Below are 57,671 nucleotides of genomic sequence, written 5' to 3'. Positions count from 1 at the left end.
CCGCGATTGTAATCGTTCCGATACCAAGATAAACAACACCCATACCACCATCTTGTACTACAGGCTTTGACTCTGTTGCAGCATTAAATGCAGGTTCACCATCAGGAACTGACATAGCAAGTAAGAATGCTGTTACTGCCCAACCTAAAAATGATGCAGGAAAGAGATAGAGGAAGTCTATAAACTCACCCTTACCAGCTGTCCATGCCATTAGTGTTGTAATATCACCAAATGGAGACCAAGCACCACCAGCATTTGCAGCTACGACGATATTGATAGCACCAGGAACCAAGAAAGCCATATTTTTCTTGTCAATCGTAAAAAGCACCGTTGAAAGGATGAGCGCAGTTGTCAAGTTGTCTGCTACAGGAGAGATAAAAAATGCTAAAAATCCTGTTAGCCAGAAAAGTTTTTTATATGTATATCCTTTTGAGACAAGTTTATACTTCATCAAATCAAAAACACCACGTTCAATAAGCGTTTCAATGTATGTCATGGCAACAAGCAAGAAGAAGAAAATCTCTGCAATTTCAAGAATTAGATTTTCTAATTCATCATGAAGATGATCAGGACTCAATCCATTAATTGTAAAATAGATACCTACAAGCATAAACATTAAAGTACCTGCAAATAGTGCAGGCTTAGCTTTGTTCACCTCATATCTCTCTTCTGTTGCTATAAAATAGTACGCTATAACAAATACAGCTAAACTAAGCCATCCAACCCATGTTGTAGCCAGATTTACATCTGTTGTTGCATGTTCTAGTGCCTTAAGGGCACCTTCTACGACTGAACCGTGTTCCATCATTTCTCCTCTTGTATTGTATGAACCCCTATGGATTCACTTCTGTTTAATGCACAGAGCACTATCTCTCTTGCTGTCAATAAACGAAATTTAAGTAGTTTACCAATTTTTTCATTTAAAAGAGCATTAATTGTCTCTAAAGCATCATTTAGTCCACTTTTTGTTCGAATAATTGAGACATTTTCCCACATAATATGACGTAGTTGATTCTTTTTTGCCTTGTCATCTTTAAAGCTCATTACCTCATCACTGACTGCAAACTCCTGAAATTTCTTCTCGTTTTTGTTCTGCATGATATCATCAACTGCTATTTTTGCAAAAACAAGACCTTCTAAGAGTGAGTTTGATGCAAGTCTGTTCGCACCATGGACCCTTGTTGAAGCAACTTCACCGATAGCATAAAGATTTTTCACATTTGGCACTCGTGCATGCAGGTCAGTTTTGATACCTCCTATGGCATAATGAAATGCCGGAGAAATCGGCACTCTGTCTTTTGGTACCGTATAACCAAGCGCACGCAGGTTTTTATAGATATTTGGAAAACGATGTGCAAAATACTCCTCTTCAAAGTTCTCTAAATTCAAGTAAACCTGCAGTCCTGTCTTTTTCTTGTATTTATAAATTGATTTGGAAACGATATCACGAGAAGCAAGCTCTCCTCGTTCATCATACTCAAACAAAAAACGTTTACCATTCTCATCAACTATCGTTGCACCTTCACCTCGCAGCGCTTCAGTCAAAAGCATCTTCTGTGCGCCTGTAGCATTAACAAAGACAGTCGGATGAAACTGCAGCATCTCCATACGGTCCAGTTCAATGCCCTTCATCACACAAAGGCCTTGAATATCGGCACTGATACAAGGTGCGTTTGTATGGTACTCATAAAGTGAACCTACACCGCCACTTGCAATGATGACATCTTTTGCATAGAGATTATAACTCTCTCTGTGGTCCAATACTGTCACACCATAGCACTCCCCATCTTTGATGAGTAGATCAACAACACGTGCATCACTGAGCATTGCGTGAGGATTGTGTTGGAGTAAAAAGTGATGCAGATAGCGTCCAGTCGCATCACCGCCTGCATGCAAAATTCGCTCGCATGAGTGTGCCGCTTCCCTTGTATAGAGCAGATTACCCTCTTCATCTCTATCAAACTCAAAACCGTTTTTTATCAAGTCATCGATAACCTCACGGGAATGTTTGCTTAAAAGCTCAACAGCCTCTCTGTCACACAGACCATCACCAGCTGAGAGTGTATCTTGGATGTGTACAGGAACATCTGCTGCATCTCGTGCCAGAGCTACGCCACCCTGTGCGTAGAAAGTATTACATTTAAAGGTTTGTCGTTTGTTTATCAACAGTACTTTTTTATCACGAGGGAGATTCATTGCAGCATAGAGTCCTGCTACACCGGCACCCACAATAATTACATCATAATGAAACATTATTTGCAGCTCGCATTCGTTTCATTGTTCTCAAAACTTTTCTTTTTATAGTGAAATTCAACATTATTATCACCTTTTGGCACATCCTCTTGATAATATGGTGGCGCTTTATATCCACAAGCACTCAAACTTAATAAAAAGCTTGTTATAATTATCAGATGAAAAATGCTCGTGATATTATTAATTCTATTCAAAATCGACCTCAATTTTCTAAATTATCTCGTTTTAAGTGTATAGACACCATACGCCTCAGTTTTTCGGCACCGCTGCAAAAAATGATTAAGTTTGCTTACATAAAAAACGATACACTTTTCTTTGTGCTGAACCATCCAGGTGCCAAACAAGAGTTTGATAATAATATACAAAGCATTAAAAGTGCTTTAAAGTATGTCCAACCAAAAGAGTGCGAGGGCTTTACAATCAATGATATCAAAGCATTTGTAACACACACTCCCTTACGCAAGAGCACTCAAGAGAAGCAAAACGAACCACAAAGCTATCCTGAGCGTGCAACAGGGACATTTAAAATCACAACAGAGGATGCGCATTTGCGTGAGCTTTTAGAGTCTATTCAAAATATTATAAAAGAGCTCCATGAATCTTAAAGAGAGTATCCAGAAACTCCCAGACTCTGCCGGTATCTATCAGTATTTTGACAAAAACGGAAAACTGCTTTACATAGGAAAAGCAAAAAATCTCAGTAACAGAGTCAAAAGCTACTGGCTTTTCAGCCCTGAACTACGTCCAAATCCAAACCTCTCAGTGCGCATTATAAAAATGTTGGAGCAGACCGTATCTCTGAACTATATTGTCGTAAAAAGCGAACATGACGCTCTTATTTTGGAAAATTCACTCATTAAACAGCTCAGTCCTAAATACAATATCTTATTGCGTGATGATAAGACATACCCTTACATCTATATTGACAACGCTGAAAAATTTCCACGATTTGACATCACACGCAAAATTATCAAAAGTAAAGAGATTAGCTACTATGGTCCCTATAGTGTAGGGGCTAGGGATATTTTAAATTCCGTTTATGAGATAGCAAAACTTGTTCAAAAAAAAGGCTGCCTAAAGTCGAAAAAACTCTGTCTCTATTATCAGATAGACAAATGCCTTGGTCCATGTGAGCTGCCAGTCTCAAAAGAGCGTTATCAAAAAGAGATAGACAAAGCTACACAACTCATCAAAAATAAAAAGCTCCTGATTAAAGAGCTGGAAAAGAAAATGGAGTTTTATGCTGAAGAATTACGCTTTGAAGAGGCTGCAGAACTGCGTGACAGAATTGACAAAATAAGCCGTTCGGAGATAAAGAGTGAGATAGATTTTGCAACAAATGAAGATTATGATATTTTTGCAATTACCCATACTGAGCAAAAGGCCGCACTTGTGAGAATCTTTATGCGTCATGGTAAAATCATCTCCTCTTCACATGATATTATCAACCTGCGTGAGGGCTTTGATGCAAATGAACTCTATTCACGTGCTTTACTTGATTTTTACAAAGATGAAAAGCCACCTATTATAGCTCCTATCTTACTTGCAGATTCTTTTGAAGATATAGAGCTCATTCAAGAGCACCTCAGCCGTATTTTTAAGAAAAAAGCACTGCTTACGGTACCAAAAAGAGGGAAAAAAAAAGATCTCATTACATTGGCACTACTGAATGCACAAGAGCTGCTCAAAAAAGAATCAAAGTCCAAAGATGAGAGAATTTTAAAAGAGATACAGGAGTTGTGTGTTCTAGAAAAAATACCTTACAGGGTTGAGATTTTTGACAATTCACATATGTCAGGTGTTGCTACTGTTGGAGCTATGGTTGTTTATGAAAATAACAAATTTGATAAGCAATCCTACCGTATCTATCACTTAGAAGCAAGAGATGAATATGGCCAGATGAGAGAACTTCTCTCACGTAGAGTAGAGAGTTTTAAAAAGAGTTCTCCACCTGATTTGTGGATACTGGACGGCGGAGCAACTCTGCTCAAGCTCGCCTTAGAGATTTTAGAATCTAACGGTGTTTGGCTTGATGTTATCGCTATTTCAAAAGAGAAAGTTGATGCAAAAGTACATCGTGCAAAAGGCAAGGCAAAAGATATCATCTATACGAAAGAGGATGTTTTTCGACTCAAAGAGAGTGACAAACGTCTGCAATGGGTTCAAAAGCTTCGTGATGAAGCACATCGCACAGCTATTAGCTTTCATAAAAAGACAAAACTCAAGCTCGACCAAGAGAGCAAGCTTTTAAGTTTACACGGAATCTCAACTGCTAAAATCCAAAAACTACTTAATCATTTTGGAACATTTGAAAGTTTAAAAAAGCTTACAGTTGAGGAAATTAGTACTGTTTTGAGTCAAAAAGATGCAAAAATTATCAAAAAATTTTATAACTAAGTTTTTTTTTCACTCCTTTATGATATATTTGTGATAATTTTAGTTATCTCAAAGGTTTTTAATGAATAGAGCTACACCAATTGATGAAGAGTATTTTTTTGATGGTTCTGCCATAATCAGTCAGACAGATCTCAAAGGCATTATAACCTATGCGAACAGAGCATTTAGCGAAGTTTCAGGCTATAGTGTAGAGGAACTCGTAGGAAAACCGCACAATATCTTAAGGCACCCGGATATGCCAAAAATCGTTTTTGAAAAGATGTGGAGTACAATTCAAAGCGGGCAGGCATGGAATGGACTCGTTAAAAATCTACGAAAAGACGGAAGATACTATTGGGTAGATACAGAGATTCTTCCTATCAAAGACAATGATGACAAAATTACTGGTTATATAGCAGCAAGAAAAGCAGCGTCTCGTAAGGACATCCAAGAGAATGAAGAGACATACACAAAAATGCTTGAAACACAAGATTAAGAGGGTACGAATATGCTAATTTATAATTTTCAAAAAGAGTTTTTAGGAATTGATGAGAAAGATTTAAAGACCTTAGGTTTTCATACACTCTCAGAATTACGTGCGGAGGTAACCGACTTTGCCGACCTGTTTGTAAAGACACCTGGATATGTACACAACTTCAAACATGTTCATTGGATAGATTTCGTCAACTATGCCGATGTATCTGAAGAGTCAAAAGTCCTTATCAATGTCAATTCCAAAACCTTTAAAGCTACGCTCTCTGTATCACCGCTCTTTTTAATTGATAATCCGGCTTCACCTGCTTACATTATCCACCTGAACAATCTTCGTCCGCTTTCAAAAAGTGAAAACGACAATCTCTCCAGTGATATACTTGACAGAGAACTGCCAAAAGTAGCACCACAAGAACCTAAAGTTTTCACACCTGCACCTGAAGTTGCAGCAGCAGTACATGACAACTATGATATAGCACCAGAAGCAAACATACCAGAACCTGTACCTGAGCCATATCAAGCAGAAGAACAAATCTCTATCGAAGATGAGGTGGCTCCAATCGAAGTAACACAGAACTTTGATGAACCACTTTCTATGCCTGAACATGAAGAGGAGACTCTTGATGTTGGAGATCTCTCTTTAGATGTCTTTGAAGAAGAGATTGAGGCTCCTGCAACACCTACTCCAGAACCATTTGTTGAACCGGCAGCATCGGATGTTATAGCAAGTACAAAACCTGTTAAGAAAGTAGTAAAGAAAGAACTTGCAGAAGAATGGGATAATGGTTATCAGTATGACCCACACATCGCTTCAAAAGAGTTAGGGCTTCCACTTGATTTGATTGAAGAATTTATTCAAGACTTTATTGCACAGGCAAAAGAGTTTAAACCAGATATTGATAAATCAATCGCAGAAGGGGATGTTAACAATGTTAAGATCCTTTCTCACAAACTAAAAGGTGTTGCTGCGAATCTCCGTATCGAAGATGCTCATGAAGTCTTATCGGCAGTAAGTGCAACAGGAGATATGGCTGTTATTGAAGATAACCTTGATGTCTTCTATAAAATCATTGCAAAACTTGCTGGTGAGCCAATTGAAAAAGTTGTCGTCGTTGAAGAAGAGATAGAAGAGAGTGTTGCACCAGTTTCAGACGATACAGAAATCAATATAGAAAGCAATGAACAAGAAGAGACTATTAGCCTTGATTTCAAAGATGATGATGAAGTTATGACAAACACATCTTCTGAAGAAACAGCTGAACTTTCAAAGAGTGACGAAGAGGAAGATTTTGATATAGCTTTGGATTTTAAAGATGATGAAGATATTGCTATGATCGATATCGAAGATAAAGATGTACCTGAGAAGATCGATATGCCAGAGCTTGCTGATGATGACTTTCTTGTCCTTGGAGGCAATGAAAATACAGAACAAGAGATTCCTCAATTTTCAAAAGCACAAGCAGCTCAGGAGATAGGTATTGATGAAGCAAGCTTTAATGAACTTTTTGATGATTTTGTGAATGAAAGCCATCAAATTTTTCAAAAAATAAACAGTGCTATAAGCAATGATGATTTAGGGACATGCCGTAATGAAGCACTAAAATTTAAAGGTATGAGCGATAATATGCGTCTTCATGAATTCACAAATGAACTGGAAACACTTATTCACTCATCAGACAAAGATGAGATTATTGCAGCAGCCCAAAAAATTGATGCTACAATCAATAAAATATCAGAAATAGGAGCTTAAAAGATGCAGTTAGGCTTAAAAAACAGACTGAGACTCATCTCACTTTTCCCCATTATTATTCTTATCTCGATTACAAGTTACTTCGTATATAACTCTTATGAAAATTATAAGGCAGCACAGATCCTGCAAGATAGACTTTCGCTAAACAGAGAACTCAATGGGCTTATAAACAATATCTCTCGTGAAAGAGGGATGACGGTAATGTATCTTGGTAACTCCTCTCCAAATACACTAAAATCACTGGTAAAACAGAGAAAGATAGTTAATGAAAAAGAGAAACTTTACTTTGAACACATAAAGCAACAGTCAACGCTCCACAACTATTCAAAAGCTGAAAAAGAGCAGATAGAAAAACTTGAAACTGCTCTTAAACAGATTAAGGAGACAAGAAAACTCGTTGATGAACAAAAAACAAACTTTGATGATGTTTATGACATTGTTTATGGATATGCAGAAAAAGTCGGTATCAAAGAGTTAGAAGAGATTACATATCATCAGATGGATGCACTCATTAATGAGTTCTCAACTGAGTATATCTCTTTAGTGCGTTCAAATGCAGCAACTGCAGATGAGCGTGACTTTATCTCTTTTGCGATTGCCCGCTCTACTGAACTGGAAGAAGAAGAGATCAATACATGGATCTCACTTATTGCAAAAGCTGATGCTATCAGTTATGACACGATTCGTGATAAAGAACTCGTAAAAAAACTTGATGCTATCTTTAAAAATGAAGATGCGCAGGAACTTTTTGAAGATATCAATAGTGAACGTGCAAGTATTTTAACATCTGCATCAAGTGGTGAATATGAAACAAATGCAGGTATCTGGTTTGCGATGCTCTCTGAAAAGTCTAATCTTCTCTCCGATGCAGAAAATGTTGTTTTGGGAACAATGGATGCCCGAGCTGTAACAGTAAAAACAGAAGCCCTGCAGTTTCTTGCGGTAACGCTTTCAGTTTGGTTGATCTCTATCATTCTGGCAATTCTTGGTTTCCTACTCTCAAATGAAATTGCAAGAAACATCCGTAACCTCGAAGACGTTCTTACAAAAGTTGCCGAAGATACAAATGAAGATGATACTGCCATCAATATCAACCTTCATACTGCACAAGGTACGGCAGAAGCCTATAAACTTCTTGAGAAGATCATCGAACAGACAAAACTCGATAAAGAAACAGCTCAAGAAGCTTCTGAAGCAAAATCGATGTTCTTGGCCAATATGTCACATGAGATTCGTACACCACTCAATGGTATCGTTGGATTTACGGAGCTTCTTAAAGATACAGAATTACGCGAAGAGCAAGCAGAATTTGTTGAGATTATTGAAAAATCATCAGAAAACCTTCTTGAAATTATCAATAATATTCTCGATCTCTCCAAAATCGAATCTAATAAACTTGAGATTGAAGATGTTGTCTTTAATCCGATTGAAGAGTTTGAAAGTGCTGTTGAAGTTTATGCAGTACGTGCGAGTGAAAAACATATCGACCTTGGATGTTTCATCGATCCTGAGCTTGAGCAACCGCTTAAAGGGGATCCGACAAAAATTAAAGAAGTTATCATTAACTTGCTTTCAAATGCAGTTAAATTTACAAGCTCTTCTGGCGCTATCAATGTTGACATTAGAAAACTTGAATCTGAACAAGAAGGCATTACAAGAGTACGATTTGAAGTACAAGATAGCGGTATCGGTGTAACAGGTGAACAAAAAGCGAGAATCTTTGAGGCATTCTCACAGGCCGATACATCAATTACTCGTAAATATGGTGGTACAGGTCTTGGTCTTACAATTTCTGCCCGCTTTATTGAACTTATGGGTGGACAACTTGACCTGCATTCTGAACCGGGTGAAGGTACTACATTCTTCTTTACGATTGACTTTGAAGAGATTGAAGTACTTAATGAGAGTTCAAAAGGTACATTCTCAAGTATCAATGCACTGATTTTAGAGTCAACGCACAAAACAAAGAGACAAGACACTTATCTGCGTGAGTATTTAGACTTCTATGGTATCAGCTATACAACGTTTACAGATAGAAATGAACTTGAAATGCTACAAAAACAGGTAAGTTATGACCTGCTGTTTGTTGATTATGAGTATACTAAAGAAGATGAGCTGGAGGCATATAGTGGAATGCCTGAAGAGTTAGTTCTACTTACAAAATCATACCTTATGAGAAAAATTGACTCAATGGCTCTGGATATTTTCAAAACTATCTATGAACCACTCAATAATACAAAACTCAAAGCAGTTCTTGAAAATTACAACAACGAAAACTTTAAAGCCCAAAAAGCGAAAAAAGCAAATCGTAAAAAGTTCAATGCCGAATCTTCAAAGTTTGATGCAAATATCTTAGTAGCTGAAGATAATATCATTAATCAAAAGCTTATCAAACGTACACTTGAAGATTTAGGATTAACTGTTGATATTGCTTCAAATGGCCTTGAAGCATTCCAAAAACGCAAAGATGGCAACTATGACCTTATCTTTATGGATATTCAGATGCCATTCCTTGACGGTATGGAAGCTACAAAAGAGATTTTAGAGTATGAAGAGGATTATAACCAGCCTCACGTACCAATTTTAGCACTGACTGCAAATGCACTAAAAGGCGATAGAGAACGATTCTTACGTGCAGGGCTTGATGAATATACAACAAAACCACTTGTACGTGCAGAGATCGTTACACTTCTAAATCATTTCCTTGCTGACCACATTGTTGATGCTGATGATGCAGTTCCGGCAAATGCAGACGCTTTAAAAGAAAAAGCTAAAAAAGCAGATGAAGTAACGACAGCAGTAGAGACAACTCAACAAGAGCTTATTGTTCCAAAACTCTCATCAGAGAGTGATGAAGAGGAGATCCCTGCTATAGAGATAGATGAAGAGATACTCCAAGAAGAAGGTTTTGATACAGATGATACTTTAGAGAAAGAAGCACAAGAAGAAGAACAAATTGAAACTCCGGAGCCTGTTGAAGAAGAAACACTTCCAGAAGTAGAAGAAGTTCAGTATAATGCAGATATTCTTCTTGCGAAGAAAAGCCCGTTTGAGACAAAACTCTTTACAAAACTTCTAGATTCACTTGGATATAGCTATGAAGTTGCTACTTCATCCGAAGAGTTGAATGATAAGATAGCATCGAATGCATATAAAATCGTTCTTTTCGATAAAGAGTCCGAAAAGCTTGATCTTGTTACATTTGCAAACTTTGTGAAGTCAGAGAATGAGGCTAAAGGCATTCACTCAGCACTCATTTTACTTGCTGACCCTTCAATGCCAGAAGATGCAACAGATTTGAGCTATGTTGATGAAATTATGAAAAATATCATAAACAAAGATACACTTCGCGGTGTAATAGAAAAATTTATATAAAAGGTAAAAATATGACAAGAACAGACTTAGTAGTATTAGCAGTAGATGATGATATTATCAATTTAAAGCTTTTAAAATCTATGCTAATGAAAAGTGGTCATGTAAAAGAAGTTATCGAAGCTAAAAATGGTTCAGATGCTATTGGAGAGTTAAAAGGACGTAATGATATCGATCTTATTCTCCTGGACATCATTATGCCTATAATGGGTGGAATTGATATGTTAAAAGTTGTCCGTGCCGATGATAATCTTCGTCAGCTTCCTATCATTGTATTAACGACAGATGAGACGAAAAAAGCTGAGGCACTAGAGTATGGAGCAAATGGATTTTTAATGAAGCCTATCAGAAACGATGACCTCATCAGCAAAATGGAGACTGTCATCGTTTAAAACAAGTCTAAATAAGGACTTGTTTTAGCACCTCTTCTACACGTTTTACAGGAATGATCTCTAAAGAGTCTTGAACTTCTTTTGGAATATCATCCAAATCTCTCTCATAATTTTTTGCAGGAATCAACACTTTACTCATCTCAGCCTTATGCGCAGCAATGAGTTTTTCTCTGAGTCCGCCTATTGGCAGTACTTCTCCACTAAGTGAAACCTCTCCTGTCATGGCAATATCCGAACGAATTTTTCGTGAGCTCAAAATTGAAGCGATAACACTTACCATCGCGATACCTGCACTTGGACCATCTTTTGGTGTAGCACCATCTGGAACGTGGATATGAAGGTCATAACGTTTATACACCTCACTTGCATCGACTTTCACTTTCTCCTGTTTCTCTGTGTAAGTCACTGGAATATTATCTGCAGAGATTCTAAGCTTTCTTTTGTCTATGAGTGTTTTTACTACACTCATAGCAATACGAGCTGACTCTTTCATTATATCACCAAGACTTCCTGTAAGTTGCAAATTACTTTTACCTCTGATACGAATAGACTCTATTTTTAGAACATCTCCACCAACTGCCGTCCATGCAAGACCGTTTACAACACCAACTACAGGTACTTTATCTGTTTTCTCAATCTCAAAGACTGACTTGTCAAAATACTCTTTAAGATTTTTAACCGTAATAGAAACCTTACTTACACTTGCATCTTTAAGTATCGCACGAGCAGCTTTTCTACACATCTCAGCGATTCTGCGACGCAAATTTCTCACACCTGCTTCACGCGTATAAGAGTGAATAAGCTCACGCAATGCCGGTTTGGAAATACTCAGCTCTGATTTTTTGAGTCCATGTTTTTTCAGTTCTTGAGGAATGAGATATCTTTTTGCTATCTCGAACTTCTCCTGTGGCGTGTAAGAGCTGAGTGTAATAAACTCCATTCTATCACGCAGAGGGGCAGGAATACGTCCGACATCATTTGCAGTAGCGATGAAGATAACATTTGATAGATCCAAGTCAAAATTGAGATAATAATCTCTAAACTCACTGTTTTGTTCAGGGTCAAGTATCTCTAAAAGTGCTGCGGTTGGATCACCACGTTGCGAGCGTGAGACTTTATCTATCTCATCAAGCACTATAACAGGATTCATCTTCTTCGCATCAATGAGTCCCTGTGTGATACGCCCCGGCATTGCACCAACATAGGTACGACGGTGCCCACGCAGTTCATTTACATCTTCAAGTCCACCGAGGGCTATTCTGATAAGTGGACGTTTGAGTGCTGTTGCAATGGAGTTTGCCAAAGATGTCTTACCGACACCTGGAGGTCCAGAGAAACATAAAATTGCCCCTGCACTCTTTTTCAGTGCTATTCCACGTAACTCCAAAAGCTCTTTAACAGCAAAATACTCTACTATTCTCTCTTTTGGTTTTTCTAATGAAAAGTGGTCTTTATCAAGCTGCGATTCAACAGTTTCAATCTTGAGTGATTTTTTAGAATATGAACCAAATGGAATCTCCAAAACCCAGTCCAAATATGTCTGTGTCATAGAGGCATCTGAAGAGTCTGGATGCATTCGCGCAAAACGCTCAAGCTGTTTTTTTATCTCTTTGTAGGCATCTTCACCCATTTTAGACTTTTTAGCTTCAAGCTTTTTATAGTACTCTTCTATCTCCTCTTCACGTGCCGTATCGGTACCGAGTTCTTTTTGAATCTGTTTAAGCTGTTCTTTTAAAAAGTACTCTTTGTTCACTTTTTCAATGTGTGTATGTACTTTTGAGCGGATCTCACGCTGAAGTTTGTTGGCCTCTATCTCATCGATGAGAATATCAATCAGATCTAAAAATCTTTTTTCTGTATCAGTCTCAACAAAGAGTTTATAGGCCTGCTCTTTTTTAAGTTTTACAGTTGAACATATCAAATCAATAATACGGTTGTGATCATGATTTTCTTCAATTGTTCGCAATAGATCAGGCGGAAAGTAATTACTTACAGCAGAAAGAGCTCGTACCTTCTCACGTACAACTTCTAAAATCGCATCAATTTTAAGTGAGTTCACCGGAGTAGCTTCTAAAATATCCACATGGGCAATTAATGGTTCATCGCTCACTTTATAGAGTGATTTTGCACGTGTAAGTCCTTGAAAAAGAACTTTCACCCTTCCATCCGGAAGAGATACTTTTCGCATGATAGAGCCAACAACACCTGCATCATAGAGTGATTCATAATCACGTTCACCTTCATGACCTGTTTTTGTAGGACAGACTATGACTAAAGAGTTCTCTTCTATCGCTTTTGTAGCTGCTGCTATATTTTTCTCATCACTCAAAAAAAGAGGAGAAATCATAAATGGATATAAAAAAATCTCATCTTCTGCTATTACAGGAATGTCAGCTGGAAATTCTCCATAGTTACTTAACTTCATAAACAGTTATCCTTTTATAGTTATTTCGTATTATTTATATCTTCGTTAACAGTATTACGCGATACAACACTTTTCGTATCAGGGATTATTATTTCATACCAAGACGATGTTCCGTCTCCTTCAAACATTGCTTTGTACCAAGGAGTATTCGCACGCTCAATTTCATCCCATTTTATCCACTTCTCTGGCATGATTGCTCTATAATAAGCAGCTGCTTTTGGTTTGTCAACTCTTTCATAAAGCGAAGCGATAGTCTCATTCAATACGCCATCTGCAAGGTAAAGATTTGTCAACATACTATCCACTAAAGAGTAGTACATAGAGTGTGGATACTTCTCTTTAAAGGCATTTGCATCTTTAATGGCTTGGGCAATTAAAACCTGATCACGTCTTGGATTTGGCAATGCCATATATTTTGCTTTAATCTTTAAAAACTCGGCATACTCTATCTCATTTTCGTTTGCATAGCGTTTACCATACTCATTTAAAAAATGTTCCGTTAAAAGATACTCTTCAAAATGCATATGTGCTATAGCTAAAATCATCGTAGCTTCTGGTAAAAGAGGTGAACCGATATGCTCTCCCTGAAGTGATGAGTAGTAATCATCTGCTCGGTCAATATCACCACTGCTGATAGACTCTACTATTTTTCCATACCAATAAACTGCCGGTTTATTATACTCATCCACCTCTTTTGAACAAGCTGAAAAGAGAAGTGTTATTGCAATAAAAAAAGAAAAATAGTGTAAATTTTTTCGCATAATAAAATATTCCTTACTATAGTTAGATTGTTATTTTATCCAAAAGATATATAATAGGCATTAAACAATAAAAATAGATTCTTTTTTCAAACAAAATATCCAAAAAAAACAGAATAAGAACATAAATAAACGTCTATTTTTTTATCAAAAAAATAGTTTTCGTAAAAATTTCAGACAGTTTTGTAAAAAAAGTGCTACAATAAAATAAGGACAAGTGAACTTTAGTGCTGAGCCCAAATGTTGACTGCACTGATTTTTACTTCAAAAAGGGGTTTCTTATGAAAACTTTTACAATACCAAAACAATTTCTCCTCTCTCTATTTACACTACTTTTTGCTTGCAATGGCTGGAGTGCAGTACTGCATGATTTTGACAAGGTCAACCCGGCAGACACCTACAATGTGCAAGGGAACTATGCCATTGCAGGGAATACTGTTATGTGTCTGACAGAAAAAACTGATGGATATGGTGGTACATGCCATGGAATGACCGACTATGAATTAATAACAAGTAACCTGCATGTAAGTAAATACATCGATATTGATGATGATAGTTCAACATGGAACTCCACCTCTTCATATATTACCATCCCAACAAGTTTCGATACACCTTCAACAGGCGGAAAAGGTGTTCTTTGGGCAGGTCTTTTTTGGCAAGGAAGAATTAGTGCTGATAGTGAGTATGATCTTCGTTTTGGCTATGAAGATGGTAGTGGATTTAGCTACCAGACAACAAGTGACGGCACCTACGGCAGTAACTTTTCAGAAACAGAACTACTTAATACAAATGCAGATCATATAAAATTAAAAGTAGATAGCAATGCATACCAAAATGTTGTTGCTGATACCATCTATACTTATAACAGTAGTGACGGTACAACCTATGCAGCTTTTGCCGATGTCACAAGTATTATAAGTTCAGAAGTTCAAAGTGATGGAAAACATGTTTTTACTGTAGCAAACTTAACAACTGATGAAGGTAGAGAACCAAGTCCCGGTGTTTTTGGTGGATGGTCTTTAGTCGTTATTTATGCTGAAAATTCGTCAGGAAAAATGCGTAATATCTCTGTTTACAGCGGGTTTGATATTATTGATAATCCAAGTGATCCTTTTACAATAACAGACTTTATCTTACCAAAAGAAAATACCGTCAATGCAACACTCTCTCTTTTCTCAGGCGAAGGTGAGTATCTATATGGGCATAGAGATGGTAGTACATGGGCATATGACAGAATACAGATAAGTCCTGATGGTATCAACTATGACAATATGCCTGTTCCAACAGGCATTGACGAGAGTAATATATTTGATGGAAAACTAACAGGTATTACACGGGATGACATTAATGGTTCAAGTAATAATTTACAGATAAACAATGATGGTGTCGATGTTGATACTTTCGACGTTTCAGCACTGATGGAAGGATATAGGGACGCCAATCCAAATCTGACCTCTTTATATATTCAGTGGGAATCTAATAATGACTATATTACCCCAAGTATGCTTGTCTTTGCAACTGAACTTTATGCCCCAAAATTCTGTTATGACTATGCCTATAAACAACAAGGTGTCTATTTTACAGAGAAAAATGATGGTTCTAAAATGCCACGCCTAACAGGTACAGTGTTTCCTCACGAAGATATAGAGATGACTATATTTATTCGTAATCTTGTTGATTCTGATTTAGAAGTTACAGATATGAATGTAAGTATTCTTGATATCAATACATCGCAAACAACTTATATACGAAACACAACAAAAGTAGCAGCGATAGGAGACTTAATTCCTCAACCTGTTTCTGATAGTTCTTTAACAGTTTCTGACAGTTTTATTAAAGGTATTTATATTGGTACTATTCAAGCAAATGAACACTTTTATGTTTACTATAGTCTGGATCCTTTAATCTCTGACCTTAATGGGACCATAGATGTTAGAGCCAACTACAACCTAACATTAAATGGTGTAACAATCCCTTATACTCTACAACTTGGTCAAAATATGGAAATCTGTTCTACTTCAAACTTCAAATATGCTCCGGCTAAAGGTATCTTTAATATTGTTCATAATAACTATTATAACCATGATACTGGTGGTTCCAATGAATACTATAACTTACCAACTCAGGTAACACAAAGAGTGGGTAATTTTAAAGTCTTATCCATGGATCCTGTAAATCTTGATGAATTAAAAGAAACTTCTACAATAGTTGCAGTAGAGATGATTGACGCTTCAGCATTTCATGATACAAATGCATCCTGTATGGAACTTGCTAGTTCTATTTCAAAAAGAGTTTGGGTAACCTTTGATAACAATACTACCTCAACACAATTTAATAAGGCAGCTCTTGATAATGCAATACTCGAAGGAGCTACAAAACTCCTTACAAGTTCAGAGTTTTATAGTATAGCAAAACAAAATGCCGCATTTAGAGTTTCATACAATACTACAAATGATGGAAACAGTTCTCTTATACAACATACGTATGATTCAGTTAATGATGAGTATATGATTGATAATTTTACAGAGTTAGTTCAAGATGTCGGTACCTGTTCACAAGCGGTAACTTTTCCAGTAGGTGCATCCAGCGTAACAACAACACAAGTTGCCGTAGCATGTGGTAATGCCGGAACATATATTTCAAAAGCTCAATATACTGCATGTATGGAGTGTCTCTATGGTATCAATACAAGACTTGTATGTTCACGTGATAATTTTTCGATCCGTCCAGAAGCATTCATGCTAAACCTTGATGATCAAAACCAATCTGCACCGACAAGTCAAAGTAGACTAACAACTAATTATTCTGGTGCAGTTGGGGCAACAGCACCAGTAGTTGATTTAGCAGCTGATTACAAATATAACATTGAGATTAATGCAAGTAATCATATTAATAATATCTCTTCACTAGGTTATACTCGTTCATTTAACACAACAACACCAAATGATATTGCAGAGTATAGATGGGAGCCAAGAACAAGTATTACAACAGGTGCATGTAATGATGATGATAACAAATCACTAGAGATTCGTTTTATCAATGGTGAAGTAGATACAAATACTTCAGTAGCTCAAGTGGGCGAATATCGACTTCATCTTGTAGATAAAACATGGACCGCAGTTGATAGTAATCCAACATTTATGACACACCATGTCAGTCCATACTTTTTTCTTACTCTCGACTGTGTGCAAAATTCTTCAGCAACTCAATTAGTAAATGCAGCCACAAACAATGGTTGTGAAATTAGTACAACACATCTTAACCCAAGTACAAATGTACAGTATAATGATTTCAATGTAACCTTCCATCCATATCAATACAGTGTCAGCAACAATGTAACACTGCGTACAGGGAATGTTACACCACCAACAACATTTAAACCGTTCGTTTATATGGCAAATGTTGCTCAAGATGAAAATATGTCTGTACACTTAAATACAACGATATCAGCTATAGGTAAAAATAGCACAACACCTCTAAGCAATTATGTTACAGGATGTTTTGCTAAACCAATGAATCTTGAGATTGGCAAAACAGCGACAACAAATACAGCACTGAGATACAGTTACAGAGTACACAATCAAGATATTAATGGTACGATTGTCTCTGCAAATGATATCAATCAAACAATAGCAGCAGGAAATACAACTCTAAACCCTACATTTACAACAACAAGTGCCTACTTCCATAAAAATATGAATGGAACAACACAGATAGTGACCAATCTCAATTTTGATAGAGATGTAAATGTAACAGCAAACCCTGAGGATATTAACTTTACAACTATAAGTGTTGATGACAATGCAACACTTTTCAATGCTGATCTCACAAACAATAAATATGCTGAAGGGAATGTATCTGTCAATCAGAGAGTTCTACACTATTATGGTCGTACAATTGCTCCAAAAATTACGGTTATTTGTAATCAAAAACCTTGTAAAACAGGAATGAATGCAACAAATAATAATAATATTAAAGAGCTAATTAGTTACGTTATTTACTGTAATCCTAGTACAACAACATGTAGTGATACTCTCAATCTACCAAGTGGGGCTGGGCAAGTTGCTGATGTTAGATGGTTCGAAAATCGAAATCATGATAAAATTGATGGCGGATGGCTTGCAGATGGTACAGATGGCACCATAGGCACGATTACAGAAATTGCAGCTACTGGTAATGTAAATGAAGTGGCTACTAGAAATATCACAGCAAATAAATATGAAACAGAAGCGCTGATTGAATATAGTGGTCCATTGCCATATGATGCTATTATGCAGATGCAATCATCTCCTTGGCTTATCAACAATGATACTGATGCAAATGCAACAGCAAATACTTTTATCATCCAGTTTGTAGGTGATGGTGGATGGAGTGGTAAATATGAAGACAATACGACAACGCATACTGAAGCTGCAGGCAAAACAAATAGGAGAATAATGTGGTAAGAAAACATTTATCTCTTCAAAAAAATGCTTTTACAATGATTGAGTTGATATTTGCAATAGTCATTATTGCAATATCAATTGTCTCTTTGCCCATGATGATTCAAACAACGACAAAAGGGATTGAAAACAATATCATTCAAGAAGCTATATTTGCTGCAGAGGCCATTTTAAATGAGTCTACAACATACTACTGGGATGTTAACTCAGCAGAAGACAATAGTATCTCAGGTGGCTATTCAAGGGTTGTAAATACAGGAGATTGTACTATCGGAGGACCTCCATTCAAAAGAGTTGGTCATGTAAATAGACAATGTTTAGACAATAATTCAACAGTAGTAAATACAGTTGGTGATGCGACATCAGTCGAATATGCATCTAGTATCTATAGTAATAGACTAATATTTGAAACTGGTAGCGCAGGAACAGGTAGCGCTACATATAAAAACAGCTATTATGCAACAGCAACTGTCACACAATGTATATCTCCTAATTCTTATATACAGTTTGGACAAGAAACAAATAACTCTAACCTTAAAGAGACTGAAATAAAAATTACAGATAGTTCAGGAAACACGGTAGTAGTGCTACGTGCCTATACTGCAAATATCGGTGAAGTAAAGCCTGAAAGTAGGATTTTTTAATGATGTTTAAAAACAGACGTAATGCATTTAGTATGCTCGAACTTATTTTTGTTATTGTCATTATGGGAATATTAGGAAAGTTTGGTGTAGAATTTATTGCCCAAGCGTATGAAAGTTTTATATTTTCAAAAATCAACAATGATCTACAGTCGAAGAGTGCTGCTGCAGTTGAGTTTATCGCGAAACGCTTAGAGTATCGTATAAAAAATTCTATTATCTCAAGAAATTTAATAATAAATGACTATAATTATCTTAGTGATACTGGTCTCTCTGACCCAAATGCTACTGTTTTAGAGTGGATTTCAGCAGACACTGATGGTTTTCGAGGAACAAATGCTCCTTTATGGAGTGGAGTTATTGATCTAAATGCTTCAACTGCTACAAAACTAATCTCCCCGGCGACCGATACAAATGCACTGAACACTCAAATCGGTATTCTTTCCTATGTTAATAATGCTACAGTAAATGATACTGCTATTTATTTCATCGGTTCCTATCTTTCTGCTGCAAATCCATGGGGATACGAAGGTCCCATTAATGATCAAAATGAGACGCTTCACCCTATTCAAGCAGGAACAAATATAGATGAATTATTACCTAATGGTTCAGACTTTAGTGGAAAAGAAGTTTTTGAATATTATAAACTTGCTTGGACAGCCTATGCAATTGAACTTGGAGACTACAATGACACATCACACATAGGTAATCTCTATTTTTATTATGACTATAGACCTTGGAAAGGTGAAACTTATGTAAATAATGGTAAAAAAGTCCTTTTAGCAGAAGGTATAAATACTTTTAGATTCCGCTCCGCAGGTTCTTTGATAAAGGTTCAGGTATGTGCAAAAAGTGAATTAACAGGTGAGGAGTATGCGCTATGCAAAGAAAAAACAATTTATTAAAGAACTCTTCATTAATGAAAAGAAGTGGTATAGCAATGATTATGGCTATTTCTGTTATTGTCATCATTGCAACCATTTTAGCACTTTCTCTCGCCCTTACGTCACAAACAACAAAGAAAACCACAGATCTCTACCTCTATGAGCAAGCATCGATACTTTCTCATAGTGCTACCGAGTATGTCATGTTAAAACTGTCTCAAGCAAATCCATGTAGCATCAGCAGCATTAACTTCTCCTATAACAATATTTATGATATTAATGCATCTATGAGTTATATTACAGTTGCCGGTAGTTCCTGTGACGGTAATGCTACAGCAGCCGGTGTAGTTTATGCCAATACAACCAACACTGCTTCAGATGGTACTGTTATCCTCGATGTAACAGTCAGTGTCCCTACTGATAGAAATGTTACATCTGAGCCTGTAAGATATTTTAGAAGAACTATACAAAAATTATAATTCTTGTGTCATTATAAACTTTTTCGTGATATAATCTAAAAAAATTAAAGGATTTATCATGAATATATCAATGACAGGAAGAAATATAGAACTAACAGAGCCTATCAAAGAGCATATCACTGCTTCTATTGAGACACTTAAAAAATTTAATCTTGATATCATTTCAGTCAATGTGATTGTATCAACACAATCCAAAAAAGGCAAAGAGCACTCTATTGTTGAGTTTGTTATTAATCTAGCGCATAAAAACACTATTGTTATCAAACAAAATGACCAAGACCTCTATGCAGCGATCGATTTAGCAACAGAGAGAGCACAAAAAGCGATGCGTCGCCTCCATGACAGAGAAGTTGACCATCAAAAAGTAGGTCTCAATGAAGCAAAAGCTGAGATCGTTGATGTAAAAGAAGCAGCTTCAGAGATGGAAGATGAAATCATTCCTGTTGAGCTTAATCTTTACAAACCACGTGAGGTTGAAGATGTTTTAAATGACCTCAAAGAGAGTGGAAAAATGTTTGAAATTTTTGTAGACAATGAGCAAAAAACACGTGTTCTTTACAAAAGAAATGATGGTAAATTCGGTCTTTATTAATCACTTTTAGGTAAAAGAAGCAGATCTTCTTTTACCTTTTGTACTATCTGAGTATCTTCTATAAAATCCACCCACTTAAATTGTGAACCACTTTGATTTATTCCCTTAAGCAGATCACCACTTTTTCTATACTTTAGATCAAGATTTGCTATATCAAAACCACTGCTGGTCTTTACAAACTCATCAAGTCGTTCCGAGCTTTTTTGATTCGTATATAAAAAACAGTAACCTTTAAGCCCTGTGCGACTCACACGCCCACGCAATTGATGCAAAGTTGAAAGTCCTAATCTCTCAGCTCCTACAATAACAACTGTTGTAAGCCTTGGCAGTGATATACCTACTTCTACTACAGTAGTTGAGATAAGGATATCTCCATTATCTCGAAAATCAAGCAAAACCTGCTCTTTTTCTTTATCTTTTCCATGGGTAATATAAACATTTTTAAAATTTCTCTCCCAGTACTCACGTGCTTCATCAATGCTCTGATAATCCAAGACTTCACTCTGCTCAACCAAAGGATAAACAATAAGAATCTGATTTTTTTTCTCTATCTCTCTTTTTATATGTAATAGCAAATCTTTAAAATCACTCTTATGAATGACTCGAGAATCAATATCTTTTTTATAAGGTGTAGATGTAATAAGACTCACATCAATATGTGCAGACTCTATCATCGCTAAAGTTCGAGGAATTGGAGTGGCAGAAAATTGCAGGAAATGAGGCTTTTTTTCTCCCTTTGATATCAGTTTTTCCAGCATATTTCGCTGTTGTGTTCCAAAACGATGCTGTTCATCAACCATAACGAGTGCTGCTTCTGGTAATTCTCTGTACAAGAGGGCATGTGTTCCAATGATAAAATCATACTCCTCTAACGAAGCTTTTTTCCTTTTATTTGCCACAAGGGCTATCTTCATTCGTGGCAAATATTTAAGAGCCTCCTCATAAAGCTGGTTTGCTAAAATAGTTGTGGGAGCCATCAGAATTGACCTCTGTGGCATCATCATAATTGCAGCTGCTAAGATAACCATAGTCTTACCACTACCAACATCTCCGACTATCATACGTTTTGCTGCTACACTTTTTGCGAAATCTTTTTGTATATCTTGTATCGTCTTTAGCTGCTCATCTGTAAGTTGAAACGGTAATGAGTTCACAAAAGCATCATAAAAACCTCTCTTTGATACCAATGGCTGAAAATATCTTCGTTTGAGAGAGAGTTGTTTCATATAATTATAGAGTTCCAAATATTTTAAAGCTTCTACAGCTTCTTGGCTTAACTCTCTGTTTTGAAGAACTTCTAGAGTTGGAAAATGAAGTGCTAAAACTTCTTCTATAATCTTCTCAGGAAGCCTCTCCTCACGCAAGTTCTCAAAGTTAAGAAGTTCACGAGTAAGGCGAAACATCACATCGCTCCTGAGTGCAGATTTATACTTAGGAGTAATTTGTCCAATACTTGTAACTTTTCTTGGCATACTCATAGAACAGTTTCCTATCTTACACTCTATCATTCCATAATAGTAATCTCTATCCCCTACCTTAAACTGATGCATCATATAAGGCTTGGGACGAAACAAAACACCTGTTACTCTATGTCCAAAATTATGTGCGAAAAAGGTTATCTGAATGGAATTAGGAGCACGATAAACAGACTCAACAGTTGCATCAATAAGTTGGTTGGCGTGAGGTATGAGCTTCTCTTGAAGCCGATAATCTTCATAAGAGTGGGGAATTAAAAGAGCAAGCTCGCTAATAGAATTAATACCAAGTTTTTTAAATTTTGCTTCTTGCTCTTTTGTGAGTTGCATCTTTCAATCCATTTACGAATTTTTATTTTTTTGTTATAATACCAGACTAAGGAGTGGGCTTAATGTCCACTTACCTCTATTTTCAAGCTAAAAGGTCTAAATTTTAGCTTGATTTTTAGGGTAAATCGCTTCAAAAGCGACCTCTTACAGTCTGGAATTTGTCCTACCGAATAATCGGTAGGAACACTACAACTTTAACAAAAAATCAAAAAACTCTAAAAAAATATGACAAAATGAAAGATTTAACTGTTTACTCTTTTATTACGCTCTTCTTCTTGTGCTTTGTAGAGTTCAGCACATCCACGTGAGAGTTCACGGATTTTTAAGATATAGTTTTGACGTTCTGTCTGAGAGATAGCTTTTCTTGCATCCAGTACATTAAAAACGTTCGACGCCATCATACACAGATCATATGCAGGTAGTGGCAGTCCTGCTTCAAGAGTACGCATACACTCTGCACTTTTAGCATTAAACTCATCAAAGAGCATAGCCGTATCAGCTACTTCAAAGTTGTACTTAGAGAACTCTATCTCACTCTCTTTATGCACATCTTTGTAGAGTGTCTTACTTCCATCAGGTGCCTCATTCCAAACAATATCAAAGACAGTATCAACCCCTTGCAGATACATTGCTAAACGCTCTGTCCCATAAGTAATCTCAACTGCTACAGGAGAACACTCAATGCCTCCAACCTGTTGAAAGTAAGTAAACTGTGTTACTTCCATACCATTAAGCCATACTTCCCAACCAAGTCCCCAAGCACCAAGTGTTGGAGATTCCCAGTTGTCTTCAATAAAACGGATATCATGTTTACTTACATCAAGTCCAAGATATTCTAATGATTGTAGGTAAAGTTCCTGAATATTGTCAGGAGAAGGTTTTATGAGTGCTTGAAACTGATAGTAGCTTCCAAGTCTGTTTGGATTCTCTCCATAGCGTCCATCTGTCGGTCTGCGTGAGGGTGCAACATAAGCTGTTGCCCAAGGAGTAGAGTCTAGTGAGCGAAGAAATGTAGCAGGATGAAATGTTCCTGCTCCTGCTGGAATATCATAAGGCTGTACAATATTACACCCCTGTTTCATCCAAAATTCTTGAAGTTTAAGTAACATCTCACTAAAAGTTATCATATATCTTGCCTTATTTTATTTTTCGTATTATATCTAAAGTGGCTTTTTTAGTATTTAAAAACCATTCCAACTTTCAGATATTGATTGTATGCTGTAGAGTCTGGCTCAACATATCCATTTGCTGCAGCGTCATAAACAACATTAGACTCTTGTATCTCTTGATATTCAAAAACATATGTACAGATTAAATCAATATTTTCACTTATCATGTAGCGAATAGGAAGAGAAAGTTTTACTATATTTGCAGAGGAGAGTTCAAAATCATCTGCTATACCCGTAGCTGTCATTGTCGGCTTAATACCATACTGATACTCTGCGATCAAAGATGCAGTCAGATTTTTATGCACAAACCGCATTCCTACATTAGCACGTAAAGAGTACCATTCATATACTTCCACCTGTGTAGAGGAAAGTGTTCTTTGCCAGTATCTATACCCTAGGCCAAGACCACCAAGCATCATAATATTAAAATCTGATATATTTGTAGCATTGTATCCAAGAGAGATATCTCGAATGGCATTTGATGTTGTACTTACAACAGAACCATATCCAGCTCCTGAACCAATATATGAACCTACATATTCACTCTCACCCTCAACTCCCAAGACTTTAAAATCAATATTTGAACGTTCATCCAAAAAATATCTATATTCAAACTCTGCACCTATAACATCTAAATAGTTTGATTTTTCACTATCAAGAATATTACCAGACCTGTCATACTCACGATAGTCCATGTTCATACCTACAAAAGAGATTTTATACTCCATTTTTGTCTCGGCTGTAACTATATTACTAAGCAACAATAAAACGAATAAGACTTTTTTTATCATTCTTTCTCCTTTACCACTTTACAAACTATATCACCGACATTCTGTCCTAAAGAGCGTGCTACAACATCACACTTGACTTTGAGTAAAAAACAGATGTTTTTGTGGTGTGACGGTGAAAGACATTCATAATTGCCCATTCCTTTACTAATCACTAAATCTGCTTTGTCAAAGTTTTTTTGTGCATATTCATTAGCACGATTATAGGTAAATCCGGGAGTATTCACACCACTATCAATAAGTTCACACAACGTATCAAATCCGGCTTCACATGCCTCTTTCATCGTAACATCATTGATGATTGGATTGCCTCGTACCATATACGAAAAATCTACGTGCGGATAGAGCTCTTTTAAAACTTCCATAAACATATAGTCAAAGATATGCTCACCTACATTATCTCCTAAAACAACAACACTTTTCGCATTTTCCAGCTCTTGCGTGAGCATTTCAAAATCATTATGTGAGAACTCTGTATGAAAGATTTTTTCAAGCTCTTCTTCTAGGTCAAACTCTACTGCAGCAGCAAGGTCTATAACATTTCCTGCAACGGCAATCTTGGTCGCTGTTAAAAGCTTATCTGTACTCTTTGAGAGTTTTTCTTGTAAAAAAGGGAGAAAAGATTGTGCTTTATCTGTTGAGAGTGCTTTGACCTCATCATAAAGGTCCCTTTTGTTAGCGATTTGAGCCATCTTTTCATAGACATCTGCAGCGATTTCTGGAGGAGAAAGCTGAAATGAGAAATCTCGACTCATCTGTTCAACAGTAGAGAGCAGTTTGTTTTTGAGCTTTTTGTCTGCATGTATCGCATCAGCGACTTTGAGACTTTGGTTGATAATACAGCCAACACACTCCTGCGCTATTTTCATGAGTTACTGTCTGTATGTTCTTCGATAGCTTTGTTCCACATGAGTTTATACTTACGTCGCATAAACTCTACCTCTTGTTGCGAGAGCTTGAGCTGCTCTTGCAGGGTATGAATAGTTTTTCTATCTTCATCATAAAGTTCTTGGAGCGATGCCAAAGCCTCACGTAAAAATTCATTCTCTGTACGTACTGCTTCAAGTGTTTCATCTTTTGCATCAAGAACTTTCTCATGAAGATTTATGATTGTTCCAATTGTTTTTTCAACGAACTCAGGTTGTACAAGCATCTCATGCTTGTTTTTTTCACTCAGTTCATTTAATTTTGCAGGAACAATAACTTCAGTGGCACCTTTTGACGGGTCAATATAACGGACACCATCCTCAACTTTTACAGTAAGTTTACCACGCTCTACCAAATCATCAATCGCTGATAATTCCAAGCCTGTCAACTCACTGTATTCGTCGTCGCTCATCCACTTCATTATTATCTCCTGCTTCTGTTAACTATTTAATAATAGTCTCTATCTCTAAAGAGTCCATCTCCACTTTTTTCGCTTTTGCGATACGGTCTTCTTGAAGTTTTATAGCTAACTCTTCATTATCAAGTGCCAAAATTTGCATTGCCAGATATGCAGAGTTAATCGCTCCTGCTTTTCCAATAGCAACTGTAGCAACCGGCATACCTGCTGGCATTTGAACAGTTGAGAGCAGGGCATCAATTCCGCTCAGTGCTGAAGCTGACATTGGAACACCAATGATAGGCTTTACTGTTTTAGAAGACAAAACACCAGCAAGGTGTGCAGCCATACCAGCAGCAGCGATAAATACCTGAGCCCCTTTTTTCTCCGCATTTTCGATATACTCTTTTGTTCTCTCCGGTGAACGGTGAGCAGAAGAGATAATCATCTCATAGTTTACGCCAAAACTCTCCAATGTATCAGAACATGACTTCATGACCTCATAATCACTCTTCGATCCTATGACAATTGAAACAAATTTCATATCTTTTTTCCTTAATTTTTTATGCTGCAATTATATCATAAAAGCAGCTTTTTCATCTTCGATAAATTTTCATTCTAGGCATTTAACTTTTTGGATATGTTCCCATATCAGGATGTGAAGGAATTCTAAAAAATGTAAAAGCAGGAAACTTTGTAGGTAACTCAATTGGGTTGATATTTCCGCTATGGACTGTTTCCCAAAGTTTTCCATTCTCGGCTTTTAATTGCTTAAATTGCAAATAAAGTCTTCCATTTTTTTCATAAGTTCTACCATTCTCATTATCCACCAGCTCTATCTTAGCGTCTTGTGGAGCCACAACTTCAAGTTCATCACCAGGACGTGTTGTAAACTTACACATATAGTGCGTTCCTGCTTCATTTGTCACACCTGTTACCTGATGCGTTCCAAGTTGCATGGTAAAATCAAGTGACTGCGTATCATGCTTCTCAAAAGGACGTGAAACAAGATAAGCATCTGTATAGCCACGATTTTGCAGTGATTCAAGTTCATACTGATACTTTGTGCTATCTAGTTTATCAGCATAATAATCATCAATGGCCATTCTGTAAGCTTTTGCAGTTACTGCTGCATAGTATGCTGTTTTGGTACGACCTTCTATCTTTACACTGTCAACCACACCAGAGTCCAAGATTTCTTGCATATGTGAAGCCAGATTCAAATCTTTTGAGTTCATAATGTAAGTCCCTATGCCCTCTTCCTCTTCCAGCTTAAAGAGTGTACCCGTCTCAGGATTTGCAGCATATATCTCATATGGGAAACGGCAGTCATTTGCACAGCTTCCACGATTTGGTACACGACCACTTTGCAGCGTTGAGATAAGACAGCGCCCAGAATATGCAAAGCACATTGAACCATGCACAAAAACCTCAAGCTCCAAATCCGGTAACTCTTCTTTAATTGCTTTTAGGTCCTTGAGTGATATCTCACGTGCCGTGATGATTCTTGTAGCCCCCATGTCATGGTAGACTTTTGCATCCAGTACATTCATAACATTAGCTTGCGTAGAGAGATGTAGTGGCATATCCGGCACTAGTTCATGTGCCAACTTAAGCACGCCCGGCGTTGCTATGATGAAAGCATCTGGCTGTAACTCTGCCATCTTGAGAATATGTTTTTTTAAAAGATTCAGCTGAGAGTTAAAAGGAAATCCGTTAATTGTGGCATAAACTTTTTTTCCTCTTGCGTGAGCATACTTGATGCCCTCCTCAAAATCCTCAAAAGAGAACTCTTTACCACTGCGTATACGCAGCGAGAAGTGGCTCACACCACCATATACAGCATCTGCACCATAGTCAAACGCAATTTTTAGTTTTTCCAGTGTCCCTGCAGGAGAGAGTAATTCGACTTTTGTACCCATTAGTTTCCAAACTGCGCAAGAAGCGCTTCAATATCTTCAGTTGAGGCTACATCATTATGTGTATCACCTGCAATGTGTGTTGCCGAAGAGACACGTTTTTCATCATCGATTTTACCTTCAAAGAGAGTATTCATATATTTCGATAAAGCACGCATAACATTGATAACACGCTCGATTTTCTGTCTGTGGATATCTTGATACTGCATAATATCCATAACTGTCATAATCGAATCACCACTGTTTTGCAATGCTTCAATCGTACTATTTGTATCTTCAACTGCTTTTTGATTTAACTCCAACTGTGTTTTAAAAATCTCAATATCAGGAAATTTTGTTGTTAATTTTTCAAAGAGCTCTATATTTGCATTAAGTACTTCAAGAACAGTCGTTAATGACTCCTCTTTCTCCATCAAATCATTACTGATTGTCTCAATAATGTCAAAGATTTCACTCGCTTTTTCTTCAGACTCTTTTGTCACATCATCAAGTTGATGGACCATTTTGTTCTCATCAGTTGCAGGAAGTGGCAGTTTTGCAGATTTAATATTTTCTTCAAGAAGATTTGCAGAGTCCTCTTCATGCTTTTCGTCATTCTCAGGAGATACTTCTTCTTGTGATGATTCTTCCTCTGATAGTTCATCTATGTCCATATCACCATTCATCAATGCATCTAATTCTTCTTGTGTCATAAGGTTCTCCATCGTCAAAATTGGGCTGATTTATTAAATGTCACTATAATAGCATAAAATATATAAAAATCCGAGAGAAAAATGATAGTAGATTTGCACAACCACACACCGCTTTGTAATCATGCCGAAGGAGAAGTAGAAGAGTACATCGAGGCAGCTATTGAAAAGGGGACAAAAATTTTCGGTTTTTCTGACCATGCTCCTATGGATTTTGACCCGGCTTATCGTATGAAATTTGAAGATATGCAGCAGTATGAGACGCAAGTAAGAAATGCAAAAGAGAAGTATAAAGAGAAGATCGAAATCCTTTTAGGCTATGAGGTTGACTATCTTCCCGGGCATATGGATAAAAGAGTACTTGAGGCTAATGTCGATTATCTTATTGGGTCTGTGCACTTTATCGAGGGATGGAGCTTTGATAATCCAGAATTTATTGGAAAATGGAAAGAACAGGATGTCAATGAAGTATGGCAGAAATATTTTGACACTATTGAAACAATGGCCAAAAGCAAACTTTTTGATATTGTAGGGCACTTGGACCTTATCAAAGTTTTTAATTTTATGCCGACAAAAGAGATTGGCAAACTGGCTAAAAATGCTCTTTTGGCTATTAAAGAAAGTGATATGGTTTTAGAGATCAATGTCGCAGGATACAGAAAACCTGTGGCGGAAGCCTATCCATCGCTAGAACTTCTCACACAGGCCTATGCACTCGATATTCCCATCACACTCTCATCAGATGCCCATAAGCCAGAACAGGTCGGACTCTATAATGATGCGGTCATCAGAATGGCAAAAGATGTGGGTTACCGGGAATGTGCCTATTTTGTCAACAGAGAGAGAAAGTTTTTAACTCTCTAGTATAGGTGTATTGATAACCCAAATAGAAAACAGGTCCAGATAGTTCCAAAAGGACTCTATATACTCTTGCGTAATCCCCTCATTTTCTAGCTCCATCAAAAGCGGTTGATAGAGTTCCAACCATGTACGTCTTGCTTTTTCGTCAATACGAAACGGTGCATGACGCCCTACCATCTGATGTTCACCACGGGTTTGTGTAAAGTAGTCAGGTCCACCGGAGATCTCTATCAAAAAATCTGCTGCATGCTTTTGTGCTTCTGCAAAGTCATCATCATCAAAGACAGGAAACAAAAATGCAATATCGCTTGTTTTTATAGAATCGTAATGATCATTAACAAGTTTACGAAATCTCTCTTCACCAACTTCATAGAAAAAACCGGGATGTGGTTTGGCAACTGGAGGGCGAACTCCAAGTTTGCCATCTGTAATTTTTAATTCCATAATTGCTTCCCTTCACGTATTAATTTGACAGAATTATACAAATAATTTCTATAAGTATATTTAAAGTTATAATTAATAATATCACTTGTATAATACTTCAAACAATAAATGTAAAAAGGAAATCCTAATGGGTAAATATATTGAATTAACTGCTGATAACTTTGAAGCAACACTTGCAGAAGGTGTAGCACTAGTAGACTTTTGGGCTCCATGGTGTGGTCCTTGTCGTATGATTGCTCCAGTTATCGAAGAGTTAGCTGAAGATTATGATGGAAAAGCAAAAATCTGTAAAGTAAATACTGATGAAGAGCAAGAGATTGCTGTAAAATTTGGTATCCGCTCTATTCCAACAGTAATGTTCTTCAAAAACGGTGAGTTAGTAGACCAAATGGTTGGTGCAGCTTCTAAAGATGCATTCGCTCAAAAACTCAACGATCTTTTAGCGTAATTTTAAGGTATTAAAAGGTGGCAAGAAAAGGAGGCAAAAGCCTCTTCTCTCTCTCCACACTTTTAGCCTCTTTCTTTGGTGCCGCTATGATAGCCGGCGCTTTTGCTTACTTCAATTACAAATTTTCTGAATATAAATTTATCGATTTCAAAGAGTGGGCTTTTTATGAGAAGAGTGATATCTTCACACCAAAAGAAGAGACCTACATCGTAGTCTTTTACTCCTCTCGTACAAAAGGGAGTATAGAAAAGTTGGTAAAATTGGATTTAAACAACCCTATTCTTGCTATTGACTACTACAATCAGATAAGTGCAAACTCAAAAACAACAACTTTTTTACGTTCTGGGACAAATACATCGCTTAAATTCATTCAGCGATTTAATATTTATGAAGTCCCTTCCATTTTCTTTATAAAAAGAATCAAAGAGTCTCTTTATAAACAAGATAGTATGATACGTAAACTTGATAATTTAGATGAATTAAGCAAAGAGGTGAAAAAATTATGAGCAAAAATATTTTAGATTGTGCAATCGTTGGCGGAGGTCCTGCCGGACTTACTGCAGGGCTTTATACAACTCGTGGTGGACTTGAGAATGTAACAATGTTTGAAAAAGGTATGCCAGGCGGACAAATCACGCAAAGTTCAGAGATAGAAAACTATCCTGGAGTCACAGGTGATATCACAGGGATGGACCTAATGATGCCATGGCCCGAGCAGTGCCAAAAATTTGGACTTAAACACGAAATGGTTGAAGTCAAACAAATTAGAAAAGATGGAGATATTTTCTCTGTTATTATGAGCGATGAGAGTATTACACATTCACGCTCTGTAATTGTATGTACCGGTTCATCGCCACGCCGTGCAGGATTTAAAGGAGAAGATGAGTTTTTCGGAAAAGGTGTAAGTACCTGTGCGACATGTGACGGATTTTTTTATAAAGACAAGGAGGTAGCTGTTATCGGTGGCGGTGACACTGCACTTGAAGAAGCACTTTACCTAGCAAAGATTTGTTCAAAAGTTTATCTTATCCACAGACGTGATACCTTCAGAGCAGCACCAAATACGGTAAAACGTGTAGAAGGCAATGAGAAAATTGAGCTCATTCTTAACTCTACTCCCGAGGAAGTTTATGGAGATGCAATGGGTGTAACAGGCATTAAAGTCAAAGACAAAGAAGGAAATATTCGTGATATCGAAGTCCCTGGCGTCTTTACTTTTGTCGGTAACGATGTAAATAACCAAACACTCATCCAAAATGATGGTACATTTTTATGTGATGTAAATGAACAAGGACAGGTTATCGTTGATTTAAGTATGAAAACATCAATACCTGGTCTCTTTGCTGCAGGTGATATGCGTATTGAAGCACCAAAACAAGTTGTCAGTGCTGCAGGTGACGGTGCGGTTGCAGGTATTGCTGCAATTAGTTATGTTGACGAATTATTAAACTAAAGGAAAAAAATGGCAAGTATTAAAGTAGGTGTATTTGGGGCAAGCGGTCGTGTTGGAAAACTGCTTATTGAAGATTTAAAAGCTACTGAGGGTATGAGTCTAAGCAGTGTCTATGTTAGAAACTCTCTCGATTTTCAAATCGATCCTTCCGTGCTTGTTACATCTGATATGCATGCATTTTTAAGTGCAAGTGATATCATTGTTGATTTTTCACTTCCTGAAGCCTGTGAACTACTCTTAGAAGAGGCGATAAAGACTCCTAAACCATTAGTTATCGGAACTACAGGGCTCAATACGCATCAACTGAACCTCTTAAAGCAGGCAAGTGAGCTTATGCCTGTACTTTATGCTACAAATATGTCTTTAGGAGTTGCACTCTTAAACAGACTGGTATATCAAGCCTCTGCAGCTTTAGAAGGCTTTGATATTGAAATCGTAGAGATGCATCACAGACATAAAAAAGATGCACCAAGTGGTACGGCACTCACCCTCAGCGAATCAGCTGCACGAGGACGTGGACTTGACATCGATAAAGTTCGTGTAAGTGGTCGTGATGGCAACATTGGTGAGAGAACAAAAGATGAGATAGCAGTTATGGCTCTTCGTGGTGGAGATATTGTTGGTCGTCATACTGTAGGTTTTTATAATGATGGAGAGTTCATTGAACTCAACCATACTGCAACCTCACGCAACACATTCTCAAAAGGTGCACTTCGTGCTGGAAAATGGCTTGCAGACAAAGATGCAGGCCTTTACAGTATCAGTGACTGTTTAGAACTTTAAATCTCTAAAGCTGATTTTGCAAGCTTTGCCCATGCAGAGTTTGGATCAGCTTCTATCGCTTCGCTGTATGCTTTTGTAGCATCTTCATCTCTCCACAATTTACTCAGCACCATTCCAAGCAGATACTTTTGTCTTGCTCTTTGTTTATTAGTGAGATTAACGCTATTAAGTGATGCTATGACCTTATATGCTTTATTAAATTCATTTTTATTCATATATGCACTGTATAAGGCAAACTCTATATATGGTGTCTGTGCGTGAGCTTGAGAGCGATTTTGGATATCCATGACTTTTGATGCATATTTTATAATCATATTGTCATCTTTGAGCTCACTTCCCAAGCTGACCATAGCAACATATCTATCTATATCTTTATAATCAAAGCCAAATACCTCTTCTATCTTTGCCATAGCATCGATCATATTTTCTTTTTGTCCCAAGCGCTCATAAGCATCAAAAAGGTATCTGTATATCTCTTTATATGGTGACTCTTTTGCATTGTCAATGAGAGCGATCAAATCTTTTGCGACATCTACCGCCTCACTATAGTTTCCTGTCTCAAAATCAATCTTGACATATCGATAAAGCCATTTTTTTCTGAAATCTATATTTTTGGAGTTAAGATTCTTCGATGCGATTGATTTTGAAAGCTGGAAGTCACCGCCTTTCATTGCACATGTGTAAATTCCATCATCCCAACTATTTGAGAGTGTAATATTATAATCATTGGCAATGACCAAAACATTTTTACAGTTCTGCTGCTTGAGTGACACTTCCATCAATCCTACAGCAGCTTGCTTGATGATATCTTCCACATCAGTATACTTCTCTTGTAACTCTTCTAATGAATCTTTTAAATTAAGAACTGCTTCATAATCTTTCTCTTCTAAAAGCAGTTTTGCTTTTTCATACAGAGCACGCTGAGCTATATCGTCTCCGGCATACTCTTCTATGAGTTTATCATACTCAGCCAACTTCTTACTTGCATTTGTATCACTATCATCAAAGAAGAGTCCATCTTTTGCAGTTTGAATGACATCAAAATAGTCTCCATCTGGAAATTTTTTCATATAATCATTTAAAGCTTTAATAGCACGCTCTTTATCTTTCGTTTTTGCAAGCCAAAGTGCTCTGTTTTTAAGAAGTTCTTCATACTCATCATAAGTAGGGCCCATACTTTGGAGCATCGCCTCTGCAATAGCTGCTGCTGCTTTATACTCTTCTGCTTCGGCAAGTCTGTTCATTATCTTTTGTGACATTTTTAGGTCTTGCATAAAATAGTCTGGTTTAGCAGCAATAATTTTGAGTGCATACTTCGCAGCTTTCTTCGGTGAATGTGCCATGAGTATCTCTGTTAGATGATATGCTGCAGCAGCAGCCACTTCTAAATCTTTTGTCTTATAGAGTGCTTTTTTATAGTACTTGATCGCTTCAGTGTTTCCACCCGATGCTTCAAGCATCTCCCCTTTATAGATATAGCCCCACTCTGCAAATATATTTCCTTTATGCTCACTAAAGAGTCTGTCAAAGAAATAATCCGCGTCTGTATTTTGTCCGATTTGCGCATAAGCCTTTGCCATTAATGAAAGTATTTCAGGGACATTTTCATCTGAAGAGTACTCTCGCAAAAACTCTTTTGCATTACTGATGACATTTTCATAATCTTTTATTTTGTTATAGATTTTTATTTTGTAATAAATGAGTTCTGATTTAAAAAGGGTATTTGGATAAGATAATAAAATATCATCAATCATATCCAAAGCATCATCATAACGCTTTGTGGCAAAATACTTTTTGACTTTAAGATACTCTGTCACATCTTCTACTTTTTTAATATGTACCGGATTTCCTTCTAAATCAAGGCTTCCTACATAGGGAAGCTTATCTTTATCCAAATAAAATGGAAAGTTAATTGCCAAAGTTGACTTCTCTTCACTTTTTATCAAGGGAAGCTTCTCTTTATACCCAATGATACTCCATCGATTTGCAATACTAACATCAGCTGAGAATACAGTGTCATCCTCTGTCAGATCAAAGATTTCCGCATAGAGTTTCATCTTGTGAAAAGGTTTTATTGAAATGAAATAGGTATCTTTTTTTTGAAAACTTTTCACTTGAAAAAAATCGTTTTGTAAATTTTCAATATCATTTAGAGGTTTTTTTGAAAATGCACAGATAATCTCTTTTGTAACAGAGAAATCATCTTTTAATTCATGACAGACAAAATTTTCTTTATTTGTGATATAGAGTATGGAGTATTTTGTAAAGTTGTCTTTTGCACTATCGATTGATATCTCCAATGCAAAAGACTGTAGTGCTATAAAGGCTAAGAGTATATGTTTGAACAATTGCTCTTCTCCTTTAAAAATAAGCTAGGTCTATTTAATATCCACTGTTGTATACAAATGCTGTAACAAATTCTAAAATTGGATTTATCGCTACAAAAGCAAATATAGTTCCTATCGCTGCTATACCGATAATGGTTTTTAGTGCCAACGTTGCATTTGCAACATATACATGACCATCATTCCCTTGAACCGGCTCTTTCATAAACATATAAACGATCAGTTTTAAGTAATAGTAACCTGCAATTGCAGAGTTAAGTGCCATGATTAGTGCAAGAATTGTATAACCGCCTGTAACTGCTGAAGATATCATATAGAGTTTACCCCAAAAAAGTGCAAATGGTGGTAAACCTGCAAGACTCAACATAAACAGTGCCATAATCACAGATGCAATCGGTGCAGTTTTAATCATACCTGCAAACTTATTGTATGAGTGGTCTGAACTCTGATAATCTGGAAGATGTTTCTGTCTTGACACCCAAAGCATAGAGAATGATCCAAGATTGGTAAAACTAAATAAAATCCAATACAAGAACAGCGCAGCATTTGCCTGTGTCGTTCCGATGAGGATTGCAGCCATTACAAAACCTGCATGAGAGATAGAAGAGTATGCAAGCATACGCTTCACATCAGTTTGAACAAGTGCCCACATATTTGAAGCCGTCATCGTTATAACTACAACAATGTAAAGTACTACATCAAGCCATACAATACCACTATGCACTAAGAATTCAAAGAATCTCATAGCAACAACAAAAGCAGCGATTTTTGGAACGATTGACATATATCCAGCCATTGCAGCCGAACTTCCTTCATAAACATCCGGTGCCCATGTATGGAACGGAATAAGTGAAAGTTTAAAACCAAATGCAGCTAAGAAAAATGCCACACCGATTAGCACAAAACCCATGTCAGCATATCCGTTTGCAGCAAGAACAAGTGCGATTTTGTTAATCTCAACAGAACCAGTAAGCGCATAAAATACCATTGCACCAAAACTAAAGAAACCTGCTGCCAATGCACCCATAGTAAAGTACTTCACAGCTGCTTCGAAAGATTTGTCACGGTTATGCATAGCTATCAGTGTATAAAGTGCTAAAGAAGAAGTCTCTAGACCTACAAACACTAAGATAAGGTTATCAGTAGCAACCATAAACTGAAAACCTGCAATCATAAACAAAAAGAGTGCGAAGAACTCAGGGTATGAAAACTCATGAAAACGCTTGTGTGTCATTGCAAGTGGAATAAATAGCATTGATGCACCGACAATAATAAACTGTGCAAGAATAGCAAGTCCATCTATCAGCATTACATCAAAAAGACCAAGTGTTGTACCATTTGCCATAAAGACACCACTAGAATCTGCTACAGCAACAAAATCCATTGCCAAAAACAGAAGGCTAAGCACTACATACAATGATTTATGCAGACCGCCTTTAATAATATCTATTACTAGAATTAACAGTGCGCCAACTACCGGTATAAGCATTGGTGCAAGAGTCATTAAGTTTAATGACTCCATTGAAACATTGATTGGCGACAACATTAGTGCACCTCCTCTTCAATAACAGTTTTTTTGATAACTAGAACTCTCTCTTTAACCAGATTAGGAATTCTCTCTTTTGCCAACTCTGTCTGTGCTTTATTATGCATTAACTGTACAACTGCCTCAACAGAGTTGTTGATAGGCTCTAAAATTGGTTTAGGATAGATACCTAACCAGATCGTAATTATTGAAAGAGGAATAAGTGCTACCAACTCTCTTTTGTTTATATCAGGAAGATTTCTATTCTCCTCTTTTGTAACATCACCAAAGAACATTTTTTTGTATGCTGACAACATATAAATAGCACCAACGATAATCGCAGTTCCAGCTAACAGTGTCAAGATATGAGATTGTTGATAGAATCCTAAAAGTGATAAGAACTCACCAACAAAGTTAATTGTAAGTGGCATACCAACTGAAGCCATTAACATGATACCAAAGATAGTTGCATATCTCGGCATAACATGTGCAAGCCCACCAAATTCACTCATAAGTTTTGTATGACGTCTATCATAGATAACACCTACAAGTAAGAACAGAGCCCCAGATACAACACCGTGAGCAATCATTAAAAAGATTGAACCTGTAATACCTTCAACATTAAGTGCAAACGTACCAAGGATGATAACACCCATGTGTGAGATTGATGAATAAGCAACAACCTGCTTCACATCTTTTTGCGCGTATGCAACCATCGCAGTATAGATGATCATAATGATCGCGATTACAGCGATTGGAACCATAAACGCTGCCGATGCATCTGGGAATAGTGGCAATGAAAAACGGATAAATGCATATGTACCCATTTTAAGTAGAATTGCCGCAAGTATCACAGAACCTATAGTCGGTGCTTGACCATGCGCATACGGTAACCATGTATGGAATGGAAACATTGGAACCTTGATAGCAAAACCGATAAAGAAGGCTGCGAATAGCCATAGTTGGAACGTTTCCGGTAAAATCAGTCTATACCAATCAAGCAGTGCAAAAGACCATACACCTGTTGCTTGGTAGAAAAAGTATGCCATAAAAAGCATACCAACAAGCATTACAAGTGAACCTGCAAATGTATAGAGGAAGAACTTAATCGACGCATATATACGAAGTGGTCCACCCCATGCACCAATAATATAAAGCATTGGAACAAGAGAAAGCTCCCAAAACACATAAAATACAATCGCATCTAATGCAGCAAATACACCTACCATCGTCATTTGTAAGAACAGAAGCGTGATAATCATATTCTTTTCATTAGGAGTTTCAGTAAGTGATGCTATACCTATCATCGTAAAGAATGCTGCAAGTACAATAATAAATAGAGAAATTCCATCTACACCTAAGATGTAGTTAATACCAAAAGACGGTACTAACGGTAGGTTCTCCATAAACTGCATTCCAGACACATTTCCATCAAATGCAAACCATAACCACAGTGACAATCCAAACTCGATAGCTGCCACACTAATACCGTAGGCACGAATACTATCTTTTTGAATCATAAAACCAAACACAGCTGCAATTGCTGGAAAGAAGATTAAAATCGATAAAATATGATCTAACATTTACATAACTCCTAAACCTGATAATATCACCGTGATACTATCAGAATATCTTGCTGCAAGTCCAAAAACTACAGCTAATGAAAGTAGTACCACAAGACCAACTACCATCCATTTTAACATTGTAGAGAGGTTACCACTCTGCATTGCTCTTGTTTTTTCACCAGTACCATAGATGATACCTGCAATTCCATCAACACTTGCATCAACAATTTTCATATCGACTTTATTCCAGAACATATCAGAGATCTCTTTATATGGTTTTACAAGATACTCTTCATAGAAATAAGGAATATAGTACTGATTGTATAAAAGTTTATATGCAAATGAGTTTTCAATCGCACTTGTACCATCTGGTACTTTAATAAATGCGTTTGCATATTTTTTATATGCATAAAGAATCGCTAAAGCAACGAATACCTGTGTTCCAACTAACATAATCCAAAGTGTAGTATGTGAATGGATATGATACTCATGTGCTGATAAAATCTCTTCAATCATATGGAAGAACGGCTCTTGAAGCACACCTGCAATCATTGCAAGAATTAAAAGCGGACTCATCGCAACAAGCATAAATCTATATGCTTCATGTGGATGAATACCAAAGATTTTGTAACGCTCTTCACCATGGAAGATGAGTGCTACAAGTCTAAATGAATAGAATGCCGTCAAACCTGCAGTAAAGAGAAGTACTCCGTAAATCACAAAGTGATGCTCTGCAAATGCTGCTTCTAAGATTGTATCTTTTGAGAAGAAACCTGCAAATGGAAAGATTCCTGCTAATGCTAAAGAAGCAATAGTCATCATAATCCAAGTCCACTTCATTACCTTCTTGAGTCCACCCATTTTAAACGGATCAAGTTCATCATGCATAGCGTGCATTACGTTACCAGCACCAAGGAATAAGAGTGCTTTAAAGAATGCGTGAGCCATAAGGTGAAAAAGTGCCACCCAGTATGCACCAAGACCAGCTGCTGCAAACATATATCCTAACTGTGAAAGTGTAGAGTATGCGATGATACGTTTCATATCACGGTTAACAAGTGCCATCGATGCTGCAAAGAGTGCAACAAATGCACCAAGCGAAGCGATGAACAGACCTACATTAGGGATCAAGCTATAAAGCTCATTTGAACGAATAACAAGATATACACCCGCTGTTACCATTGTTGCTGCGTGAATAAGAGCCGATACAGGAGTAGGACCTTCCATCGCATCTGCAAGCCACGTATGGAGTGGAAACTGTGCTGATTTACCCATTGCACCGATAAACAAGAAGATACCGATCCAAGTTAGTGTAGCAGTGTCTAATGTTTGAAATGCTTCAAATGCACCTTCATACTGAAGTGTACCTGTATTCCAATATACTAAGAAGATACCAATCAACATTCCAAGGTCAGCGATACGGTTCATAATAAATGCTTCATTTGCTGCCCAAGTAGCGCTCTCTTTGTGGAACCAGAATCCGATAAGCCCCCAAGAACAAAGACCAACACCTTCCCAACCGATGAAAAGACCAGCATAGTTATCACTCATAACAAGAACCATCATTGAGAAAACGAATGCTGATAACCATGCAAAGAATCTGTTAAAGCCCTTGTCATGATCCATGTAACCGATAGAGTAGATATGAACGATAGTAGAAACAAGTGTTACAACCATCATCATAGTAACTGATACTTCATCAACAATAAACCCAAAAGGAATATATAAATCCCCAGTCGCCATCCATGTCATCATCTCAACATGAACAGGTGCACTTCCATTAACTACAATCAATGCTAAGAGTAAACTACTGCTCACAAAAGAAGTAAAGATTAATAGTGAAGCGATTACACCAACAAATGTTTTCTTTGGCGTTGTCGTGAACAACGCAGAAAACATTGAACTAACAAGTGGTGCAAAAAGTGCTATATATAATAATGTTTCCATAGCTTATCCTCTCATACTTGTCATAGTTTCTAGGTCGATATTTCCATGACGTTTATACCATACAATTAACAGACCAAGTCCTACAGCAACTTCTGAAGCAGCGATTGCAATTACGAAAAATGCAAACATTTGACCAGTTAAGTCACCATAATAGTGTGAAATCGCAGCAAAAGCGATATTTACAGAGTTTAGTAAAATCTCAGTTGCGAAAAACAATAAAAGTAAGTTCTTTCTCTTCATTACACCTACAAGACCTATTGCAAACAGGATCGTAGATAGAACAAGATAATGATTTAAACCTATTTCCATCATGAAAGCACCTTTTTATTTTTTTCTTTTTTAATCTCTTCGATTTCTTCAGCACTCATAAGTGTAAGAGAGAGATCCATTTTCTTACCAGCCAGTACAATTCCCGCAACCATTGCTACAAGTAGCATAATCGCTGCAACTTCAAATGGAATAAGGTATTTTGTAAAAAGAATCACACCTACAAGCTGTGTATTTCCAACACCTTCAATCACAGGATAAAGTGCTACAATATTTTCACTTACCATAGGAGCTGCGAAAATCACAACAATTAAAACTGCTGCAAGAGTTGAAAGTCCAACAATAATGTATTTGTTTCCTTTCTTCTCTTTAACCTCACGTGTCGTATCAAAGAACATCATACCAAAGGCATAAAGAGCCATTACAGCACCTGTATAGACGATAATCTGTATCGCACCTAAAAAATCAGCACCAAGGATAAAGAAAAATGCCGATATAAAAATCATTCCCGCTGCCAATGCAGTTAATGCATATAACGCTTGCGATGTAGTCACTGTTATAAAAAACATCGCTATCGTTAAAAATGCAAACAAGTAAAACGCTACTGCTTCAAACATAATCCATACTCCTTAATATGCTAGAGGTGTTTTCTTAACACGCTCGTCTTCATGTGGTGTAATCGCACCAAAACCTTCGAATTCAAGCTGCTTACCAGCTTTCATCTTGTCAATCGGTGTTAACATATCTTCATACATAATGAAGTGCTCTCTCTGCTCACTTGCATTCTCATACTCACCACCGTGTGTAATTGCAAGTTCAGGACAAACCTCTGCACAATATCCACAGAAGATACAACGACCAAGATTGATTGTATACTCTGTAACCTCTTTACGAGAGTTCTCATCGATGCGAGTATCCATTCTGATACAATCAGAGATACAGATCTTTTCACAAAGACCACAACCGATACATCGCTCAGTATCAGATTCCCAAAGTCTTTTCATCTGGTGTACTGCACGGTATCTCGGACCGATCGGCATCTTCTCTTGAGGATATTGAACTGTATGGATATCAAAACGAATCATCTCACGCATTACTACCCAAAGACCTACAAAGAGCTCCCCTTTGAAAGTTCTCTTTACTACACGCTTGAACTTATCCCAACCTGTTGTCGGATAGTCCTCTATGTCAACGAGAAAGTAATCACCTTCTGCTACATTTCTATTGTTAAATGCTTCTAAACTCATTCATATCCCCTTAAAACATCATCACAAAGCCAGTGATTACAACATTAATCACCGCTATTGGCATAAGTACTTTCCAACATAACCACATTAACTGGTCAGGTCTCACATCTGGCCATGCAGCTCTTGTCCATAAGAAGAAAAAGAAGAAGAACGACATTTTTCCAAGAAGACCAAGTGCTCCAAGTAATGAGCCATCACCGTAACCACCCAAGAAGATTAAAGGAATTACAAATGAGATAAAGAACATGTTTGCGTACTCTCCGATGAAGAAAAGACCCCATCTCATACCAGAGTACTCAGTACCAAAACCATCAATAATCTCGTGGTCATTTGCAATCAAGTGGAATGGTGTACGACCAGTTTCAGCAAAAGCAGCAATCCAGAAAAGAATAAATGCTACAGGCTGTGACCATACAATCCAATCACCGATACCACCAGCTTGGTACTCATTGAAATCAATAAGTGATAATGAACCTACCATCATAATAGGAGCAAGCAGTGAAAGCCCTGTTACAACCTCATATGAGATAAATACTGCAGCGGTACGCGCAGCTGAAAGTAAAGAGAACTTATTTGCCGATGCCATACCACCAAGAAGCGGACCATAAAGCCCTACTGCCATCACACCTAAAACATATAAAATACCAATGTTCACATCTGCTACGATTGGATGTACTTCATATCCAAAAATCTCAAATGGTGGTAAGAAAGGAATTGCCGCTGCAGCCATAAATGCTGTAGCTGCAGTAATTACAGGTGCAATCTTAAAGATAGGACCAACTACATTCGTAGGGATAATATCCTCTTTTGTAAAGAGTTTGATACCATCTGCTGCAACTTGCAAAAGTCCGTACGGTCCAACATTCATTGGTCCTAAACGGCGTTGCATAAATGCAAGAACCTTACGCTCAAAATATGTACCAATACCAGCTAAAGCTGAAAATATAAGTAGAATTACAACGACTTTGATTATCGTTTCAATTAAATATGCACTGTCCATATATTACACCTTTTCTATCGAAGCTGTACTAAAGCGATATCCGCTAAAGAGAGCCTCTGAATTTAGATTTTTATCAAAAGTAGGCAGAACTACAATTGAACCTTTTATTTTGTTATCACTGACTACATTTGCAGTTAATTCACCATTGTCAGTTGTAATTTTCACAGTATCACCTTCATTGAAGTCAGAATTTGACAAGAATTCCTCACTCATATAGATACCGCTTACCTCATCAAGTTCAGTCGTTTTATGTGTAAATGGAGTGAACTGTCTCACAGGATTAGCTAAGTAGATTATACTACCTTCAAGCTTGTCATCGCTGAATTTATCTACACTTTCATCACCAGATAGTGTAACTGCTACATTTTCTAACACATAACCGCGCATCTCAGTACCATCATTTTCATAATGATTTGGTAGGTTGTCAAACTCCTCGTGCTTAAATCCAACAGCCGTTGGAAGTTCTACTGTATAGTCAATAACATTCTCAGCTTCAAAGCCAAGCGCATTTGCAATATCATTGAGCTCATAACCGTTATAACCAATCGCTGCATTTGTAGGGTTTACACGCTTATTAACAGATGTTAATGTTCCCTCTTGCTGGTTCATTGCCGGCATGTCTAAATCACCATCACCAAGAGCTGAAAGTACAAAGTCTCCATCCGTGTTGTAACCAACAGTATAAGAACCTTTATCATCATCAAGCTCACAAATCAGGCTTACACCTAGTGTATTTGTAAGAGATGGGATCATTACAAGTTCAAATTTCGTGTATTTTTCAACAAGTGCAACTAAACGTGCAAGGTTTTTTGATTTTGGATGTGTATAGAGATCCGGTCCAACCATAAGAGCAAAAGTCTCTTTTTTCTTAAGGTTTTTCTCTAGAGTCTCCATAAATTTATCATCTGCACCTAAAAGCTCTAAAAGTTTGTTATCATCAACAACAACCTCTTTTTCAACTTTTTTAGAGACCATTTTAGATTTTTCTACTTCAATCTCTTCCTCTTCACCCGTCTCTTCATTCACTTTCACTTCTTTAACGATTTCAACAACTTTCTCTTTAACTACTTCAGTTACTGTAATTGTTTTTTCAGAGTGAAATGATGCTAAATATTCACTGATTTTAGATGGCATCTGTTCTTTATCACCAAACAGGTCAAGTAATAGATAAAGTGCTATCTCTTCTTGCAGTGGAGCATGTGTTACAGTCATGATTCCTTTACCAAGACCTTCAATAATCGGATCGGCTACCGGATGGAAATAGATTCCTGCACCCTTGCTTACTGTAAGAGAGTTATTAAGAGCATAACGAGCATTTGGATTATCAGTTTTTAATGCTGATCCGATTGATACGATAAAGTTAGTCGTATGTACACGCTCTAAGTCAGAACTGTAAAGTTTTGTACCACTAATCTCAGAGTAATCTTTCATAAAAGTCTGGAATGCTTTTGCTTCAGGGTTGATAAGTTTGTATCCAAACTTCTCTTTCATCTTTTGCAGTAAAAGCGCTTCTTCATTTGTAATAGTAGAAGTGAATGCAATCGTGTCAGCTTTTTTGAATGCTTCTAGTGCTGCGTTAAATGCTACTTCATCTTTTACAGCATCTGCATTTTGATAATCAAATCCGTAACGTCCCGCACCACAAAGTGAAACATAGTTCCACTCATTCATTACACGGTAAATCTTATCTTCCGGATTTTCAATGCTTGTATGCTTCACATCATAAGAGATCTGACAACCTGCAGAACAGTGTCCACATGTTGCAGGAATCTGCTTAAGCTCCCATGCATTTGATTTATACATAAAATGCGTATCTACAAGTGCACCAACCGGACAAACTGCAGCACATTCACCACATGATGTACAGTCAAGAACATCTGTTCCATTTGTAAGACCGATTACTGATTTGTTGAGTTTATTCCACATTGCATAAGCATCTTTTGGCATACTCTCTTTGAACTCAGCATCGATTGCATCTGCACCACGAGGAATAGTCTTGAGTGAATTATCACCAATCATATCTTTACATGCAGTTACACAGCGCTCACAAACGATACAGAGACCCGGATCGTAGTGAAGATGTCCCCAGTCATGGCTACTTCTATCTACATCTTTGATTGCATAACTTTGTGAATCTACACCAATTTCAAGTGTATAGTTTTGAAGCTCACACTCTCCTGATTGGTCACAAACACCACACTGCAGTGGATGGTTTACATCGTAAACTTCCATAATAGCGCGACGCTCTTTTTCAATATTCTCTGTGCTTGTAGTAATGTTCATTCCGTCTTTTGCTTTGGCATTACAAGCGTAAACCTGCTTACCATCTGCTTCAACAAGACATATACGACATGCAAGAGTTGGACTACAACGCGTTAAATAACATATTGCAGGAATGAAGATATCGTTCGCACGGGCAGCATTTAAAAGATACTCTCCCTCTTGCGTCTCAATCTCTTTTCCATCAATGTTTATGACTATTTTACTCATTACATTACTCTCACTATTTTGGATTTAAGAAATCTATAACTGCCATAATCATAACCGCTATCAAACGTAGGGTTAAGTGCAATTGTTCCTTTTAACTCATCATCTAGTTTAAAGACTCTTCTTTGTATCGAATCTCCTAAACTAATCTCTACCTCATCGCCATCACTAATCTTCGCTGCTGCTGCAAACTGTGCAGAGCCTCTTAGAGTTGTGTCACGTTCCAACTGCTTCGTTTTGTTTGTAAAGCTGTTAAACTGTAATACAGGATTTGCCTGATAGACAACTGTTCCGTTATACTCCGGAAGTTCCGCTACCTCTTCAAGTTCACCATCCATTACACACTCTACACTCTCAAGCTGATAACCACGCTCATCTTCACCAAACTCCCCTAAGAAGTTCTCCAGTGAATCAAACTCTACTCCTTTAAAGCCAGCAGACTGTGGTAGCTCTTTTGTATAATCAATCGTATTCTCAGCTTCAATATCAAATGCAGATGCTATATCATTAAGCTCGTACCCATCAAAGCCAAGTGCAGCATTTAACGGTAGCACCTGATTATCAATACTGACAACAGTTCCCTCTTGCTGGTTGAGTGCTGGAACGATTAAGTCTGCATTTTCGTCGGCTGCAATTATATACTCTCCATGAGCGTTATACCCAACAACACTGCTTAAATCTTCATCAACGTCTAAATCACAGATAAGTGAAGCACCTACAGTGTTCACCTCATTTGGTACAACAAGCAGTGAGAAGTCTGTATATTTTTCAATTGTCGCTGCGAGTTTGGCAATGTTTTGGGCCCTTGCGTGAGCAAACATATCAGCACCAATTACAAGTACTTTTTTCTCGGCACGCATAAACGACTTACTCATAAAAGAGAGCTCATCATCACCTACGTTGCTTTCTGCTTCAAGATATCCTAAATCAAGGTCATCCAAGAAGGCTTTTGTTGTATCATCAAGGTCTGCATTTTTTAGAAGTTCATTTGCAAGAAGAGCCATTACACCCTCTTCCGTTCCTACTTCATACTTCATAAACTGTGTTGCAGTGTTTTTCATCAATGCATCTTCCATAGGATGTGCATAGACGATTTTTGCACCGTTATGACGTGCTGCAGTAGTTAAAGCATAACGAACACCAGGATTGTCTGTTGCGACTCTTGTTCCTACTATAACGATAGCATCAGCCTGTTTGATCGCTTCAAGGTTTGCACTTGCGTGAAGTTTTCCACTTACAGATGCATAAGCTTTCATAAAGTGAGCATAGAGTCTTGCATCTTCATTAAAAAGTTTCAGACCAAGCTTCTCTTTCATTTTTTGTAAAATCAGCGCCTCTTCATTTGTAATTATTGATGAAAAACGGATGGCACTTGCATTTTGAATTGCTTCTAATGCTGCTGTGAATCTTGTTTCATCTTTTTCAGCTTGTACATCAAAATCAAATCCAAAACGTCCAGCTCCACAGAGTGATGCAAATTCAAAATTATTTTTTACTCTGTAAATTGAATCATCACCATTGATACCAGAGTGACGTGTCTCATACTCTAGTGGACACCCAGCTGAGCAGTGTGCACACGTTGATGGAACACGTGATAGTTCCCATGCATTTGCAGTGTATTTGAAATCACTGCTTACAAGTGCACCGACCGGACAAACTGCAATACATTCACCACAGAAAGTACAATCAAGTGTATCGGAATCTTTTGGAATGATAGTTGAGCTATATCCACCAAATTTCACTTCAATTGCATCATCACCGATTACTTCATTACAAACATGCACACACTTCTCACACATGATACAAAGTGCAGGGTCATAATTGATAAGTCCCCAGTCTTTTACACTGCGGAGCTGATCTTTTGCAGAGAACTCCTGTTGCGTGACACCAAACTCCAACGTCATGTTTTGCAGGTCACACTCACCAGACTTGTCACATACACCACACTCTAAAGGGTGATTTACATCATAAAGCTTCATAATGTTTTGACGTTCACGCTCAAGCTCATGAGAGTTTGTCTTTACTGCAATGCCTTCAGTCGGTGGTGTATTACATGATAGAATAAATCCATCAACACCCTCAACCTCTACGGAACAGATCCGACAAGATGCACATGGAGAAGTCTTTGAGATATAACACATTGTTGGAATATAGACACCGTTTTTGCGTGCAGCTTGAAGGATTGTCTCACCTTTGTTCGCTGTTACGTTTTTGCCATCTATTGTAAAGTTAATTGTATTACTCATCATCAACTCCTAGGCCTGAACCATAGCGATATAATAACAACGCATACATCGCTCTGCTTCAGCTAAAGCCTGCTCTTGTGTGAAACCAAGATTTACTTCTTTGTTGTTGTCTTTACGCTCATTAACAGTTAAAACTGCAGAGTGCTCACGCGGAAGACCCGGAAGCCAACCTGTAACTTTCTCTTTCTTGTCATAGACTTTCAGTTTTGCCAAGTGATCTTCCATAATCTCTTCATCAGTAAGCGTAATCTCACCTGTTTGAACATAACGGGACATTACAGAAGCTGCACGTTTTGCCTGGCCAACTGCATTTACAATCGTCATCGGACCATATTCACAGTCACCAGAAGCAAAGATACCCTTGCGTGAGGTCATATAGTCTTTCCCGTTTGTCTTGATAGTAGCCCATGATGTCTTCTCGATTTCCCACTCTTCAGGAAGCAGGTCTAAATCAGCTGACTGAGAAACAGCAGGAATCAAGTAGTCTGCTTCAATCGTATATGACTCACCCTCGATTTTCACCAACTGTGGACGTCCACCGTCAGGATCAGGTACAAGTTCAAATTTGTCGATTAAAAGCTCACGCAAGATATCATTTTCATCCGTTGTAATCTTATTTACCGCAGAGTGGAAAAGAAATTCTACACCTTCTTCTACAGCTTCATGATACTCTTCATAGGTTGTATTACGAATAATTGTCTTCTCGTCACGACGATAAACCATATAGACTTTTTTCGCATTGGCACGAATCGCACAACGGACAACGTCCATCGAAGTAAATCCACCACCAACACAGACAACTGTTTTACCAGTCAAGTCAACAAAGTCTTGGCTTAGCATCTGCTGCTCTTGTACTGATTTTGGCGTTTTTATATCAAACTTCTCATAAAGGTTTACCCAGTCAAGAAAATCAATAGCACCCCAGTAACCCTTAATCTCTTCACGCTCATTTTCACAACGAACTTTTTTAGAGATTCGAGTACCTGTAGCTACCATAACAGCATCATACTCTTTTTCAAACTTACGCATATCATCAGCTGTGATTTTACGGTTTGTGATAAAGTTCACACCCAGATCTTTTACACATTCGATATCTTTTTCGTACTTATCCCAAGGCATACGGTACTCAGGTACACCAACTGTTACCTCACCACCAAGAACAGGAAGTTCTTCGTAAACATCTACATCGATTCCCTCTGCAGCAGCGTAGTAAGCCGTTGTAAGTCCTGCAGGACCTGCACCGATAACGGCGATTTTCTTATCAATTGACGGTTTTTTCTCCATAGGATGGAAAAAGTCAAATCCATGGTCCGTCTCCCAGTCAGCACCAAGACGCTTAAGTGACATAATAGAGATAGGCTCATCCAGATTTGTTCTACGACATGCATCTTCACATGGGTGTGGACAAACACGACCACAAACATGCGCAAGCGGCATAGTCTGACGTGTAGCTTCTAGAGAATCATCAAAACGCAGGTCTCTTACACCCTCAATATATGCAGGAATATCAACATGGCTTGGACACGCATCTGTACAAGGAGCCGTGATTTTTGCAATATAACCGATACTCTCTTCATAATGTTTTGATTGTTTCTTCTCATTGATACACTCTAAGAATGTATCTTCAAAGTGTGTCATCAAGTCAAGGATAGGATTTGGTACAGTTTTACCAATCTCACACTTTGACGTGACTTGCATACTTTTACCAATCTCTTTCAAGTGGTCCAAATCAGCTACTTCACCTTCACCACGAGCGATTTTATCAAGTACGTCATATAAAATACGACCACCCCAACGCCCAGGTGCACATCTACCACATGCTTCACTATACTCTTGATACTGTGCAGCATACTCCATAGCAAGACGAATAACATCCACATCTTCATGAAAGAGTGCAACACCGTCCCAGCCAATAAAAGCTTTAGAGTCACGATGATCGTCGTATTGTGCCGGCAGGTTATAAGCTGATTCTTCCCACTCTTCTTCAGGTTTGCCTATATTATTTATAGACTCACCTTTCCAAGTAGAAAAATAGACTTTACTCACATTAAATCCCTATTTTTTAACTACGATAGTCCAGTCGACTTCGTTAAACTTCAGTGAGTTATATAACTCATACCCACACTCTTTTACCAAATCAGCTGAACGCTGAATCGGTGTAAAGTCACCTATTTCAAAAAGAAAAATCAAAGTCTCAGTCGGCTTGTGTTTCTCTTCTAAAATCTCTTTCATACGAGGTTCAAAATTATCTTTTAAATGTCTTAAATCATATCTTTTCATTATCTGTCAACCTCTCCAAATACGATGTTTGTAGTACCAATGATAGATACAACATCCGGAATATAGTGACCTGGTAAAAGGTCAGTTAAGATTCCTGTATGCCAGAATGACGGCGCACGAAGTTTGAGTCTGTATGGATACGGTCCACCTTGAGAGTTAATGTAGAAACCGAGTTCACCTTTTGGAGACTCTGTCGGTACATACACTTCACCAACCGGTGGTCTCATACCTTGTGTTACAAGAACGAAGTGCTGCATCAAAGAGTAGTTTTGTGTCATAATGTCAAGTTTTGGTGCTGAGATATATTTAGGCGCATGTGCCATAAGCTCAGTTTGACCATCTTTTTCACACTTCTCATACATCTCTATACATTGATAAAGAATCTTCGCAGACTCTCTCATCTCTTCCATATAGATACGGTAACGTGCGAAGTTATCACCCTTGTCAGACCAAGGAACATTGAACTCTACTTCATCATAAAGCTCATATGGTTCTTCTTTACGAATATCCCATGCAACGCCAGAAGCTCTTAACATTGGACCTGTACAGCCCCAAGAGAGTGCCATTTCAGTCGGTATCACACCAACCTCTTCCATTCTCATTCTCCAGATACGGTTGCTATCAAGTAGATCTTCGTAATCTTTGATGTTTTGTGGAAGTTTGTTTAAGAAAACTCTTAACTGATGTAAAAAGTCATCTTGAATATCCAAAGGAACACCACCGATACGAATCGCAGCATGTGTTAAACGTGCTCCACAATACCCTTCAATAATATCCATTAAGTACTCTCTTTCACGGAAAGCAAATAAGAATACTGTCATTGCACCGATATCAAGCGCAGTTGTTGCCAACCAGAAAAGGTGAGACATCAAACGGTTGATCTCTAAAAGAAGCATACGAATTACTTTCGCACGACGCGGTACTTCAAGACCGATGAGCTTCTCAACTGCAAGTGCGAAACCATAGTTATTTGAAGATGAAGCGATATAATCCATACGGTCAGTAGTAGGCATAAACTCGTTATAGATCATATTCTCAGCCATCTTCTCCATACCACGGTGAAGATATCCAACATCCGGATGTGCTTTTACGATTTGCTCTTGTTGCAGATGAAGCATAAGACGTAACTGTCCGTGAGCAGAAGGGTGCTGTGGACCGAAGTTAAGAATGAGTTCATTATCTTCTCTGTCAAATGTAATGTTTTCAAAAAACGGTGTTAATCTGTTTTTTACTTGTGCCATATTTCTACCACCCTATCTTTGAGGATCATCAATAACTTTTGATGACTCTTTATCTACTTTTCTAATTAGGAATACTCCACCATCTTCTTGATACTCTTGAACTGTAGGTTCCATATCATCTGTAATCTCAGTTCCTTTTGGTACTTCAAAACCAAGGCGAGCAAAACGCTCAGAGTCATATCTGTCAACTCTTGCTGTATCACGAAGTTCAGGTCCGATGATATCACGTGCTTCTTTTCCATAGATCTTATCTACTTCATACCACGCAGCAAACTCGTCACCTTCTAACGGATAAGTTTTAAGAAGTGGATGTCCTTGCCAATCATAAGGCATAAGGATTCTTTTCATAAACGGATGTCCATTTGCTTCGATTCCAAACATATCATACATCTCACGCTCTGACCAGTCAGCAGAACGGAAAAGTTTCTCTACAGAATCAACTGCCTGACCGTTCTCAATAAAATATTTTACACGGATACGTTTGCGTTTTGTCATAGAAAGCATTTGATAAAAGATCTCAAATGTATTGTCTTTTGCAAGCCAATCGATTGCACTCATCTCTGAGAGTTGTGTATACTCAAGTTCATCGCGCATCAACTCTAACACACCATAAATATCATGTGGATTGATGTAGATTACCATCTGCTCTACTTGAATGTATGCGTCTTTTACTTCAAACTTTGCTTTGATAGCCTCTAAGTCAGCTGCAAACACTTCATCACAATCAACGTCCTGCTTTGGAACCTGTGGTGCTACATAGTATCTATCTGTATAGTAGGCTTTTGCCTGTACATCATCTTTAGGTTTATACGCTCTCATTACATTAACCTCTTCGCTTTTTGTGCATTTCCGGCTTTATTTGCACGGATTTTTTTCTGTAGTAACATTACACCATACTGAAGTGTCTCAGGACGAGGAGCACAACCAGGAAGATACAGATCAACCGGAATAATTCTATCTGCACCCTGAACAGTTGCGTAAGTATTGAACATTCCACCAGTATTTGCACATGAACCCATAGAGATAACCCATCTTGGTTCTGTCATTTGGTCATACAGACGCTTAATGAACTCAGCATGTTTTTTTGTAAGCGTACCCGCTACAATCATAACATCTGCCTGACGAGGAGACGCACGGAAGATCGTTCCGTAACGGTCAAAGTCAAAACGAGATGCACCTGATGCCATCATCTCAATACCACAACAAGCAAGACCATATGTTAATGCCCAAAGTGAATTTGAACGCCCCCAGTTTACAATCTTGTCAATAGAAGTCAGTGCAACCGGAAGTCCACCGTCTTGTGTATAATTTACTTTATGTTGTGCCATTCTAGCGCTCCTTTTTTCCATGCATATACGAAACCGATTGCCAATAATAAGATGAACATAATCATCTCAGCAAATCCAAACCAACCTAAAACTTTGAAGTCAACTGCCCATGGAAACATAAACACAATCTCAACATCAAAGAGTAAAAAAAGCAGTGCGAACAGGTAAAACTGTGGCGACACTCTATTTGGTTGTTTTGTGATTTCTGGTCCACATTCATAAACAGAAAGCTTAATCTTTTCACTATCTTTTGCAGCTAACGCGCGACTCGCCAAACGAGCGATTACAGTCGTAGCCATAAATGCACCAAATGTAATTACAAATAGTACAAATACCCCAAAATACGGATTCGAAGTCACTATATGATCCATATAACCTACCTTTTAAATTAAGAGCAATATTTATGTTAAATATAACTCTTCTTAATATTTGTCTTCTAACGCTTATAAACAGCCTGTGTTAATGGCTTGTATGCTTTTGCATTTAGAAAAAACAGTTACTGCACTATATCAAAAAGAGTATTAAAAAAAAGTTTTATAAGCTAGAAGATATTGAAAATGTCACTTATCGCAACACAGCTTTTTAAATGAGAGAAAATGTGTGTAATTTTGTAATATAAATGAGATAAAAGATGACTTAAAAAAGATATTTAAGTCATCTTCTTGTTTATTTTAATTAATAGGTTTGTACCATATTTTGTGACTGCGTTCTGTTTTGTTGCATTGACTTAGAACCTTGCCCAGAACCATCACCTTGACCTTTTCCAGAGCCACTACCTTGTTCTTTTAAGCCTTTATATTGGTATTTATACTGATGTTCGTATTGGTTTTGATTCATCTGTGAACTGTCGCCACCGCCGCCTGAACGGTAGCCACTTCCACCACCCATGCCGCCACCGCCACTTGGACCTTTAGCCATTGCAACCGTTGCAATAAGAGATAAAGCTATTATCACTACTTTTTTCATCATAACTCCTTTGGTTTGTTATGTTGTATTGTTACATACTAATGTTAGCGAATCGTTAGTAGATGAAAAATTTACTTATTTAAAAATCCCATAGACTTTTCACTGTCGAAATTTGCATCTCTTTCTCTACGAATTTCATCTATAAAATCCTCAAATGTGAAAAGAGGCTCTTCTCTAACAGCTACTTTGTATGCCGTATTTTTAACGATTAAGTTTATCTGTCCGCCCGTTAGTGAATACTCCGCAAGTTTTGTAACATCGAAACCATCTTCATATGGTGCACTCTTTGGTAGCATTTTGTTCCAAAGCTCAAGTCTTTGTTCTTTATTTGGCTTTTTAAACTCTATCTTGTAGTTAAATCTACGTGAGAAAGCTTTGTCAATATTTTCAAGCAAGTTGGTTGTTGCTATAAGCATGCCTCGAAAATTCTCAATCTGTTCTAAGAAGATATTTTGCATCTGGTTGTGCATCTGATCTGAACCTGTAATATTCCCAGAACTTCTTGCTCCTAAAAACTGATCCGCTTCATTTAGTAGTAAAATCGGCTCTGTTTTTGTCTTCTCACTCAGTTCGTAAAAAGTATCGAAAATCTTACGTACGTTTTTTTCACTCTCACCCACATACATAGAAAGAATTTTTGAACAATCAAATGCCAATACCTGACGCTTGAGCGATTTTGCCAGAGAGTAAGCCGTCATCGTCTTTCCTGTTCCTGCCGGACCGTAAAAAATAATGCGTGCATCGATACCGCTTTTTTTACTTTTTATACCCCATTTTACAAGACGATTTACAACCTCTTTATCAACCTGTTTCATAAGATTTTCAAGCGTCTCTTTTGTTTCACTGTTAAGCACAACATCCTCCAAGGATGTCTCACTGTCGATTAGCTCAAAGATATCCTGTTCCTCTACAAGAGCATTCAGCTTGAGTCGTGTTACCTTTTTCGTCTTTTGCGGATGAATGATACTTTGGAGCACATCGTCCACAATGTAGAAAGAACGGGAAATTCCACCAAAAGGATTCAGCATCTCTTCATAATCGATAATACCACTGCTCAGCAAGTGAGAACCCTCTTCTAAGAGTGAGCGGTTTTTAATTCTCTCATACTCATCGATAGAAATCAGCTCTATCAATGTGTTCATCTCACGCAGAGATGCATCTGTTGCACTGTACTCCTCACGCAGAAGTGCGATGAAGATAACCTGCTCATAGTTGTTCATCTTTTTTTGTTTAAAGAACTTGTCAAGTACAAGATTTTCTGAAGTCTGTTCCACTCTCTCTTCAATACGTTTTTCTAAAAGTTTGAGCTTGTTTTGGAGTCTGTCAATGCCTAAAGAGTGCTCATGCACATTTTGACGAATAACAGACATCTTTTGATACAACTCTATTCTAAAAAACTGGTCTTGTAGATACTCCAAATGGTCTGCATAAGGCTTCACATCTGGCAAATCCAAATCTAATGTACCATCTTGTAGCAGTTTTAAAAAACTCGGTGTAAGTCCTACTGCTGTATTTAGAAGCTCTAGTGGTGTTACTTCTGAGATTTTGATAGGAGTGAAACTCTGCTGATGCAACCAGCCGAGTTCCAAAAGGTTTTTTACTTCGATGAGATGATTCAAATGTTTGTATCCATCATCTTTGTAGAGCTCTTCCAAAAGTGAAAGTACAAGAACATCATCCTGTCCCTCAACATATTTTTGAGCGATATGGCGAAGGATATTTGCCTCTGCCACACTTGTTTTAAGGTGTATAAAGATATCTGACTTTGCTACATCCTTTGTCTTTAAAAAATTAACTAATGTCTTCAAATATTTCCTTAAAATTTATAACCTAGCCCCGCAGAGATGATTAAGATGTTTCCATCACTAAACCCTCCAACAAGACCATTGTCATTTGCATCTGATGCACTAATGGTTCTATTTTCATGCATAGAATAAAGTGCTGAAAGACCTACATCAATACTCTCATTGATTTTATAACGTCCACCTAAAGAGACTGCAGTTGAGTCCGTATCTGGAAGTTCAAAGCCGATAGTTTTATTTGGTACAGGACTCTCATCAATTACTAAACCTGCCATAAGAGTCAGGTCATCAAGCTCTTGTGTAAGACCGAAACGAAATGTGTTAGTATCTTTCCAGTCTTTTGGTATAGATGCATCAAATGCTGCAGGCATAGGAACTGTATAATCAAAATTTAAATCTTTATATGCAGACCAATATGTTTTTTCATATACAATTTCTAATGTAGTGTTTGTTGGCAACGTATATGCTATTGCTATGTCTAATGCTGCTGGTAATGGTATAGAGACTGTTGACCACCCATCATAAAATTTAGTACTACCTGCATCCGAATAAAGTTTAGCATTTCCTTCTTCAGTTAAATTAATTTTTGAACGATATGTTAAACCTAATTCTATGTCAGATGTAGGATTATAAGCCAAAGCTAAATTATAACCATAATCTATTGAATCTCCTTCCATATATCGAGAACCTATAGGAGAAGTACTTTTTACTATTCCTTCTGAATAAATCACTCTAAAACCAACTGCCAGACCCAACTTATCATTAATTTTAAAAGCTGCTGTCGGATTTACTTCAATAGTTGTTAATGTAAATTCTTCTGCTTTATATACAGCAGGAGCATCTTTCCAACGCTTAGAAAGCCCACCAGGAGCAACAATACTTACACCAACTCTAGCACCATTATCCCCAAGGGCCCCAGAAACATAATGAAGAGTCGGAATTACAAAATCTTCACTTTCAGATTGAATTTCATTGCCTGCTACTGGTTTCCATTTAACCTTATCAAGCCCAATATAAGTTATATCAGCCTCAATATGATTTTCATCAGACATAAAGACCATTTTTGCAGGATTGTAGTATGCTGCATCTGCATTGTTTTGATTGTGCGCAACATTTGCAGCACCCAGTGCTACCGCATTTGTTGACGTCTCTGGAATCTTATACCCACCTGCCATTAAAATTGAACTTGCCACCAGAGACAACAGTGCTACTTTTTTCATTTTCATCTCTCCCAAAAAAATTAGTGCAACCATATTACACTATTTATTCTCAAAAGAGTATAAAAGCTGAATCTCTTCTGCCCAGATGCTCTCATCAATCGTCTCAAGTATCAAAGGAATATCATCCATTCTCTCATCATTCATTATAAATCTAAAAGCATCCAAACCAATCTCTCCTTTTCCTAAAGAGTGATGTCTATCCACGTGAGAACCAAGTGGCGGTTTTGAGTCGTTGATGTGCATTCCCATCAAGTATTGAAAGCCTATGATCCTATCAAACTCACTCCATGTTTTATCGTACGCTTCACGTGTTCTGATATCATAACCCGCTGTAAACATATGACAAGTATCGATACAGACACCTACACGATTTTTATCTTCTACTTTGTCAATAATATGTGCAATATGCTCAAACTTCCAGCCAAGGTTACTCCCCTGCCCTGCCGTATTTTCTATAACTGCAGCTACTCCGCTTGTTTTATCAAGTGCGATATTGATGGATTCTGCGATTACATCCAAACATTTATCTTCTATTGGCTGCATTACTTCAGGATTCTCTTTATCTTTTTTACTTACTTTGACCAAATGACTTCCTGGATGAAAGTTAAGCCTGTCCAGTCCAAGTTGCGCACAACGCTCCAATTCATCGATGAATGCTGCACGAGATTTTTCCAGTTTTTCACTCTCAGGATGCCCTAGATTGATAAGATAAGAATCATGTGGCAATATATGCTTTGGCTCTATACCGCTCTTTACCAAATTCTCTTGAAACTTCTCTATCGTTTCGCTCTCTAATGGCTTTGCAACCCACTGTCTTTGGTTCTTTGTAAAGAGAGCAAAAGCCTTTGCCCCTATCTCCATCGCATTTAACGGTGCATTGTAAACACCTCCACTTGCACTTACATGTGCGCCAACAAATTTACTGCTCATCGACTTATATCCTTAATTTTAAATAGTATATGATTTTTTCTATCTTTAAAATAGACCTCTTTTGCTTTTACAACATACTTAATATCTACATCCTGTGTGAGAATACGCTGTGTAAATCCAAAAGAACTCTTTGTCAGATTTACTCCATCAAAGATTCTATGCCCCAAAAGTATATTTTGCAGTAAATTTGGAGGATATGCACTATTGAGGTACTCACTGTTAAACCCCTCTTTAGATATACATCCTTCATCACTCACGCAAATCAGATGATTGATATTGATTCGTTTAAAAACATGTCCAGCAACAAAAAGCTCTAACTCGAGAGCTTTGTCACTATGTCGTAAATAACCTATATCTGAAAATTTTAATTTTGGAGTTTTAATCGTTACGATTTTACTCTCTGTATGCTCATAGTTTTTAATACTACATGCACTAAAAAGAAAAATGAAAGAGAGTAAAAAGTATTTCATTAGTCTATTGGAAGGAATTTTCCACATTTTTTCTCAGCAGTACCACCAAACTCTTTGATTTCAACTGCTGTTCCGTTTTTTGCAATAAGCTGACGTTTACATTCATCTTTTGCAATACATTCTCTATTTTGACATCCAATATTTTCTGCAACTTGTGCCATTTGCTCTGTCCTTATTCAAATATAATAATTTTTCGCAATTATATCGCTTTTATTTTATAGAAAAATAAAGATTTTTTAAGATTTAACAGCTATAATTTCACTCTT

Annotated in this window: 51 protein-coding genes (1 of these 51 running past the window's edge); 16 read left to right on the top strand and 35 right to left on the bottom strand. The window is 37.4% G+C overall.

What is annotated here, in order from left to right; translation table 11 throughout:
• A protein-coding gene (nhaD, locus tag ES948_RS02675; protein ID WP_188109428.1) for a sodium:proton antiporter NhaD crosses the window boundary here: on the bottom strand, positions 1-805 show its 5' portion. The gene continues 548 nt to the left of window position 1, outside the view; only the first 805 of its 1,353 coding nucleotides appear in the window; it begins with the start codon at positions 803-805; its stop codon lies off the left edge, out of view.
• Positions 805-2,253, bottom strand: coding sequence for an L-aspartate oxidase (gene nadB, locus ES948_RS02670; protein ID WP_152183395.1), 1,449 nt, complete (start codon positions 2,251-2,253; stop codon positions 805-807). The genes nhaD and nadB overlap by 1 nt, the downstream gene beginning before the upstream one ends.
• 158 nt (positions 2,254-2,411) lie before the next feature.
• On the opposite strand from nadB, the gene ES948_RS02660 reads away from it, so the two are divergent.
• The 6 genes from ES948_RS02660 to ES948_RS02635 all read left to right on the top strand — a co-directional run bounded on the left by ES948_RS02660 (position 2,412) and on the right by ES948_RS02635 (position 10,635).
• Positions 2,412-2,858 (top strand): hypothetical protein, encoded by a 447-nt coding sequence (locus ES948_RS02660; RefSeq protein ID WP_152183393.1) that lies wholly within the window; start codon positions 2,412-2,414, stop codon positions 2,856-2,858.
• Complete coding sequence (gene uvrC / locus ES948_RS02655) at positions 2,848-4,650, top strand: excinuclease ABC subunit UvrC (protein WP_152183392.1); 1,803 nt, start codon at positions 2,848-2,850, stop codon at positions 4,648-4,650. The genes ES948_RS02660 and uvrC overlap by 11 nt, the downstream gene beginning before the upstream one ends.
• Positions 4,651-4,711: 61 nt before the next feature.
• A complete protein-coding gene (locus ES948_RS02650) occupies positions 4,712-5,125 on the top strand; it encodes a PAS domain-containing protein (protein ID WP_152183391.1) in 414 nt (137 codons plus the stop codon).
• A gap of 12 nt (positions 5,126-5,137) precedes the next feature.
• Entirely contained in the window at positions 5,138-6,871 is a 1,734-nt protein-coding gene (locus ES948_RS02645; protein ID WP_152183390.1) for an Hpt domain-containing protein, read from the top strand.
• A gap of 3 nt (positions 6,872-6,874) precedes the next feature.
• Positions 6,875-10,246 carry an ATP-binding protein gene (locus ES948_RS02640; protein ID WP_152183389.1) on the top strand — a complete coding sequence of 1,124 codons (3,372 nt, stop codon included), beginning with the start codon at positions 6,875-6,877 and terminating at the stop codon, positions 10,244-10,246.
• Positions 10,247-10,257: 11 nt separating this feature from the next.
• Positions 10,258-10,635 (top strand): response regulator, encoded by a 378-nt coding sequence (locus tag ES948_RS02635; RefSeq protein WP_152183388.1) that lies wholly within the window; start codon positions 10,258-10,260, stop codon positions 10,633-10,635.
• A gap of 7 nt (positions 10,636-10,642) precedes the next feature.
• Here the strand turns inward: ES948_RS02635 and lon are convergent, their stop codons facing one another.
• Both lon and bamD read right to left on the bottom strand, forming a co-directional pair.
• Entirely contained in the window at positions 10,643-13,060 is a 2,418-nt protein-coding gene (gene lon, locus ES948_RS02630; protein ID WP_152183387.1) for an endopeptidase La, read from the bottom strand.
• A gap of 20 nt (positions 13,061-13,080) precedes the next feature.
• Entirely contained in the window at positions 13,081-13,821 is a 741-nt protein-coding gene (gene bamD / locus ES948_RS02625) for an outer membrane protein assembly factor BamD (protein ID WP_152183386.1), read from the bottom strand.
• A 278-nt stretch (positions 13,822-14,099) separates the two neighbouring features.
• Here bamD and ES948_RS02620 point away from each other — a divergent pair, with 278 nt between their 5' ends.
• The 5 genes from ES948_RS02620 to hpf are packed head-to-tail and all read left to right on the top strand — an operon-like array spanning position 14,100 to position 20,856.
• On the top strand, positions 14,100-18,263 hold the full coding sequence (locus ES948_RS02620; RefSeq protein WP_152183385.1) for a hypothetical protein: 4,164 nt from the start codon (positions 14,100-14,102) through the stop codon (positions 18,261-18,263).
• Entirely contained in the window at positions 18,257-18,904 is a 648-nt protein-coding gene (locus ES948_RS02615) for a prepilin-type N-terminal cleavage/methylation domain-containing protein (protein WP_425505066.1), read from the top strand. Before ES948_RS02620 ends, ES948_RS02615 begins: the two co-directional genes overlap by 7 nt.
• Positions 18,904-19,806, top strand: a complete 903-nt coding sequence (locus ES948_RS02610) for a type II secretion system protein (protein ID WP_246153807.1) — start codon at positions 18,904-18,906, stop codon at positions 19,804-19,806. The genes ES948_RS02615 and ES948_RS02610 overlap by 1 nt, the downstream gene beginning before the upstream one ends.
• The gene (locus tag ES948_RS02605) at positions 19,782-20,264 is read left to right on the top strand and encodes a hypothetical protein (RefSeq protein ID WP_152183383.1); all 483 of its coding nucleotides are present in this window, start codon (positions 19,782-19,784) and stop codon (positions 20,262-20,264) included. The genes ES948_RS02610 and ES948_RS02605 overlap by 25 nt, the downstream gene beginning before the upstream one ends.
• 58 nt (positions 20,265-20,322) lie before the next feature.
• Complete coding sequence (gene hpf, locus ES948_RS02600; protein ID WP_152183382.1) at positions 20,323-20,856, top strand: ribosome hibernation-promoting factor, HPF/YfiA family; 534 nt, start codon at positions 20,323-20,325, stop codon at positions 20,854-20,856.
• Here the strand turns inward: hpf and recG are convergent.
• The 8 genes from recG to ES948_RS02560 all read right to left on the bottom strand — a co-directional run bounded on the left by recG (position 20,853) and on the right by ES948_RS02560 (position 28,553).
• A complete protein-coding gene (gene recG / locus ES948_RS02595) occupies positions 20,853-22,661 on the bottom strand; it encodes an ATP-dependent DNA helicase RecG (RefSeq protein WP_152183381.1) in 1,809 nt (602 codons plus the stop codon). The two genes, hpf and recG, sit on opposite strands and share 4 nt — an antisense overlap.
• Positions 22,662-22,903: 242 nt before the next feature.
• Positions 22,904-23,788 carry a glycine--tRNA ligase subunit alpha gene (gene glyQ / locus ES948_RS02590; RefSeq protein WP_152183380.1) on the bottom strand — a complete coding sequence of 295 codons (885 nt, stop codon included), beginning with the start codon at positions 23,786-23,788 and terminating at the stop codon, positions 22,904-22,906.
• 47 nt (positions 23,789-23,835) lie between these two features.
• A complete protein-coding gene (locus ES948_RS02585; RefSeq protein WP_152183379.1) occupies positions 23,836-24,621 on the bottom strand; it encodes a hypothetical protein in 786 nt (261 codons plus the stop codon).
• On the bottom strand, positions 24,618-25,487 hold the full coding sequence (locus ES948_RS02580) for a damage-control phosphatase ARMT1 family protein (protein WP_152183378.1): 870 nt from the start codon (positions 25,485-25,487) through the stop codon (positions 24,618-24,620). Before ES948_RS02580 ends, ES948_RS02585 begins: the two co-directional genes overlap by 4 nt.
• Positions 25,484-25,966, bottom strand: coding sequence for a DUF3972 domain-containing protein (locus ES948_RS02575; protein ID WP_152183377.1), 483 nt, complete (start codon positions 25,964-25,966; stop codon positions 25,484-25,486). Before ES948_RS02575 ends, ES948_RS02580 begins: the two co-directional genes overlap by 4 nt.
• Before the next feature lie 22 nt (positions 25,967-25,988).
• A complete protein-coding gene (gene purE / locus ES948_RS02570) occupies positions 25,989-26,486 on the bottom strand; it encodes a 5-(carboxyamino)imidazole ribonucleotide mutase (protein WP_152183376.1) in 498 nt (165 codons plus the stop codon).
• 82 nt (positions 26,487-26,568) lie between these two features.
• Entirely contained in the window at positions 26,569-27,864 is a 1,296-nt protein-coding gene (locus tag ES948_RS02565) for a peptidase U32 family protein (RefSeq protein ID WP_152183375.1), read from the bottom strand.
• Positions 27,864-28,553: a chemotaxis protein gene (locus ES948_RS02560; RefSeq protein WP_152183374.1), complete on the bottom strand. Its 690-nt coding sequence runs from the start codon at positions 28,551-28,553 to the stop codon at positions 27,864-27,866. The genes ES948_RS02565 and ES948_RS02560 overlap by 1 nt, the downstream gene beginning before the upstream one ends.
• 81 nt (positions 28,554-28,634) lie before the next feature.
• Here ES948_RS02560 and ES948_RS02555 point away from each other — a divergent pair, with 81 nt between their 5' ends.
• Complete coding sequence (locus tag ES948_RS02555) at positions 28,635-29,414, top strand: histidinol-phosphatase (RefSeq protein WP_152183373.1); 780 nt, start codon at positions 28,635-28,637, stop codon at positions 29,412-29,414.
• Here ES948_RS02555 and ES948_RS02550 read toward each other — a convergent pair.
• Complete coding sequence (locus ES948_RS02550; protein ID WP_152183372.1) at positions 29,403-29,855, bottom strand: globin domain-containing protein; 453 nt, start codon at positions 29,853-29,855, stop codon at positions 29,403-29,405. The two genes, ES948_RS02555 and ES948_RS02550, sit on opposite strands and share 12 nt — an antisense overlap.
• Positions 29,856-29,940: 85 nt before the next feature.
• Between ES948_RS02550 and trxA the strand changes: the two genes are divergently transcribed.
• The 4 genes from trxA to dapB are packed head-to-tail and all read left to right on the top strand — an operon-like array spanning position 29,941 to position 32,539.
• Positions 29,941-30,303 (top strand): thioredoxin, encoded by a 363-nt coding sequence (trxA, locus tag ES948_RS02545; RefSeq protein WP_281346794.1) that lies wholly within the window; start codon positions 29,941-29,943, stop codon positions 30,301-30,303.
• 17 nt (positions 30,304-30,320) lie between these two features.
• Positions 30,321-30,809 carry a hypothetical protein gene (locus ES948_RS02540; RefSeq protein WP_152183370.1) on the top strand — a complete coding sequence of 163 codons (489 nt, stop codon included), beginning with the start codon at positions 30,321-30,323 and terminating at the stop codon, positions 30,807-30,809.
• An 8-nt stretch (positions 30,810-30,817) separates the two neighbouring features.
• Positions 30,818-31,756 carry a thioredoxin-disulfide reductase gene (trxB, locus tag ES948_RS02535; RefSeq protein WP_188109429.1) on the top strand — a complete coding sequence of 313 codons (939 nt, stop codon included), beginning with the start codon at positions 30,818-30,820 and terminating at the stop codon, positions 31,754-31,756.
• A 9-nt stretch (positions 31,757-31,765) separates the two neighbouring features.
• A complete protein-coding gene (gene dapB, locus ES948_RS02530) occupies positions 31,766-32,539 on the top strand; it encodes a 4-hydroxy-tetrahydrodipicolinate reductase (RefSeq protein ID WP_152183368.1) in 774 nt (257 codons plus the stop codon).
• Here the strand turns inward: dapB and ES948_RS02525 are convergent.
• The 22 genes from ES948_RS02525 to ES948_RS10820 all read right to left on the bottom strand — a co-directional run bounded on the left by ES948_RS02525 (position 32,536) and on the right by ES948_RS10820 (position 57,566).
• Positions 32,536-34,887, bottom strand: a complete 2,352-nt coding sequence (locus tag ES948_RS02525) for a tetratricopeptide repeat protein (RefSeq protein ID WP_152183367.1) — start codon at positions 34,885-34,887, stop codon at positions 32,536-32,538. The genes dapB and ES948_RS02525 overlap by 4 nt on opposite strands.
• 34 nt (positions 34,888-34,921) lie before the next feature.
• Positions 34,922-36,430: an NADH-quinone oxidoreductase subunit NuoN gene (nuoN, locus tag ES948_RS02520; protein WP_152183366.1), complete on the bottom strand. Its 1,509-nt coding sequence runs from the start codon at positions 36,428-36,430 to the stop codon at positions 34,922-34,924.
• Entirely contained in the window at positions 36,430-37,992 is a 1,563-nt protein-coding gene (locus ES948_RS02515; protein ID WP_152183365.1) for an NADH-quinone oxidoreductase subunit M, read from the bottom strand. Before ES948_RS02515 ends, nuoN begins: the two co-directional genes overlap by 1 nt.
• Positions 37,993-39,921, bottom strand: coding sequence for an NADH-quinone oxidoreductase subunit L (nuoL, locus tag ES948_RS02510; protein WP_152183364.1), 1,929 nt, complete (start codon positions 39,919-39,921; stop codon positions 37,993-37,995).
• Positions 39,922-39,924: 3 nt separating this feature from the next.
• Entirely contained in the window at positions 39,925-40,233 is a 309-nt protein-coding gene (gene nuoK, locus ES948_RS02505; protein ID WP_152183363.1) for an NADH-quinone oxidoreductase subunit NuoK, read from the bottom strand.
• Positions 40,230-40,805, bottom strand: a complete 576-nt coding sequence (locus ES948_RS02500; RefSeq protein ID WP_152183362.1) for an NADH-quinone oxidoreductase subunit J — start codon at positions 40,803-40,805, stop codon at positions 40,230-40,232. Before ES948_RS02500 ends, nuoK begins: the two co-directional genes overlap by 4 nt.
• A 12-nt stretch (positions 40,806-40,817) precedes the next feature.
• A complete protein-coding gene (nuoI, locus tag ES948_RS02495; RefSeq protein ID WP_152183361.1) occupies positions 40,818-41,435 on the bottom strand; it encodes an NADH-quinone oxidoreductase subunit NuoI in 618 nt (205 codons plus the stop codon).
• A 10-nt stretch (positions 41,436-41,445) separates the two neighbouring features.
• Positions 41,446-42,435 carry an NADH-quinone oxidoreductase subunit NuoH gene (gene nuoH / locus ES948_RS02490; RefSeq protein WP_152183360.1) on the bottom strand — a complete coding sequence of 330 codons (990 nt, stop codon included), beginning with the start codon at positions 42,433-42,435 and terminating at the stop codon, positions 41,446-41,448.
• Between the two features lie 3 nt (positions 42,436-42,438).
• A complete protein-coding gene (locus ES948_RS02485; protein WP_152183359.1) occupies positions 42,439-44,925 on the bottom strand; it encodes an NADH-quinone oxidoreductase subunit G in 2,487 nt (828 codons plus the stop codon).
• A complete protein-coding gene (locus ES948_RS02480; RefSeq protein ID WP_152183358.1) occupies positions 44,925-47,168 on the bottom strand; it encodes an NADH-quinone oxidoreductase subunit G in 2,244 nt (747 codons plus the stop codon). The genes ES948_RS02485 and ES948_RS02480 overlap by 1 nt, the downstream gene beginning before the upstream one ends.
• 9 nt (positions 47,169-47,177) lie before the next feature.
• Positions 47,178-49,214, bottom strand: a complete 2,037-nt coding sequence (locus ES948_RS02475; protein ID WP_152183357.1) for an FAD-dependent oxidoreductase — start codon at positions 49,212-49,214, stop codon at positions 47,178-47,180.
• Positions 49,215-49,223: 9 nt separating this feature from the next.
• The gene (locus ES948_RS02470) at positions 49,224-49,448 is read right to left on the bottom strand and encodes an NADH-ubiquinone oxidoreductase subunit E family protein (RefSeq protein WP_152183356.1); all 225 of its coding nucleotides are present in this window, start codon (positions 49,446-49,448) and stop codon (positions 49,224-49,226) included.
• Positions 49,448-50,689, bottom strand: coding sequence for an NADH dehydrogenase (quinone) subunit D (gene nuoD, locus ES948_RS02465; RefSeq protein WP_152183355.1), 1,242 nt, complete (start codon positions 50,687-50,689; stop codon positions 49,448-49,450). The genes ES948_RS02470 and nuoD overlap by 1 nt, the downstream gene beginning before the upstream one ends.
• Positions 50,690-50,701: 12 nt before the next feature.
• On the bottom strand, positions 50,702-51,508 hold the full coding sequence (locus tag ES948_RS02460) for an NADH-quinone oxidoreductase subunit C (protein ID WP_152183354.1): 807 nt from the start codon (positions 51,506-51,508) through the stop codon (positions 50,702-50,704).
• A complete protein-coding gene (locus ES948_RS02455; RefSeq protein ID WP_152183353.1) occupies positions 51,508-52,017 on the bottom strand; it encodes a NuoB/complex I 20 kDa subunit family protein in 510 nt (169 codons plus the stop codon). Before ES948_RS02455 ends, ES948_RS02460 begins: the two co-directional genes overlap by 1 nt.
• The gene (locus ES948_RS02450) at positions 51,999-52,388 is read right to left on the bottom strand and encodes an NAD(P)H-quinone oxidoreductase subunit 3 (protein ID WP_152183352.1); all 390 of its coding nucleotides are present in this window, start codon (positions 52,386-52,388) and stop codon (positions 51,999-52,001) included. Before ES948_RS02450 ends, ES948_RS02455 begins: the two co-directional genes overlap by 19 nt.
• A gap of 304 nt (positions 52,389-52,692) precedes the next feature.
• Positions 52,693-52,983: a hypothetical protein gene (locus ES948_RS02445; protein ID WP_152183351.1), complete on the bottom strand. Its 291-nt coding sequence runs from the start codon at positions 52,981-52,983 to the stop codon at positions 52,693-52,695.
• Between the two features lie 71 nt (positions 52,984-53,054).
• Positions 53,055-54,791 carry an ATP-binding protein gene (locus ES948_RS02440; RefSeq protein WP_152183350.1) on the bottom strand — a complete coding sequence of 579 codons (1,737 nt, stop codon included), beginning with the start codon at positions 54,789-54,791 and terminating at the stop codon, positions 53,055-53,057.
• A gap of 8 nt (positions 54,792-54,799) precedes the next feature.
• On the bottom strand, positions 54,800-56,038 hold the full coding sequence (locus tag ES948_RS02435) for an OmpP1/FadL family transporter (RefSeq protein ID WP_246153806.1): 1,239 nt from the start codon (positions 56,036-56,038) through the stop codon (positions 54,800-54,802).
• Between the two features lie 6 nt (positions 56,039-56,044).
• Complete coding sequence (gene nfo / locus ES948_RS02430) at positions 56,045-56,935, bottom strand: deoxyribonuclease IV (RefSeq protein WP_152183349.1); 891 nt, start codon at positions 56,933-56,935, stop codon at positions 56,045-56,047.
• Positions 56,932-57,405: a hypothetical protein gene (locus tag ES948_RS02425; protein ID WP_152183348.1), complete on the bottom strand. Its 474-nt coding sequence runs from the start codon at positions 57,403-57,405 to the stop codon at positions 56,932-56,934. Before ES948_RS02425 ends, nfo begins: the two co-directional genes overlap by 4 nt.
• Positions 57,405-57,566: a hypothetical protein gene (locus ES948_RS10820; RefSeq protein ID WP_188109427.1), complete on the bottom strand. Its 162-nt coding sequence runs from the start codon at positions 57,564-57,566 to the stop codon at positions 57,405-57,407. The genes ES948_RS02425 and ES948_RS10820 overlap by 1 nt, the downstream gene beginning before the upstream one ends.
• Positions 57,567-57,671: the final 105 nt, after the last annotated feature.

Source organism: Sulfurimonas indica (assembly GCF_009192995.1).
Classification (GTDB): domain Bacteria; phylum Campylobacterota; class Campylobacteria; order Campylobacterales; family Sulfurimonadaceae; genus Sulfurimonas; species Sulfurimonas indica.
This window is presented reverse-complemented; position numbering and strand designations above follow the sequence as displayed.

Excerpts from the sequence above, each read along its gene's own strand:
- lon (WP_152183387.1), bottom strand. The coding sequence starts at position 13,060 with ATGAAGTTAAGTAACTATGGAGAATTTCCAGCTGACATTCCTGTAATA.
- ES948_RS02435 (WP_246153806.1), bottom strand. The coding sequence starts at position 56,038 with ATGGTTGCACTAATTTTTTTGGGAGAGATGAAAATGAAAAAAGTAGCA.
- nuoD (WP_152183355.1), bottom strand. The coding sequence starts at position 50,689 with ATGGCACAAGTAAAAAACAGATTAACACCGTTTTTTGAAAACATTACA.
- ES948_RS02450 (WP_152183352.1), bottom strand. The coding sequence starts at position 52,388 with ATGGATCATATAGTGACTTCGAATCCGTATTTTGGGGTATTTGTACTA.
- ES948_RS02485 (WP_152183359.1), bottom strand. The coding sequence starts at position 44,925 with ATGAGTAAAATAGTCATAAACATTGATGGAAAAGAGATTGAGACGCAA.
- ES948_RS02645 (WP_152183390.1), top strand. The coding sequence starts at position 5,138 with ATGCTAATTTATAATTTTCAAAAAGAGTTTTTAGGAATTGATGAGAAA.
- ES948_RS02560 (WP_152183374.1), bottom strand. The coding sequence starts at position 28,553 with ATGACACAAGAAGAATTAGATGCATTGATGAATGGTGATATGGACATA.
- purE (WP_152183376.1), bottom strand. The coding sequence starts at position 26,486 with ATGAAATTTGTTTCAATTGTCATAGGATCGAAGAGTGATTATGAGGTC.
- ES948_RS02425 (WP_152183348.1), bottom strand. The coding sequence starts at position 57,405 with ATGAAATACTTTTTACTCTCTTTCATTTTTCTTTTTAGTGCATGTAGT.
- ES948_RS02610 (WP_246153807.1), top strand. The coding sequence starts at position 18,904 with ATGATGTTTAAAAACAGACGTAATGCATTTAGTATGCTCGAACTTATT.
- dapB (WP_152183368.1), top strand. The coding sequence starts at position 31,766 with ATGGCAAGTATTAAAGTAGGTGTATTTGGGGCAAGCGGTCGTGTTGGA.
- ES948_RS02585 (WP_152183379.1), bottom strand. The coding sequence starts at position 24,621 with ATGATAAAAAAAGTCTTATTCGTTTTATTGTTGCTTAGTAATATAGTT.
- ES948_RS02620 (WP_152183385.1), top strand. The coding sequence starts at position 14,100 with ATGAAAACTTTTACAATACCAAAACAATTTCTCCTCTCTCTATTTACA.
- ES948_RS02605 (WP_152183383.1), top strand. The coding sequence starts at position 19,782 with ATGCAAAGAAAAAACAATTTATTAAAGAACTCTTCATTAATGAAAAGA.
- ES948_RS02580 (WP_152183378.1), bottom strand. The coding sequence starts at position 25,487 with ATGAAAATAGCGCAGGAGTGTGTTGGCTGTATTATCAACCAAAGTCTC.
- nadB (WP_152183395.1), bottom strand. The coding sequence starts at position 2,253 with ATGTTTCATTATGATGTAATTATTGTGGGTGCCGGTGTAGCAGGACTC.
- nuoH (WP_152183360.1), bottom strand. The coding sequence starts at position 42,435 with ATGGACAGTGCATATTTAATTGAAACGATAATCAAAGTCGTTGTAATT.
- nuoK (WP_152183363.1), bottom strand. The coding sequence starts at position 40,233 with ATGATGGAAATAGGTTTAAATCATTATCTTGTTCTATCTACGATCCTG.
- hpf (WP_152183382.1), top strand. The coding sequence starts at position 20,323 with ATGAATATATCAATGACAGGAAGAAATATAGAACTAACAGAGCCTATC.
- ES948_RS02500 (WP_152183362.1), bottom strand. The coding sequence starts at position 40,805 with ATGTTTGAAGCAGTAGCGTTTTACTTGTTTGCATTTTTAACGATAGCG.
- ES948_RS02445 (WP_152183351.1), bottom strand. The coding sequence starts at position 52,983 with ATGAAAAAAGTAGTGATAATAGCTTTATCTCTTATTGCAACGGTTGCA.
- ES948_RS02460 (WP_152183354.1), bottom strand. The coding sequence starts at position 51,508 with ATGAGAGCGTATAAACCTAAAGATGATGTACAGGCAAAAGCCTACTAT.
- ES948_RS02575 (WP_152183377.1), bottom strand. The coding sequence starts at position 25,966 with ATGAAGTGGATGAGCGACGACGAATACAGTGAGTTGACAGGCTTGGAA.
- ES948_RS02640 (WP_152183389.1), top strand. The coding sequence starts at position 6,875 with ATGCAGTTAGGCTTAAAAAACAGACTGAGACTCATCTCACTTTTCCCC.
- ES948_RS02635 (WP_152183388.1), top strand. The coding sequence starts at position 10,258 with ATGACAAGAACAGACTTAGTAGTATTAGCAGTAGATGATGATATTATC.
- ES948_RS02515 (WP_152183365.1), bottom strand. The coding sequence starts at position 37,992 with ATGTTAGATCATATTTTATCGATTTTAATCTTCTTTCCAGCAATTGCA.
- ES948_RS10820 (WP_188109427.1), bottom strand. The coding sequence starts at position 57,566 with ATGGCACAAGTTGCAGAAAATATTGGATGTCAAAATAGAGAATGTATT.
- ES948_RS02550 (WP_152183372.1), bottom strand. The coding sequence starts at position 29,855 with ATGGAATTAAAAATTACAGATGGCAAACTTGGAGTTCGCCCTCCAGTT.
- nfo (WP_152183349.1), bottom strand. The coding sequence starts at position 56,935 with ATGAGCAGTAAATTTGTTGGCGCACATGTAAGTGCAAGTGGAGGTGTT.
- uvrC (WP_152183392.1), top strand. The coding sequence starts at position 2,848 with ATGAATCTTAAAGAGAGTATCCAGAAACTCCCAGACTCTGCCGGTATC.
- ES948_RS02565 (WP_152183375.1), bottom strand. The coding sequence starts at position 27,864 with ATGGGTACAAAAGTCGAATTACTCTCTCCTGCAGGGACACTGGAAAAA.
- glyQ (WP_152183380.1), bottom strand. The coding sequence starts at position 23,788 with ATGATAACTTTTAGTGAGATGTTACTTAAACTTCAAGAATTTTGGATG.
- ES948_RS02455 (WP_152183353.1), bottom strand. The coding sequence starts at position 52,017 with ATGGCACAACATAAAGTAAATTATACACAAGACGGTGGACTTCCGGTT.
- nuoN (WP_152183366.1), bottom strand. The coding sequence starts at position 36,430 with ATGTTGTCGCCAATCAATGTTTCAATGGAGTCATTAAACTTAATGACT.
- bamD (WP_152183386.1), bottom strand. The coding sequence starts at position 13,821 with ATGCGAAAAAATTTACACTATTTTTCTTTTTTTATTGCAATAACACTT.
- nuoL (WP_152183364.1), bottom strand. The coding sequence starts at position 39,921 with ATGGAAACATTATTATATATAGCACTTTTTGCACCACTTGTTAGTTCA.
- ES948_RS02660 (WP_152183393.1), top strand. The coding sequence starts at position 2,412 with ATGAAAAATGCTCGTGATATTATTAATTCTATTCAAAATCGACCTCAA.
- ES948_RS02480 (WP_152183358.1), bottom strand. The coding sequence starts at position 47,168 with ATGAGTAATACAATTAACTTTACAATAGATGGCAAAAACGTAACAGCG.
- ES948_RS02650 (WP_152183391.1), top strand. The coding sequence starts at position 4,712 with ATGAATAGAGCTACACCAATTGATGAAGAGTATTTTTTTGATGGTTCT.
- ES948_RS02470 (WP_152183356.1), bottom strand. The coding sequence starts at position 49,448 with ATGAAAAGATATGATTTAAGACATTTAAAAGATAATTTTGAACCTCGT.
- nuoI (WP_152183361.1), bottom strand. The coding sequence starts at position 41,435 with ATGAGTTTAGAAGCATTTAACAATAGAAATGTAGCAGAAGGTGATTAC.
- ES948_RS02555 (WP_152183373.1), top strand. The coding sequence starts at position 28,635 with ATGATAGTAGATTTGCACAACCACACACCGCTTTGTAATCATGCCGAA.
- recG (WP_152183381.1), bottom strand. The coding sequence starts at position 22,661 with ATGCAACTCACAAAAGAGCAAGAAGCAAAATTTAAAAAACTTGGTATT.